Raw genomic sequence first — 45,319 nt, forward strand, 5'->3', positions numbered from 1 at the left:
CCCTGTAGCCGCTTTTTTATTTGAGTTTGGAGATTATGGCTGATACTCTTAATGATTATATGTACGCGTATTTTCAGCGTGTAGTTACAGGGAATGCTGCTCTTTCAGGAGCCATTAATGTCTCTCGCGCAGCTGTGGGTGTTGAAGCTACTACGGCTAATACCTCTACTACTTCCTCTGTTAATGCTCCTGCTGCGGGTGCTACTGTGGCATCTATTGCTAACCTTACAGCTGGTACTTATGAAGTTGAAGTAACTAGTTTTATTACAGGCACTACTGTAGCCACTCTTGAATCTGATAATATGCGCTTCCATATTGGAGCTACTCCAGCAGGAGTTATTATTAATCCTGTGCCGGGTACTACCGGAGCTACAGATGTTGGTAGTTTTTCTACTCGTATTAATCTTACCGCAACTACTACTATCTCTGTGGTTGCTATTGGTGCTGCTACCGCAGGATCTGTATATAAGGCTAGTATCGTTGCGAAGAAGATTGGATTCTAATGCGAGTAAATGATTCTAAGCTATTTAATGGTAATTTCTATTTTCCCGTTGATGGTCACTTCGTAAGTGAGAAACAGGTTCGAATTAATGAAATTCTTCAGGATTATGATTCGACTCTTCAGCTTCAATGGATTCCGCCGGACCAAAGAGGTCCCGAAGATAAAGCCTTCCGAGTTGTCCAGTTCCCACTCGGACGTGCTCCTTACGCAATATGCTTTGCAGATGAGGCGGATGAACGACTACTCGCAAAGGTCTTCGAAGCTGATCAGCGTAATTCGCCAAACAAGCTAAGCTATATTGAAAATTACAATAACGCTCTCGAACTTATGCGAGCTAAGGAAGCTAGAGAGCAACGTCAAGAAGATCACGAACTTGCTGCTTCTATTCTAAGAAGCGAGAAATCTAATTATAGGCATGGAGGGATTAACTTTGAACGTCCAGGAGGTCGCGACTCGCGTAAAACGTACATTTGGCGATGAGTCTGGTGTACAGATTACTGATGACGATATTATTCGGTGGATCAATGATGCACAAGAAGAAATCGTTATCAAAAATGAAGGTCTTATGGAGACCACCGCGCTAGCGGATATTATTCAGAATCAATCTGAATACAGTTCTCCAACTAATCTTTCGGTTCTTCGTAGTCTTAAGTACAATGGTTATAAGCTTCAGCAGCTTACTCTTAATGAGTTTAATGAATATCTTGATGGATATGAAGCACCTGCAATGACTTCTATTTACGGTGCTGGTATTCCTGAAGTATTCACTGTGTGGGATGGAAATATTACTCTTTTTCCTAAGCCTAATCAGAGTATTACTGGTGGGCTTAAGATTTACTATATAAAGCATCCAACAGCAGTTGCTACCCTGGCTGATAGTCTTTCAGTACCACTTCAATACCACACGTCTATTGTTAATTATTGTCTTCAGCAAGCATACGAACTCGATGAGGACGCACAGAAAGCTGCTCTTAAAAAGAGTCAGTTCGATGAGCGTATGATGGATCTTAATGATCGTAATAAGTGGATAGGTCAGGAGTACTACCCTAAGATTACAACTCTCCCCGAAGATGAGAATTACGGAAACTATGGGTATTGGGGAGGTTACTACTAGTGGCTGCTAAGGCTGTGCAGGAATTTGTTATTGGTCCCTTTGCGGGTGGTATCAATACCTATTCTGATCAAGCGGCGATTGCTGACAATGAACTTACTGATTGTCTTAATTTTGATATGTTTCTAGATGGGACCCTAGTATCGCGGCCTCCTTGGTCTCTTTTGAAGGGTTCCTCTTTTACCAGCACTAGTTCTTCAAGTACTCCTCCCCTCTGTAGCCAGCTAGTTATTGGAACGGGGACATTTGAGTCTAAGCGATTTGTTATTGTTAGCAGTAATCATAGTGGGGCTTTCGCTGCTTACATCTACTATGTAGATGGACCTAATGCTGGTCTTATTGCAAAAATTGCAGATGGTGAATACAGTAAGGCACATCGTTACAGCAATTTTCTTTATTTGGTACCTGACCTTAGTACAACTGGTGGTTACAGGTATGATCTAACAGGCGGAGCAGTTACAGCTATTGCTTCTATGCCATCCGGTTACGCTTCTTGTATTTATAAGGATCGTCTTTGGATTGGTGGACGTCAAGGCGTCACTAATGATTCACGTGTTTCTTTTTCAGATGTAGGTAACTTTACTAGCTGGCCTGGTACTAATTTTATTGATGTTAACCCTGGTGATGGTGAAGCAGTTAATGAGCTTACCATCTACCAGGACAATATTATTATTTTTAAAAACTCAGCTACTTATGTGCTCTCTTATGATACAAGTCCAGCACAAGCTATTCTTAATATCATTAATAATGACATTGGTGCTTCTGGTAGGAACTGTGTTGGTGTATATGAGAATTCAATCTTTGTACTGAAGTACAATCAAGTCTATGAAATGTCGAACTATGACTTTGTTCGTGTTAGTGTAAAGATACCTTTTGAATACGATCCTAGTGTTATTCTTCCATCCTACGGTGCAGCTAATTCTGCCTTTAAGTACCCTCTGTGGCTTAGTATTGTAGGAGACCGTGTTGTCGTTAGGTTTTATAATAAGCTTTACATTTATCATCTGCGTCTGAGGGCTTGGACACGCTGGTCTTCTATAGATCCGAATATTCAATATATTGGACCTATTACTAAGCTTGATAATGCGGATACCGGAACACTCCAGGGTTACGATACATACATTGCAGGCTCAGCACTTACAATTGTGCCTGATTCTGCGGGTACTGGTGTAACTACTAACTGGAAGATGTATTTTAAGCTCTATCAGATGGAAGAGCGTTATTCTACATTTACTACAGAAAATGGTAATATTACCCCTCCAGCTGACGCTTTGGATATTATTCTTTCCCTCACTACTAAACAATTTAATGTAGGGTTGAGTCATAGGTTTAAGCGACTTTTCCACTGGGGGGTTGACTGCTACACTGGACGACAAGTAACAGGAACCCTCTACCCCCAATCTGTAACTTATAAAGTCTCTTGGAATCAGCTAAGCTCATTTAGATGGCATGAACTTGGTACATTTCAATACCCACTTACAAGTCTCCCTAGTGTAGTGCAGATTACTGCTCCGGATGAAACTAAGCAGATTAAATTTGTACGTTTTCCTAAATCTCTTCGATTTAGACTTTTGAAGTTTAGGTTGGACCTCCTCACTAAGGGTAATACTAGTGATGGTCCTGTACGCGTTTACTCAATTACTACGTTTATCCAGGCAAAGGAACTTGTTCCTAAGGGGGTCAATTAATGCAACGCGCTGATCTCTTTGGAAATAAATCTCTTCCCACTTCTAATAAGGGATTTAACCCTTATGGTGCGGGAAAGAAGCATTACGGTGCAGGACGTACAATGCCAAACATTGGTCCAGTTTCTAATAAACAGGGCTATGCTGAACGCGACAATAAGGCAGCTGCTAGAAAGGCTGCAATGTTGCGTAGATTGAAGGCTTCGGGTAAGGGTAATCCTGTTAGCAAGGATCTTAACTAATGGGTGTTGTAAATCCAGATCAGTGGGATGCTATGATGAGAAAGCTCATCGGGCAAAATAACACTAATCAAAAGAATGCTATTACACAGGCTAATAGAACTAAGAAGACTCAATCTTATAGCACTCAGAGATTGCGAGATGGTAAGGAAGGCTTTACCCGCTCTGATTTTGGTCAGGGGTATAATGGAGCAGCTATTCCTTATCAGATCGCTACAGAGAATAAGACTGTAAAGCCTGGTTCACTTTATAAGCCTACACTTCCCAATATGGCTAAGCCTAATCCACCTTCGACTGTTCCTAAGCCTGACCCTAAGTTCGGCGCACTTGCTCGACGCGTTGGTCATAATTAAGAGAGGAGGTTAGTGGCAAAGAAGCCATCAGCAGTAGATAAGTGGCTTGCTGGAGATACTACTTTTCAACAGCAGCTCGCTAATTATCTTAAGTCCCAGCGAGATTACGACTCTCAGTATAATCGTCAGCGCGGTATTGTTGATCGAGACTATAATGAAACTACTCGATCTATGAATCGCCAGGCAGCCCAGGATAGGGATGACCAGCAGAATGATTTTGCTGGACGAGGAATTCTCCACTCCGGTATTTTTGCAAAGGCGCTAGGTAATTACAATACCGAGTTTAATGCAAAGATGAAGAATCTGGCTACAGGAAAGACTGATAAGCTAGGGGATCTCTCTTTGCAGAGAACTAATTTTCTTCGTCAGCTTCAACTCGAAAGAGATGCTGCACGACAGGATGCACTTAGGCGTCGCGCTGCTAAGTTGGGACTTTAAAAATGGCTCAGCCTGGACCGCTTAATCTTGGTGGTACGGCTGGAACTCTTGCAGATGCTATTAGGCGGCAGGCAGAAGCTCAGGCTAAAGCTGCTAATGAACAGAAGCTGCGAGATTCTGGTCAGTCTATTGCTCCTATGGATCCGCTAGAACAACTTACTAAGCAGATTCAGGGAATTAATGTCGCACCAACTCCCTATGAAACTCTTCTTCAGCAGGCTAGGGGGACAGCAGGTGCACAATTTGATCCTATGATTGCCGAACTTAATGCTGAAATTTCACGAACTAAGAGTCGTGGAACTAAAAATCAGGCTACTGTAAAGCAAATGTATAATGATCTGGCTACAGATATTGCAGCACAGATGCCTGAAATTACGAATCAAATGTCACAGGCTTCAAGAGAGACACAGTCTCGCTATGACGCTACGCAGAATGAACTTCGTAATCAATTTAATAATCAGCAAGCTCAGCAGGCTGAAGTTTTGCAGCGTCTTGGTATTACTGCTGCTCTTCCTGAAGCTTCACAGCAAGCAGTAGAAGACCAGGCTTATTTCCAGAATCAGAGCAATTCTGAGGAAGCTTCAGCTCTTCGCTATCTGAATGAGATGAAAAATTCTGATCTGTCTTATAACCGACAGTCAGCGTCTAATACGCGACTTGCTGGTAATAATGCAGCAGCAGATATTGCCACGCAACTTGAAGAATATCTTCAGGCAGCCGGTGGAAAGCTTGCGGGTCTAAACGCTGGTAAAGAATCTGCAATTCAGTCAATGTTGGCACAATTGCAACAGCAGGATTCTCAGCGTATAGCTCAGCAGAAGGAATCTGAATATGATCGTCTAATGGACATGTTTAAGCTTCAGCTCCAAATGCGTGAGCAGGAAGAGCGCATGTCCCGATTGAATGGCTCTGATGCCCTGTTCAAGGGCACCAACGGGCCTCCAGGAGCTGCAAATTACCTGGCTGAAGTCTATGGCAATGGAGATACTTTTACTCCCAAGGCCATTATGGAAGCCATTACCGGAGTACTGTCTACACCGGAAGTTAGGGCCGGTAAATATCAAAGCCCTGACATGAAGGATGCTTACGGAAATCCTGTAATGGTTAATGTAAATAATGATTACCTGACAGACCAGCTTAGAAAATATCTACAGGATCAAAGTAGTAACTCACTCACTGGCACTCAGTTTAGTGATTTCGATATTAACAATGCCATCGCGGCACTGCTTGCACATCGAGGGAGTTTGAAGTAGCATGAAGTTCTCTAACGAGCCTATTGTCTGGATTGGCGCTGTTATTGCAGTTTCCATTGTTGTCCGGGATTTCCTTAATGGAGGTCTTAGTATGGATAGCATTGACGCTGCATTTGTTGCTGTTGGTGCTCTTATTGGTCGAAAGCTTGTTGTTCCTGTAGCCAAGACTAAGAATTCTGATTACGAGGAGTAAATTATGCTTGAGGGATATAAGCCTATCGATTTCGGTAGCAACAATTTTCCTATTCGAAATCGTGCTGGTCTCTCTCAGGCTGCTTTGAATATCCTGGCTACTTCTAGGTGGAAAGAAGCTCCAATTGCTTCACTACTTAGTCAAGGTCTGGATGTAAATGGTGAAGCCCCAAAGAGAGAACAATCTCTTTGGGGCCGAATCACAGATCTTCTTAGTACTCCTGCTTACGCTATTGCTAATGCAGCTGATGATGCATTGGCAGGACACCAAAGTAGCGATACTGATAGTGTACTTAATGACGCCAAGGAAATTAGTGGCGGAATTGTTATGGGTGCACTTAGAGGAGCTGGAACAGGTCTCCGAGGATTTGCAGGGGATTTGGTAGGAATGGACCCTACAGATCCCCAAGATAAGCAATATCTTGGGGATTTTTTGGTTCGTCTTGATACTCACATGTCTGCTGAAGATGCGATGAAGCCTGAGAATCGCGAAGAAGTACGTCAGCGACTTTTGGGTAAGAAGATCAATCAGTTCATTAGTGATGATGATCCTACCAATAAGTATTTCTATAAGTTTGATACTGGCGAAGTAAGCGTAAGTGACCAGGATATTGAAGATTACTTCAAGCGCATGAATATTTATGGGCTTGGGGCTTCAATGGTTGCTGATCCTCTTAACTTTGTTACAGGATGGTCTAAGCCTGCACAATTTGGCAAGAGTGCTGAAATTCCAGGCGAGCTCGTTACTGATACTAAAAATATTTATGATGGATTTAAAGCGGCTACAGAAGGAGCACCGGTTAATACCGGGGGAGTGGTTAATCCTACTCTTGGTACAGCTCCTGGCTCTTATAAAGTTAATTTTCCTGAGTCCGGTTTTAAGATTCCAACAACTGAAGGACTTGTTAATCCTCCAGCCTGGTTTAACTTCCCTAAAAATGCCTCGGATATGGGTCCTGTCACTAGATCCACCGTAGAAACTCCTGTAGCTATAAATTCTACGGATCCTCTCGATGAAATGATTAATAGTTGGGCTCCTGGACATGCAACGCAAGAATCTCGACAGTTTAAGGGATCTGAAGTTGCACTCCCTCGACCCGCTATTCCGGACGAGCAAATTTCTATTGCTGAAAGCCTAAGTAGTCAGCCTGCAATTCTTAAGTTGACTGGAGATCTTCTTAGACGAGCAGCTACAGGGAATATGGATCTTAGTAGTCGGCTAGCTACTAAGTATCCTGGAGTTAACTTTCCACAAACCAATGAATTTATTAAGTTTCTTAAGACAGTTCCCGATCTTACTAAGCGGCTTGGTATTCCAGGTGAACGACAGAAGATTGTTTCTGCGTTTACAAGGACCATTACTGCTGATGTTGCAGCTATGAAGGTTGCTCCTAAGGCAAAAAGTGCAGAACTCATTCTTAATGAGACTGCTGGTAATCCTGTCGCGATGGGTGCGCTAGTTGAGAATGCTAAGGGTGCTCCTGTAGTTAGTAAGAATCCTACTCGTGATGCTAGTATTGTTGATGATGTAGTTAAGCAGTTTGAGCCTCAGCTTTCTTTGAATATAATTCCTTCAGGTATTAATAACCCTGCTAAGTACAAGGAAGCTATGCGAAAGCATGGTGTGCTTACTGGACCTAAGCAGGTTAATGTATGGAATGCTCTTACTTCTAAGTACCTTGTTAATGTAAAGACTCCTTCTCGTTTTGCCAAGGCACTTAGTCTGCTTCGACAGGCTGAAGAGCGTTTTATGGGTATGGGACATATTCCCATGTCCTCTACGCCAAAACTTGGTAATTCTATTCCACTACGTCTTAGTCAAGTTCTCGAAGCTATTGGTCCTGCATCTGCGGCAATGAATCCCACTCTTCTTACGAAGATCCTTCGCGGAGAAGAAAATGCTCTTAAGGGACTGTCTCCTGAAGTAATTCAGAAGATTGAAGAGCTTAAAGCTGGTGAAGCTATTGTTGACGGAAGTAAGTCTATAGCAGGTATTGACGCGGTTAAGCCTAACCTTGATGAACTCATTAAGGGACCTCTTTCTGCGGCTAGAACTGAAGAAATTGTAACTATTGGATCTAAGGTAGCAGACGATATTACACGTAGTATTGGTGGATCTCCTGTAGCCGGAAAGAATGCTGCTGTAGCTCTTAAAACTGAATATATTCCTAAGGCACCTGGTGATGGTTTTCCAGTCACTAATACTACGGCTCTTATTAGTCATCCTAATGTTTCTAGTAATCTACTTAAGAAGTATTCTAATGCTCCTACTGTAGCCAGACAAATTCACAGTGTTATTGGTGGGCCTACTCCTCGTCGTCTTGGAGAACTTTATGGTCCTGCTGCTAAAACTGTAGAATGGCTAGGGGCACGTTTTAATGCAGCATATAAGAATGCTGATATGCGACCTATCTATTTGAAGAATGCTGCGTTTGCTAAGTCTACTGTAGCCAGACGTGCTGAATATTTGAATAAACTGGCCAAGCAGTACGACGTCAACGATGCTGACCTGTGGAACGATGCTCTCAAGGGAGCTCAGGGCCGTATAGAGGCAGTTTCTGGCACTCCATCAGCCGCATTGTCTGATGAGATTCGCAGTGTTATGGAAAATCTTTTTGGTAGTTCTGCACTTAAGAATAGTCTTGCTATAGAGAATTCTGTTGCTGGTCGTGCACAGTTGTTTATGCAGGAGCTTAACAGAAATCTTCGTCGATTTGGACTGGGGGAGTACCAGTTTAAAAAGACGGGTGATTATGCAAATGGTACAGACTGGTTGAAGTCTTGGGAATCTTGGGATATTAAGAAGCCTCTTGAATTCCTTTTTAAAATGCAGAATGTAGTTGAACATACTGTCCGTGAAAAGATTATGTTTGATGAAATTGCTGCTCGATTTGGTACTTTGAATAGGGGAGGGGAGTTTACCCATAAGGTAAACCACCCTCGACTTAGCGCATATTATTTCGGTAAAGAGTCTGCTGAACAGATTAATCAGTTTATTAAAAATCTTAAGGACGTAAGTACTCCATCTTCTAAGAGTCTTCAAATGTTGGATAAGGCTATTAGCAAGTGGAAGGCTGGTGTGACAATTTATGTACCGTCTCACCACGTTCGAAATATGATTGGTGATCTCTATTTTAACTGGCTTAGTGGAGTTAATTCACTTCGTCCTTATAATACTGCTCTTCGTATTATGCAGTCTCAGCGTAATCGTTATGAAGGTCTTGAAGGTATTAATCAACTTATTGATCCTAACGCGATTAAGGCTGCAATGTCTGGAGCAACTTCTACTCCAGCAGGTAAGCAGACTGCACTTACAATGCGTAATGGTCAAAATGTAACTAACGACATGGTTTATCTTGCAGCCTTTCATGAGGGTATTCTTCCGACTACCCGAGTGCTTGAAGATATTCCAGACGATGCTATGACGGGTCTTGATAGAATTAAGCCTCTAGGTGGAAGAGGACAGAAAGTTGCGCACACTATTTCTGAGGGTCGGGATCATTATGTTCGTCTCGCTCATTTTGTGGATGCTCTAAAGAAGTCTCCTAAGTCTTTTGATGAAGCCATTAAGGACGCTGCCGCGATAGTTCGTAAGTGGCATCCTGATGGTATGGATTTGACTAAGTTTGAACGTAATGTAATGCGTCGAGTATTTCCATTCTATAGTTGGACTCGTAAGGCGTTCCCTCTTATTGTCGAATCCCTTGTAGCCACTCCTGGTAAGGTAATGGCTATACCTAAGGCTAATTATCTTCTTCAGAATATGTTGGGTATTGAAACCGGACCAATGTCTGATCCTTTCCCTACAGACCAGCTTTTTCCTGACTGGATTAGGGAAAAGGGTATTGGTCCTGTAGCAGGTCCTGATTCTATACTTACTAGTATTCTTGGTGGACAGCCTGGATACTCCGTAATTAACCCAGGTAACCCTACTCTTGATACTATTGCACAGCTTAATAATCCTGGTAAGATGGCTGTTGGTATGTCTAATCCTGCACTGCGAATTCCATTTGAAATTAGCAGTGGTAGAGAATCTCAAACAGGTGCGCCGATAGATTCAGACTACTATATTAAGCAAATACCTGGTCTGAGTCATGCTGGTAGGGCTACAGGGGAATTCGGAGTATCTGATACTCAGAAGGAGAATAGTCAAGGATACAATATGCAGAACATACTCAATATGCTCACCGCGATGGGATTCCAAAATACAGGTCCTTATCGCAAGAGTTCAGAGTTTGATCTGCGTGAGTTTCTTAAGAGCCAGAGGGAATAATGGCCGTCGATGAATTCATCCAAACGTATAGAAATTCACTTCTTAACAAGAAGATAATTAACCCTCTCTCTGGACGGTCAACTAATCTTGCTCGTCCAGAGCTGGGTATTAATTCGAAGCCTGCACAGGTAAGTGTTACACCTGGATATGGTAGTAGTGTTTCTGACTGGATTTCCGGTCGAAAGAGCACAGCTATTAATGCGTATATGCAGGATAAGAATGAACGTACCGGTAAGCTGGCTTCTGATTACGCTAGTAAGGCAGCTGGACAAATTCCTGTAGATGAATACGGAATTGTTCAAGATAAAACATCTGACTTTTCTGACTTCTTTAATAGGAGTATTCAGACAACATCTGAAAAAGGAAAGTTTGCTCTAGCTACAGAGGAAGCTAAGTCTAACTGGCAACATTTGCAGGGACTTAGAGAACAAAGCGCAGGTTATGAGGTTAACTATACGCCTGGAGCTACCGCAGGTAATCGCGGGGCTCAAGCTGTTAATCTCGCAATGCAAGCGTACAAAAATAAAACACCATATGTATGGGGAGGAAATTCCCTTACTAGGGGAGTAGACTGTTCTGGTCTAATCCAGCAGGTGTATAGGCAGCTTGGTATAAACCTACCAAGAACCACCTACGACCAGGCAAAGCAGGGTAAGAGAGTACCCGTGAGTAACTTGCTTCCTGGTGACCTGGTGTTCTACAATACAGGTAGCCAAGACCCCAACGGGATTGGTTCTCTTAGTCACGTTGCTATCTATATTGGCAATGGACAAATTATTGATGCCCGAAATTCACGGGCAGGCATTAAACTCGGAAATATAAATATCATGGGTGGACCCGTTGCGGCGGTAAGGCCATGGTAGATAATTTTACTCCTCAGTTTAATACATTTCTTAACGAACTAAATAACATTACTAGCAAGGGCAATTATACAGAACAGCCTAAGCTAAATCCAGTTAAACCGCGTACCCTAAATGTAGGTATGCCAGGTCTAATTGGAACTACTACCACAAGTGGTAGTTCTGATATAGATAAGCTTATGAGAGCCATTCGTTCTCAGGAGTCTAGCGATAACTACAGAGCTGTTAATCGGGATTCTGGCGCTCTCGGCGGTTATCAGGTCATGCCATTCAATCTATTTGGCGGATCTGAATGGGATCGTAAAGCGCTTGGTCGTGATGTTACACGCGATGAGTTTCTTAATAATCCTGGACTCCAGGATCAAATTGCTAGATGGCAACTTAGTAATTATCTTAGGAAGTACGGAGCTGCTGGTGCCGCTGTAGCTTGGTATGGTGGCGAAGGTTCTGTTAAGAATATGTATTCTACTAAAACCCAAACTGGAGGCTATCCTAGCCTCTATGCTTATTGGACTTCTGTTTTGAATAGGATGTAGATGGGTGACGACGACCTTCATATTCCAGCTACATGGCGTGAAGTAGCTATCCATCTACGTAATATTAGTCTTGAACAAGCTGATACTAATAACCGTTTGACTGCCCTCGAAAACGCTGTGAATGGTAAGAGCACGTTCTTGAACAATTCAATGTTTCAGAATCTCCTCCTGCCGTGCATTAGCGGAGCTTTTCTGTTTCTGTTGACTAAACTCTTTTGAGTTTTATTTGGCGGGGGGTACTGCCAAATGTCTACTGCTTACGACTGGCAAGAAGAAGCCGCTTGCAGGGGTGTTAGCGGCGACACCTTCTTTAATGATGATAAGAAGGATATTACATTTAAGACTTTTTGCAACGAATGTCCTGTCGTTGGAGAATGTCTTGAATATGCTCTCATCTATGATATGAAGGGTACTTGGGGCGGAATGACTGAGAGGGAGAGGTCTCGCATACCGCGCAAGAATATTAAGTTCCTTCGAGCAGATGCGGAAGAGTCAGGTCTCTTTAACGCAGCTCTTAAGGTCTAAATAAAACACGAAACCCCGGATAGTCAATTAAGACTATCCGGGGTTTCTGCGTTAATTGTCACTCATGTCTTGGTTATTCATCATCTGAATCTTCCCAAAACTCACGAGCGCGCCGAATCATTTCTTTTTGACGTTCTTTTTCTTCATCTACAGGACCTTTAGATCCCTTAGGAATCCCTCGAATAATCATGCTTGGATCTGGCATTTCAGGAATCTCTTCCTCCAGACCTTCAATGACCCCCTCTTCCGGAAGTTCAGTATAAATATGTCCTGTAGCTACAAGAGCCTCTGTAGCCGCAGCCCCAATAATTTTAGGAACATAACCCTTGTGGTTAATATTCCACCTAGCACTATCGGTCTTTCTATCGAAATTCCAAATAATGCCATACTGTGCAAGTGCCCACGCTCTGCATGTCTCAGAGCAATAATCAACAGCCTGATACGTGTGCAAAAAGGGTTGAGAGCAATTAGGATTTTTGCAGTTTTTAGCACTAAATCCCTTGCCCTTATTCTCAATATAGAATAGGACTGATTCTGCTTCAATCTGCCTACGTGTTACTGCTTCCTCTCCTATTTCAGTGAGAGGAACCTCATCCATAAGGTTATCGATATTCATGCCAAGCTTAGCAGCAAGCTTAGCAAGCCTATCAATATCGTTTTTGTAATTCTTTTTACGTCGAGGGGGCATTACACTTCCTAATTATCAAAAATAGGGTGCTTTCGAACACCAAGTTCTACAAGCCTATGTACACCATGAGCGTAAGCAGCTAGATCATCAGGACAATGCCAATTCTTAGGCTTACGGGCTAGTTCGGGATAACCCGCAATCTTAAGAGCTCCTCTAAGATTTCTAGGCTCTGCCCACCAAAGCATAGATTGCTCACCAAGAAGACTCATAATTTGCTCAATAGAGCCAATACACCTTGAAGCAGGCATATTAGAACCAGTCTGCTCCCAAGACTTATCCTGACGAAGTGCAAAACTCTCTACAACAAACCTAAGCTTTTCATCTCGATCCTTAATTGCAAAATATGTGTTAGTCAAAAATGTTCGAAAATTGGGAAGAGGAACTACCGTCTTACCAATATCGGTACCATCTTCTCTGAATGTAGCTACACCAACATTCTCACCCGGGTCAACCGAAATATACATCAGTCATTATCCTCTGAGATTATCGATTTCAGGCAGCATCGAGTCCCCACATCTCTTCTTCTACATCAAAGGGAACATTAGTTTCAAACTCATCTTCTACCCGACTCATTACCTGCTTAATCTGCGTGATGTACTGTTCAAGATACTCACGCTTGATTTCGAAGATAACAGAGTCATGCACCATAAGTAGCATACGACACTCGGGGTTGTCAACCTCATTATAGAGCCTAATCATAGCGCTCTTCACAATTTCGGCCAAGCCACCCTGAAGTAGGCTGTTGAATGCAAGTCGGGCATCCCTGCGGTCAGGCAGGTGCCTTACTCGGCCTGTCCAGTAGCGGACATACCCACGCTTCTTCGCAACCTCGTATACCTTATTTGAAAAAGCTACAATACGATCGTGATAAGCTTCCCAGTCAGTAATAAACTGATCAGGGTCGTCTCCACCAAGAATAAGACGGAGCTTATTACGCTGAGCTCCATACATTTTTGCATAAGTAAGTGTCTTACACTGAGCCTTAGGGCGATTTAGCGCGGCGATCATATCGCCCCACATATCTCTATTCCATTGAAAAGTTTCAGTAAGATTAGGCTGCTTAGCGTACCTAGTAGCTAGACGCATTTCGCCCTGACTAAAGTCTACCTGTAGCAGAACATAACCCTCATCTGCTTCAAAGGCTCGCTTAATATTACGATTCCAAATCTTGTTGCCATCCTTGGGAATTTGCTGAAGATTTGGATCATGCGCACTAGTTCTACCAGTCTTGGTTCCGTGCAACCAATAATCACAACGAAGTCTTCCATCTGGACCAACTAGATCAGAAAACTTCTTGTAGCAGAGACTAAGTGTAATATGCCAGCCGCGATACTCTAGAATATTAGAAGCTACAGAACCCCAAGGCCCATTAGCATAGGCGGGGTTATTCTCCAGAATAGCTTCATAATCCTTCATTGCATTCTTATCAAATGAAGGTTTTCCAGCCGGAGTAAGACGATCTGGAAGAATAGGAAGCTTCATCTCATCGATAAGGAGAGTCTTAAGATCCTTATGAGAGAGTGGATTGTAGCCATTAAGTTCCCTACGAAGTTGGTTCATTCGACCTTCTCCGTATGCAATTTCCTGGTCTACTACTTCCTTATTAATGCGAACACCTCTACCTTCCATAACTCGGAAGATATTAATGTTCTGCATCTCCCTCTCCCATAGATTCGGGATCGGACTCTTGAAGTTGTCCTTCGGAGGCATCGTCAGTAATAACCCTTTTATAAGTTTCGTAAATTTTTTCGTCGATCTTTTGCTTAAGTTGATCAATATACTCTAGAGTTGCTAGGTCTCTTTTACCCTCAATATAATCAGAGAGCTGTAGCAAACCCGCCCATGAAAACCCATAGGTTATTACGAGAGGTTCAGTGTAGATAGGATTGCAATCTGGTTTACCCCCATCTACCACTGTTCGAAGACAATAAAACTTACGTCTTTGAGATACAAATAGTTTAGATGGCTCAAACAGTTCAGAGCAACCATCACACTTCGCTTCCATCGAAGCCCCACTCTTTAAAGAATGGTTCTAGTCTAAAGAAGAGCTTAAGACAGAGTACGGCATCTTCACACGCATAAAGTGCCATAATATTAGCTGGAAATCTTGGAGACCAACCATAAAGAGTGTGAAAGGCTACCCACTCTGGAGGCTTGTTTTTTCCAGGTTCCTTTAGCTCATACTTAGACAACCAATCAAGTCCCTTAGGCACATTCTCGTTAAGAAAATGTGCCATCATCATAGTACAGTACCACTTAATTATCTGGAGATTAAAACCTGCTGTCTCCAAAGAGTCCAAGTCAAACTTGGCATTATGCATAACTACACGAGGTCGTGTAGCGATAATCTGGAAGAGGAGATTTTTAGTCTCCTCTTCCACATTACCTGTTTCATGGGCTACAGGAAAATAAGCAGAATAGTAAATATTATCAACCCGTACCGCCGCAGAAATTCCAATGGCAAATCCGCGACCATCTCTAATATCTTTACCATTAGTCTCAGTATCAACTGCAATAGTATCTGCAACCATAGCTTTAGAAAGAAATTCAGAAGGTGTTAGTTGAATAGCATTAGACATTCTATACCTTAATAACTAAAGAATGACTTACCGGTATCTACCGTAGACTGCTTTTCTGCTTCCTTTTTCTGTTCAGGCACTGCCTTTGTAGATGCAGGAAGTGCACCCATAGCAGGACGCCTAAACACTCGCCGTTCTCCATCCATAATAGCTGTAAACCCGCTATTATCTCCAGAGTGTCGCGACTTAAGGTATCGGACATTCATCATACGATTACTGTCCGAATAGTCCTTATGCTGCTTAAGAGAAATGATAGTGCTGGCAGCAGCTGCAATAAATGCACTACCAAACATGTCGTCTAGGTCAGCTTCTCTGTAGCCATGACCGGGAGGGTCCTTTCTTGTGTGATGGATGAATAGTACTGTGCATCCATATTTGTCCTTGATCATATCAAGGACTTCCATGGATTTTGTGACCTCCTCTTGATTAGAGAGATTAGATGCCAGAGAGTACGAAGCTGAGTCAATCAGAAGAATATCAGGCTTCATATTTTCAAGCTTACGCAGAAACTTACCCATAAGAACACTGGTAGGCTGGTAAAGCTTAATCTTCTCAGGCTGAGCGTACGTGTGAAAGTTTTCTGCGAGGGTCTTCAACTCGTCAGGAGAGAAATTGAGAGCAAGCTTCCTAAAGAAGTCATTTACATGCTCTACAAGCATCTCAAGAGAGAGAAACAGAATTTTGTATTTCTGATCCTCTTCTGAAGATTTCCACTCCAAATACTCTCGACCAAGTGCCAAAGCAGCTGCAAGACCAATACCCATTGTGGTCTTACCAGTACCGGACCTACCAACTAGGAAACCAGTACCCTTCTTGGGAAGGAGACCATTTATAATCCATTCAGTATTATCGGTGAATTCCAGAACTTCCATGAAGTTAAAAGTTTGGATTTCATCAGCAAGAATGGTTACGTCTTTAATTCCCTGGTAAGGATGCTTCTGTCGAGCGAAGTTAATAAGATCGACGTAGTAACGTTCCTTATCGGTACGATCTCTAAATTTACCCCAGCGCTTATCAATCCACTGTAGCATAGAATATACTTCACTGTTATCAAGACCCTGCTCGCAACAGGTATAAGCTACTCGGGTAAGTGCACTAGACCTAAGACCCTTTTCCATCTTGTACTTAGTAAACAAGTCCTGAGCATCGTCAGGCCAGGGTCCATGCTTAAGCATAGTCTTTACAGGATTAGGAATCTGCTCACGATGAAACTGTTCGAGATCATAACTAAGCTGAGGAACTGGGACAGTAGCAAAATCTTCAACAGCGTAAGAGTAAGAATTAGCTGAAAGAATTACAACTGGTGCACTATTTTTATGATTCTGAGAACCTACTGGGCGAAGACTATGCCCTGCGTCCCAAGCACCAATATCAGCTTGCAATGCGTAGGCAATAGCCTTATTAATACCCTGGATTGACGCAACATCAGTATTAAACTGATTATAACGCCAATACCAATGTTCACGTCCAGGAAGCGACGATTGTACTCGAAGAGTTGGATGTGGAACACCCATCTCTGACATATCCTCAAGCGATGGAACATTTCCATCGAAGTCAGCCCATGCTACATAACTCCCGTGCGAGTCAATAACATTGGAAGACTGACTTGTAAACATACCAGGGGTACAGTAAACCTCGAAATTACCAGAGTACCTATCGATATGTTCAATAACTTGTTCACGCTCAAACGGCCACTTAAAGAAGTGATTGTAAGAATATTCGTCTGTTTCTGGATTTTTCAGCGGGAGGTGCACATAAGCTTCCTCCTCACCCCACAAAAAATTACAGAACTCCATACGTTCTCTACGGAGAACTTCTACATCCTTTGCAGGATTTATACTACGAACCGTCCCCATTTTTACCTTCGTTCCGTGTAACGAAATTCCAAGACTGCTTATGCTGACAACTACATCCGTTAGTAATGGGGACTTCACGGATATTCAGCAAGCGATCATCAGTAGGGTGGGGGGTTACCAGATTAGTGCACGTATCGTGCGATTTATCTCTACAAGAATTACAGATCATTCGCCTCCAAGCTTTTAATTCGCGCCCTAAGGCACTCACCACAATACTTACCATCTAGTTTTAGATTTTTAAGATTTACTCCGAACATTGAGTAAACTACCTCTACTTTGGAGCAATCCTGACATTTTGATACTTTTTGGTCCATTATCACCTCCTAATACTAAGAAGGCTACAGGAATATGGTAGATTCCTGTAGCCAACTTAATTCTAGGACTATTGACTTAGAACCTAGAAGGGACGGTCATCATCAGTAGAAAATCCAGAGAGATCAGACATGTCCTGATCATCGTTAAGAGGATTGAACCTGATCACTCGAATATTCGCCTGACCAGACTTTTCATCGCGCTTAAGCGAAGTATTGCCATAAAACATACGACCCTTAGTCTGAGCAATAGTCTCAGGACCCATGTTAGCAATCTCATCAGGAGAGAAACCGAAAGCAATAAGACGCATCTTCAGGTAAGACAGGATACGCTCAATCTCATCCGGCTTAGTGTTAGCGTCCGGAACGCGAACCCAGTCAGTAAGCGGGAAGAAGTTAGCATAAGCACCCTCCATGATCTGGTACTTAAACGTAATACCAGTCTTGGAGTTATCCTTAGTCGGCTTAACCTCTGCCGAAATAACCTGGAACTTGTAAGTATTGTTCGGAAGCTCGTTCGGGTTGTCAGCAATGTCGTCGACGTTGTGACCAGAGAACCAAGACATTATATTAGATACCCTTCCAATTACGAATAGTGTCAACGAATGTATCATCAGAGACTAGAGACTTCATATTAAGATGATTCTTAGCCTCAAATTCATCATTTGCCTGTAGCGCGATAGTCCTCCTAAGAGCACCGTCTATTTTGCGCATAGACATATAACCTACTACATTTGCATAACCATTAAGACATTCAAAAATTCGAAATGGAATGCTAGGCCGCAGTAGCCTATCCCCCTTGACGAAACTCTGTTGGTCTGGAATTCGGTCATGAGACGTCAGAGTTACGCTTATGGGAAGCTTTGTAAGTCGAGCAATCAGATCAAACATGTGGTTATTAAGGAGATTATAGTCTTCAAGACTATTGATATCCCTATGTCCACGCTTGAAATCTACCTTCTGACGCTGTTCCTTAAGCTTCATACGAACAACACCATCGAAGGTATCAATCATGAAATGATCGTAATCATGGTCACCCTTATAGAGTTCCATAATAATACCATTCAAATGATCGAAAGACTTCAACTGAATGATACTGACAGTCTTAGAAATCTCTGGGAACTGTGTAAGAGATACATGAGCATTCTCATCTGTTACCAAAAGCGTCTTATTAGCAGTACGAGCACTGGCAATAGTTTTACCTACACCAGGAGGTCCGTATAGTACGGTAACAAGATGCTTAGGCACTTCATCTGAAGGAACAGCTTCGTCAAGAAGACCCATTACTCAACATCCAATACATTATCATAACCATAACTATTGGGACGATAATTAGCTTGACGCATTGCACTTGTATCAAGACCTGAAGCTTCAGTGTAGCACAGATCAACGAAGGGGCAATACTCGCAATTAAACTTGGAAGTAGAGCGTGTAACTCCATCAGCAATACCAACGGTTTCTCGCTTCTTCAGCTCAGCGATATCCTTGGCAGCTACTGCATGATTATTAATAAATACTTCACGCAGATGGGAGTTAGTAGGGACCTCCTCTTGCTTAAACTTTTCAATTGCATTATCCCTGTAGCGAACCATATTAAGAAATCCGCGTCGGGAATGCATACCCATTTCACGAAGAGCCCAGACATAATTAGAAATCTGAGCATTCATTCGGATGGATTGTTCAGACCAAAAATTGTAGGTGAACTTATGGTCATATGGACTAACTTCACCCTTATCATTTTCAAGGGTAAGGTCAATACGACCAACGAATTCAATATCCGGCATCCCGGGTAGAGGAGCGGATACGATATTTTCTACACCAACAATCTTATACCGATCAAGAATCCACTTAGTATCGGTAAAATACTGCTGAATAGTAGGTCCAAGCTGACCAATCATATTGGCCTTATCAATATCGCCAATAGTAATGGCCTCTAGACTCTTCTTTACAAGATATTCCATAACCGCTGATTCAGACTCCGTGAAAGTCTTACCAGACTGGATCATCTTGTAAAACATCTCAAGCGCGGCATGTCCAACTACGCCCCGTGTAAGCGCAATTCCCAATGTTCGCGGCTCAAGATTATACGAGGGATGATGTGCATACATCCATCGCTGCTTGCACGTCAAAAATGTAGCAACTTCTGACGTAGAAATCCTAAATGTCATTCTTCAATCCCATACTCTTCAACACAGTTAGGACAATTAGTGTCGTACTTAGGATCTTGAAACTTAGACTTATTAATATATTCTTTATTACAAATATCACAACGTCTTAGACCACTATTAACCTTGATTCGGTTACATCCGCAGCATACCAGGTGACCAGAGTCTGTGTCCAGTCTCGTACCCGCATCGGCACATACGACCTTTAGTTCGTAGAAACCGCACAGATGTTCCCGGATGGTCATAATGGCCAATCCGTCGTTAAAACTACCTTCGCGTGCATAAATAACATTTGTCATACTTTAGACCCATATGTCCTAATCTGTGGTTGACACTTTAACTAAAAAATTATTGGCTACAGGGGAATATAGGCGGGGGATGGGCAGATATTCCCCTGTAGCTCAATAAGTATATCACTGACCTCGTCTCTTTGTCAATTCTTAGGTTTAAGAACATTTCTAAGAACTTCAGAACTTTCATTAAGAAAACTCTGCATGTCTGGACGATCATTAGGAAAAGAAGGATGTGTACGCATGTTATTAATAATAGACAATAGAATTACCGCGTCAGAGTACGTAAGTTGGAAATTGTACTTACGACTACGCTCGGGAATCCCAACATTAAGAAGGTGATTCGTTACATCCCGCATTAATAACCTCTGTGTACTTGTCCTGCATTACACGTGGCTTAATAGGATAGAACTCAGCCTGAGTGCCCTTAGCGATAAAATCACCAATAGTCGCGGGAGAAGTACCCTCTATAGTTTCAATAAAGAGCTTACCGGCAGAGTTAATGTGAGCGAGACCATTACACCAGTCTCGAATCTCAGGCCAGTTATCACCAGTCCATTCAATAGCCTCAATAACTACCGGCTCAGCCTTAAACTTTCTAGGTGGCATTAAGGATACTCCCTTACAATACCGTCTTCATCTTCTTCCTCCCAATAACCCACAAGATTCATAGATAGCTGTTTATCTACGAGCTCAGTTTGGGGGTGGGGGAGTGCCCAATTACATGCACCTACTGGAAGAGGATGTTCATTACTCCAATACAAACAAAAGTAGTTACCGTTGTAAATAATAGGAGCTCCGCACTTAGGACACTTCTCCTTTGTGGGATCACCTTCATTTTCCAGGTGGATTGGCATTAAAGCTGATCCTTACTCCAATAGAGGCGACTACCGAGCTCATCAGCATTAAAATTTACATACTGAACGTGAATAGCTGAATCTTGTTTGGTAGGATCCGTACGAAGGCTATAAATTCCCATAGTTCTAAGAAGTTCTGCAATAATCCTAATTTGAATTACAGCAAAACCTTCTGGTTCAGAACCCTCAGGACCGTTATATTCTGGAAATGTCTTATCCATTAATCCGTCACATTCTTGAGTTGGACGCCTGCCCAGTTAACCTGATCCAGAGCGATTTCTTCTGTACTTGCACGAGTGGGGGAGTGGTCAGGATAAACTGACCCCCATACATAATCTTCATCGTTTCTGGCATGCCAACGGTTATGACATGTATGGCAAATACGATGAACATTACCAAAATCGTTATTAAGCGTATTTTTATCAGGACCGTGGTGTCGGGCCTGTTGTTTTCCATCCAGACATCCAACAATAGGATGCTTACCGCCACCACAATTTTTCTGCATACGCCATTCGCAATCAACGTCGGCGTTCAACGGATACATAGCCGCAGCTCTTTTTCTACCCGTAGATTGCTGATCGCGAAGTGATGCATCAGACTTATAAGTATTGATCTCTCGAACTGGACCGTCTATTTCTTCAGAGACCGATTCAGATTCCAAAGAAAGAGCAGGAGTAATACCAATAGAATTACAATTCCCATAATATTGACATTCCCAAACTCGACCAAGCTTACATGCTACACAGGAAATTTAGACCTCTTCTTTAACGGTGCTTACGTTGCTTAGGGATATAAATCGCGCTAGCTAGGAAAGTACCTACCCCGGGTACTACCCTAATTAGTTTACGACTTTTAAGACATTCCCATACCTGAGCCATTACAGTCCAGGAAACATTATACTTACTCCGGAGAACTTCCATACTTGGAAGCTTATGCTTAATCTCTCCGTTTTCAATTTGATTAATAATATCGTTAACGATACGTTGATACTTAAGAGTTCGAGACATTACCCTACTTTATAAAGTAATGCATCTATGCAACAATAGCGTTTCCCTTCAGTTGATTGCAAAGAAAACACATTAGTTGCAAGTTGCTAGATTTGTTAGACCCACCTTTTGATTTTGGTATACGGTGGTCTCTAGTGGCTAGATAGAATGGTACCTCTTTACCACACCAGGCACAAACACCATTGTCACGTGCATATAGCGTACGCAGAGGAATTTTCTTTGTTTTACTAGAGTAGCGGTACCTCTTGATACTCCGCCTGTTCCTCATGAATTCCCTTTGCAATCTCGGCGTCTTCCAAGGTTTCGAACCCTTCAGTATATGAACACCACAAATAATTACAGGTAATCTTAAATTCTGTCTTCTTCATATCGATATAACACTCGTGAAGAGTATCGTTTACAGGTTCACTACGAAAAGTAAGGTAAGTAGACATATTAGACTCTCAACTAAAATAAAAACCCCTCGGATTGAGGCTATCCGAGGGGTTAGGCTTGGCTTAGAAGAGGCAAGAGTAATCGGTTATCTTGCTAGGGATTTCACGGACCCTAACGAAGTAGGCTAATCTCTTGGGCGCCTCAATTAATTAACTTCGCCGCACTTGTTGCCTCTTCTAAGACCTCTATTACTGGGATTAGTAGTCCCAGTTGTTTAGGGGAGAACTAGAGGGGAGTCGGACCCGCTCTTGTTCTGTTACCCCTAAGTGTACCCGACTACAACGGACTAGAAAACCCCGCAACCCGGAATGTCCGATTCTAGTTACCCCTCAGGAGTGACACAAGTAACACTAGTGTCCGAGTAACCGGGGCTTGACAGGGGGTGATCAAGGGCGATTATCGCCCCCTCACCTCATTGTGGAATGTATTGAATAGCCCACACTGAATAATAAAATTAATTGCTAGATAGGTAACAATACCCCATTCCCCGTCCTTAATACAGACAATAATTGCTCCAAGAGTGAATACTGAAAAGAATACAGTAATATTACGCCACATAAGCACATTCACAGAAGATCCCCGTCCTTAAGGGCACCCATAAGCGTAGCAAGAAGATCATCGGACCTATCTTCAAATCCTTCAATCATCTTCTGCTTCTGCTCAATAAGATCATCCATAAAGGCATCGATTGTTCCAGACACATGAATAGTGTGGACAATAGAATCCTCAGTGTTATTCATGCGGTCAATACGACCAAATGCCTGGTCTTCCTTACCAGGATTCCATTCCCGGTCAAGAATAATCATCTGGCGAGCAGCGTTAAGATTAAGACCAACGCCACCCTTCCTATAATGACACAAAATTACCTGATACTGATAACCAGGGCAGTACTTACCTTCCTGGACGCTATTAGTAGACCAGTTAACACACTGTGGATTACAGTCCGTACCCTTAGGGTGGTTAGGCGCAGTCTTACCGTCAAAATCTAGCTGAGCTTCATTAGCCTTGGCATCTGAAATATCTCCGTCATAACGAACAACAGAAACACCCAGCTCGGTAAAGCGACGCTCAAATTCCTTAAGAGCTTCCTTAAACTGACTAAAACAGACAAGACGGTCCTCATCTTCAAAGATGATTTCCTTAGCAATTTCCATTGCCTTATCCATCTTAATAGATTCAGTAGCAGGAGCTTCATAAAGAGCTCGCCCAGTCTTACGACCCTCTTGGTCGTACTCCCAAATCTTAATACCCTGAGGCCAAGTAATAGCCTGACGTCGACGTGTAAGTTCAGGAAGAATACCAAAGACATCCAACTTAATATCATCAGACATCTTAATAGCACCGTACTCAGCAATTTGGCGCATAACTTCCCACTGAGCAGGGTAAAGACCCTTATCAAACTCAATCTCGTGAGGAACTACAACCTGCTTCTTAAACTTAACGCCAGCAGTTTCCTTAGTACGCCTAATGAATCGAGAACCAAGACGACTAATAAGAGCATCTTCTCCACCCGGACGGAACTTCCAACGCTGAGTGTAAAAGTCAACAGTACAGTAGTCCTGAAGGAAAGCCTTTTCACTCGGGAAAAGCTTTCGATCAATAATATGCAGCAGAGTCCAAAGCTCCTGAGGCTTATTAAGGATAGCCGTACCTGTCATAGGCAGTACATTCTTAACGCTACAGAAGTCTCCAAATTCCTGAGGCTCATGCAGACATACTGAACAACGAATAAGACGCTTAGCACGAAGAGGATCTGTATAAACTTCAGGATCTCCGCCACACTGATTACAAGCGTTTTCAGCGTAAACAATGTCGCGAATACCCTGATAGGCAGAAGTACGGCGCTCCTTAATATTATGCGCCTCGTCAATAATAACAGTATCTGCCTTAAGATTCTTCAGGTGTTCAACAAGGGAAGCATCCTTACGCCATGCCTCATAGTTGCAGAGAATAGTCCACTGTGGAACATGCTTAAGCATTCCAAGAGTAGTCTCTCGCACAACCTTATTCATACCTGCAAGAATCATAACGTGACGATGAGGCGCCCAATGCTCAATCTCACGCTTAAAGTTCTCAAGAACATCCTTAGGTGCAAAGATAAGAGTCTTCTTTGCACCAAGCATGTCTGCCCAAATAAGAGAAGTTAGAGTTTTACCAAGACCTCGCTTATCACCAAGAATACCTCGACGTGCAGAAGCAAGGCGCTTAGCACCGTCAATCTGGTGATCAAAAGCAAATTCTCGCCAAGGCAATCCCGCAGTATGCCTATCAAACTCTGCAAACTGAGCTTCATAACGCTCACGCATAGCCTGTTCAGACATAAATGTCTCAAGCTTACGCTTAGCCTGAGTTACTGCGGCTACACTATTCTGAGCTTCGCGCTTAATACGCTCAGACTGCTCTTGAAAAGCATAACGCTGCCTAGCCATCTCATTAAGCTTGGCCTTAAGAGCTTGTTCTTCTGCATGAATCTCCTGAATCTTCTTAGACCAGGATTGAACTTGCTCTACATTTTCCTTTTGCTTAGCTTCCTGAGTTTCAATCCACTTCTTAAGCTCTTCTGGGTCTTCAGGAATTTCAATCTCAATGCTAGCCATTATTGTCTCCCAAAGGTATAAATTTAAGGGGCTACAGGGAAGGTTCATCCTGTAGCCGATAAACCTACACCGTCACCTAGTATACCACAGGATAAGTGTAGTCATTCAATTACTTTCCGTCAGGTAGGATGATTCCCATTTCAACTGCCATCCGAATGCCATCCCGAATCCCGCGCTGATAATCACCATTCTTATTGCTCAATGCAACAAGGATCTCGTTAAGATGCTCCCGCATAGTCAAAGTGAGATGGTCTGAAGAGGTCTGAATAATCTCGTGGCTACGAAAAACTGCATCCCCAATATTTGCAAGATGCTTGCTAGATTCGAGAGCAGTATGAATAAGGTAAAGAAACCTCTTCTCATCCAAACCGGTATTAGCGGGGACATTATCGAGACGCTTTAGAATCTCATCAAGATTCTTGTTAACCTTATCAAACGGATTAACCGGAGTAGTCTTAGGCTGTGTAGGAATCTTGTTTTCCACCGTCTCTACGACCTTCTCTGTAAGAAACTTAGTAAGAACAAAATAATGAGCCCCCTTCTGATCAGGGACCTTTTCATCAATGAAAGTAAACTTACCATCCTTGCGCATACGACTAAGGGTAGATTGAATTTCAACCCTATTGTTAGATCCAAAGTGCTCATAAACCATCTTAGAAGACAGTTTATAAACACCCTGCTTGGCCTGCTGATTAGCGTATTCTTCGATCTCACGCATAAGCGTGATATTAATACCCATGATTGCCTCTATCTGCTTTTGTGAACTGCGTTTGATTATCTCAAGTCCACGTGAATCTCTAACTAGAGTACTGGTATGGAATGTATTACTAAGTTCACAAAAGTAAACATGACCTTTATCAATTCTACCAGTTTTCTTAAGAATTTCTCTTGCTTCGTCCTTACTTAGGTGCTTTACTTTTCCACAATCACATCGAAAGGAACCATTGTAGGAAAAAATTGGGGTAGCCATCTGGTTATTACCAATACCCCATAGACGTTCTTTAGATTTCCATTTATTAGTTCTCTTTCGGCGAGACTTAGACAATAAGACCCCCCTTCTCTAATTAAAAGGGTCACTGGAAGTATTCTGACCGATCACGCCCAATATTCGCCTAGCGTAATAATTCCAGTCGTTACCGCGAATCCGACCCTATATTAATTAAACGAAAAGTTCTCGAATATTCAAAATCTCTTCACGATTAGTTCGAGTAAGCCTAATCACTGTAGTGATATGAGAACCACATGAGAAATTTTCGCTCTCATCTGGAATACTCACAGCCCAATGCGAAGTAGCCTGACACTGTTTATACTGACAGACAGGCATACCAGACTTACTAATTTGCTTTTCTTTATTAATCATTTATTCAGCTACAGGAAGCTCGTCTTCCTCATCTTCCTCATCGAACAGATCCTGGAAAAGATCCGTGTTAAGAATACGGAAGTCGACACCATCAATAACGGAACCATCAGAAATTACTTCCTGGATAATTCCAAAGACCTTCGAAGGGTCGTTTACAAGAGAAAGCTGCTTCTCAACAAAGGCAACTGCATCACCAACACTCGGAAAACCGAATGCAGCAATAAGACCTCCCTTGCTAGAAAGCGAAACTACGGCCTTGTCATTGTCATAATTAACAGCCATGATACCTTCTCTATTTAGGACTAATCTTTTGATTAGTCTGAGAGAGCTAGGTGAGAGTTGAACTCACAGATAACCATTCAGAACTTCGCTACTGGGGTGGAGACGAGTATTCTAAATTAAAGTTACCTACCGCATTACTAGCTCATAAGGCCCTAATTAAAGGGCCCGCCTTACTAAGAACCACAGACATTACAAGGCTCATGCCTTGTCTCTACATACTTCCCACTGTCATCCGTAATAACAATGTCGCAGCGAGAACCAGAACAACCGGGAACAGGACAGGAAATGTTATTACGCATCTCGGGCATTTTTACACTCCTAAACATTCCACGACATACAGTACAAGGGAAATAATAAACACCGTCAGGATTCCAGATATAACTAATAGTACCTTCGCAATTAGTCCGAGGACACTTGTTGTTCATCTGAAATCTCACTCTTCTTCTGCACGATCAGAAGATGACCGCTCTCATACGTAATACGAATACTGTTATCAAGATTCTGAATATGAGAAACACTGAGTTCCTTTATAAGAGATACAAGATTAAGATGAGCAGGGAACAGATCGTTCTCGTGAACCTGAGTAATATTCTTAGCAGGTGCCATTAGTCTGTCTCCATTACGATTTCGATCGTACCGATTGTGTAGTACGCGTCACCATGACTATTAAGTACATTCAAAGCGTCTCTAAGTGCTATTAAGCTATCATTTATCTTATCTGGTTCGATATAAGATCCTATATCTAGCGCGATAGTATCCTCAGAAAAGGGATTCTCTAGAAAAGTGTGAATAATCCCTTCTGCTAGTCTTTCAGACAGATTTTCCACTTAGTTAGTCTTCTCCTCCTGATTAGTTAACCACCACCGAGCTCGTATTAGGGCCTAGCTAATACGAGCACGATGGGCTATAACTACTCAGCTGTAGTTCTTAAGCATCTCCAAGATATCCTGCGGTACCGACGTTGTATGGTCAGAACACTTGTTGTCAGAAACAAGGAGTGCAGTATTAGTGCATCGCTTAATAAAGGGATGCGTTTCAATGTTATCGATGTGTCGACACTGACCACGCTTCTGGTCGTATCCGAAAAAGTCCTTACGCTTTTCAGCACGGTACTTGTCCAGACGCTTACGAATAGCGGCCGACATAATTAGACCTCATCTCATGTATGATCTGAAACTGTAACAATCTTAAGAATGCGATGCCAAGGAAGATAAATAGTAGCCATCTCTTCACTAGGATCACGATACTGAAGAGCGGTTGTGCTCCAAGTTACAGTTGAACCAGGAACCTGATGAACTACTCGCTTTTCATTCTCATCGATGTGATGAATAAAGTACTGTGCCATTTTAATCTCCGCTACGCTTAAAATTGTATCCGAGAACAACACGCTCAGAACTTTCACAAGCATTAATGAATGCAAGAGCCTCAGTCTGAGTTGTAAAAGGCTGAGTCTTTTCCTTACCCTGCTCATCGCGGTAGTCTACTGTAAATGTACTCTGCTGCTGAGGAATAAAAGTCCTATAAGTACCCATAACAGTACTTTCCTGCTGAGTAACAGTATCTACCTTCACCAGTTCAAGACAGATGTTTCCATTCGGATACTCACCCGTCTTAGAACCAGTATATACGTAACCACGACTCAGAAGAGTCGGAAGCTCTTCATTAAACTTCTCTTCACTCATAGCCGGGTAATTAATACGAGAGTTAGAGATATTAGTATTCTTGGCTACAGAGATAGCATCGAAGAGATTTTCGTAATCCCAAGATGTGGTGTTAGTGGAGTTAGCGAGATACGTAAACTTGACTCGGAAGAGAATCATAATTAAACCTCGACTTTAGTTACTAATTACTTGTTAACGATGACCAGCTCGACGGGGGAGTTGCAGTCCTTTATGCCACACCTGTAAATAACGCCATACGGTTCCTGATACCCATAGCCATGAACGTGCATACCATTAGCTACAGGGGGAGGGGCACTGCAAATAGTCAGTACCGGACCCATATAAGGAATCTGCTTAAGTGGAGGATTAGTTCCTCTACCGCGATAGATAGGAATCTTTACAGTGACTGTACTCACAGCAAATTACTCCTTACTCGCTTAGTTTCTTCGAGAATACGTAGGCCATCTGATCTAGAAATAACCTCCTCCCGCACTTCGCGTTAGCTCCTATGATATTCAAAGAAGAAGTTAATGCTAAGGTCACTAACAATAATGGACTTCCAAAACTCTTCATCCTCACTATTGGCTACAGGGATGAAGAGATCGATAGTATCGTCATTGATAATGACCCTGATGTCCGCGCTCAAGCCATTACAATTAGGTGGGATACTAATCATTAGTCTTCCCTAATTACATGTACGTCTGTAACTCGACCGCTATCAGTGTAAAACTCTGCATTAATCCAGAAGTCCTCTTCTTCTTGTGAAGATACGGGAATAGTTACCTTCGCGGTACCATCTTCACGAAGAAAAACGCTTACTTCTGTATTAAAGATCACTTTTCCATCCAATTACGGTCTACGATGATGGCATGTTCTTCAACACACATACTCTTAAACTCAGAACTGAGTCTATCCTTAGCCGCGTCAGTCCAAATATCTGCATCTACAAACATCTTCACAAACGCATGGAACTGACGTGTTTGTTCTAGCACTACTTGAAGACGCTTCTTAAGTTCTAGAGTATTAGGACTTTCACGGCCACTATCTTCGTAGGCTACAGGGATAGAACTACCGAGACAGTCGAGCATCCACGCCTTAATTGCTGTCATCGCGCTAGAATCGATAAACTCTGGGTTAACGTCTTCAATAAGTGTATGGATGAACTCCTTAAGCGATACGTTCTCTCCGTTATAGTTACTGAACCTTGTTACGTTACTGAACAATGCCTTCGCATAGAATTTTTGGTTGCGCAAGTTCTTTTGTGGAATTTCAAACAGAAGACCTTCAGTAACCATCTTAAGCATCATACGACGAGTAGACTGATAACTGTGTTCATTCTTCAACAGCTTTACTACGTCATTAATCGAACATACAGGCTTTTGATCGAACGACTTAAGGATATCAGTTCTGAAGTCAGAATTCAGGGGTTTGGGCATTCTAATTGGTTCTCCGCATCCGGGCAATTCGGACATTTAGCGTTAGGTACAAACTGCTGAAAAACTGGCCTTGATAAAGTACCAACTGGAATGGGTAAAGGTCAAACTGCCTGGTCAGAGAGGTGAAAAACTGAAATCGGCATGGTCACTTAGTAGTTAGCGAAGCGCTACCAAGTGACCCATGTCCGATAATCTAAGGATGTACGAAATGTCTGTTTGACCCATTCAAAGGGTAAAACTGGGACCATTAATTATGGATTATCGTTGCGGTTGTCTATTGAGAATAGCTCTCTCAACCTTAAGTGACTGAGACTTAGTAAGCTTCTTGACAGGGGGAATCATGTCTCAACTTCCCTGTAGCCAAAGTAGTAAGTGGCCGCCCAGAATTTCCATGCGACGCTATTATTTAGTGGTTTTGAATTTCGTTTTCAATTAATAGTCGTGCTGGCAGATCTATTCCATTAAACGCAAAAAAGCCCCACCTAATCCCTAAGGACTAGATGGGGCTTAATTGACATTCAAGCGGGAGGATATTCTTCGCTTGTACCTACTTCGTAGACACAGGAACAATCGTCGATGTCCTGACGACAGTCATCACAAATGTGAATGTTAGGAATTCCCATGGTTCTCCTAAAAGTTAAAGATGTCTTCCGAGTCGAGCCAGACAATACCTTTATCTGACTCTTCGTATTCAACTCCGAACATACCGTCGGTAGTTGTGTATCGGATAATGGCGAACTCTTGAGTCTCCAGTACGAAAACCCTTTGACCAACCATTAGTCCTCCTCAGGAGTAAAGGCAGGAAGATAGAGTTCATAATCTTCGTTTCCGTTGTGCATAAGCGCCTTTCCTTCAGTAAGAAGGAGGTAAATAACATCCTTTGCGTATTCCGTACTGGCCTTAAATTTTAGATCCTGGGCCAATTCCTTAATGGAAGAATAAATAACGGAAATACCATTAGGTACTGGAACCATGTTCTTGTCTACGTCCAGCTTAATGTACTGCGGTGCCATTAGTACTCCAATAATGAGATGGGATAAAAGAAAAGGCACTGATTAACCTTTCGGTCTCTCAGTGCCTAATCTTTTACACCATTTCTAACGAGCAATTAACGCTCAGCCCGAATGGTGTAAGGGATGGTCTGGTCGTTGCCGTTAGCATCCTTGAACGTGTAGTTCATAGTGAACTCATGCGACTCAGGGAGGTTGTTCTCGTCGATACCCTGAAGATAGGCATCCGTGAGATCCTTGGCAGTCCAGTTAATGCCCTTGTGCTGCTTCTTCAGATACTGAGAAGCGAAGGTAAAGGTGTACTTTTCCTCACCCTTAACCGTGCCGTATACCTTGTTACCGTTCTCGTCCTCGGTAACGTTGTTAACGAGAATTCGCTTAAAGCGAATACGCTTGGCGCCTTCCTGAGAAGAAGAAGCACCCTTAGTGGCAGTGCCACGACGAGTAGCAATCTCGTTAATGAGAGGAACAAGCTTACCCTTAAGGAAGGGAAGCATGTTTTCCATCTGGATAAAGGCTGCCACCTTATCCTTAAGAGGCTTGTGGTTATCGGCAGTCTTCTTCTTAAGATTCTCAATTTCAGCTTCGGAAAGCTCCTTGGGCATAAGACCCTTCTTCTCAATAAGGTCGTACGCCTGGTTCTTAAGCTCCTCAGCAGACTGAATAAGCTTAAGATACTCTTCATACTGACGCTTAACTTCCTTATCCTTAGACGTCTCGAAAATCTCAGCCTTGATAAGCTTCGGGTCCTTAGCCTCAGCCGAGATAATCGAATTAACGTCCTTGTTATGGGCGTCAATATCCGCATTGAGATCCTTAACAGCCTGCTGAAACTCCGGAGACAGAGAGTTAAGGATCTCTCGCTTCTGGTCTTCCGAAAGCTCCGGGGTCTCAGCCTGGGTGTTCTGGTTCTCAGTCATTACTAGACCTCACTCTGTTTGTGTTCCTCGGTATGGGCACAATGCTACCACATAACGTGCGGTTGCACTGCACCTAGGCATGGATGACTTTAGATGATGTTTCATCGGTCACCTTGCCATCGTGAGACGAAAACCGATGAGAGTTTCCGCCCCTATACCCGTACGACCCGGATATTAGCATAATACTAGCGCGCTACGTTAAATGTGCTCGACTCGCGTCTAAGACGTTGTTAATTAATTGAGCTCGTAATTAATAGCTGAATTCACGCGCTTTAATACGCGCTGAGACTAAATGGCTAGAAACTGCCTATCCCAGCAATAACCTTATCGGCGCACCCTATTGAGTTCTCAATGTACCCGCCCCTTTAACTAAAGAGCATCGCGCTAATTGGTTGTCACCTTATTCAGCTTCATTCTGGCATAAGCCTCGGAAGTTCCTGGTTAGTGATTCTCGGTCCATTCCCGACTAGCGCGCTCTTTAGTTATTGGGTCGTGCTGTCTTGCAAGGAACACATTACTCGGATTGGCCCGACTGGCAAGAATTCCACTCGTTTTTCCAGTGGCCCAAATATTGGGCGCAGCCCGATAAATTAATACCGAGCTGCGCCCTTTCCCTGTAGCCAGAGAAGAACTATCCGTAGATCATCTGGACTCGCTTATTGGCGAGGTATTCGCCGAGCTTGTCTTCGCGAATAAGAACCGCGCTGGGGTAATTCCGAGAGATACGGAATGCGTCCCATTCACTGATGTGTACGAGAGTTTCGTTGTACATAATGAACCAGCGCATAATCAGTTCTCCTTAGTGCAGACGTAGGGAGCGTACCGCGCATTACAGGCGGTAATAATCCCGAGACTCCTGTAGCCGAGACGCTTAGCGCGTCCCTTGGCGTACTTAATGGTCTGCGTCATTTAGAGACCTCGACTCTCTTAGATGAACTTGTACGACTTGGAGTGAATACTCTTAACCATGCTCCGATTGTTCTTGGAGCGCTTGTATTCGATCGCGTTAAAGATTGCGTCGAATTCAGAGGCGTATTCCTCATAAGCCTCAGCGTGGTAAAGGTCCCACTCCTCCGCATCAGTAGTAATAACGATCGCGTCGGTTGTAATAACCGTGTGCGTGTACTGAATACCCAGGAAGAGAACTCCGAGGATAAGCAGAACGTTCGCGATCATTAGTACTCCTGGGCTTATTTGGTTGGGCTGACGTCAATAAATATATGGGGCACGGGCTGATGTTGTCAAAAAAATTCCACCCGTTTTTCCCTGTCCTTAAATACGTTATTCTGACTTGACCATTCGCCTGTAAACCACCTATTATTAGGGCATGGGCTTTCGCCCTCACTGATTTGGAGTCGACTAATGAATCCTATTATTACTGCGCGTTCTTTGTCTCTTCTGTCAACCACTGCTCTTGCTAGACGACTTAATGTTTCCAGGCAGTATATTAATCGTGTAGAGCAGGGCCTTTATGAACGTCCTAGCGACGATATTCTTACCTGGGCAGTAAACACAATTAACCGTAATCGACCCGAAGACAACCAGGTAACTAAGAAAGCCATTCTCCAGCTTTATAAGGAGTGGCAGTGGCAGAAGCGTGAATCTGAGAAGTTTGACCTTATGCTTCGTCCACTTTCAGTTACTGAGTTCGACCGCATGCGTCAACCGGATCTTATTTATTACTACAAGATCTTTAATAACTGGCGTCGCGACTATTGGCCTACAGCTCACGCTATGGCGGTTAGTCTCTGTATTCATCCCGATCCTATTTCTCGGTATGAAGACGGTATAACTGTTACTATGCCTAAGCAGATTCGATACGTTCTTGAAGAGCTTAAGCTTCTGGATAGTAGTTTTAAGACTGGTGAGCGATGAGGCAAATTATTAGGGCCTGGATTTTCTATAAAAAGGCAGATTTCTTTATCTGGCTACAGAGGGGGTTTGATTCAAAGCACGATCACGTTTGGTGCTTTGAGATTAATATGTGGGGCTATACCTGTGAGTACCCTCATTGCGATGTATTTATTGCAGCAGAACTGGGATCGCGGCTAGGGATTACAAATGGCCGAATCTGAGATTACGTATTTTGAACCATGGCAGCTCGAAGTAGTTTTGTTTATTGAGCGAGTTCATAGTACGACTGGCGGAATTCCCACTGATGCTGATATAGTGGAACATATCCGCTTCACAAAGAAGATCCGGGATTTCTCTGTAGCCCAGCTAAAGGAATTTCGCGAAGATCCCAGATTCCATGCATCTATGGATTCTCGGGGAATTCCTGTAGCCAATACTGGTAATTTGTCTCAACGACAGATGGCAGCTGCTTCTGTAATGCTTAATCTGACTGATAGAAGGTCAGATGAGAAGAAGTTGCGTGATATCGGAGTTTCTACAGAAGAATACTCTAACTGGATGCAGAATTCAGTTTTTGCTGAATACATGCGGCAGCGTTCTGAAGTTCTAATTAATAATTCCGTACATGAAGCTCATATGGGTCTTATGCGCGGAGTTAGGCAGGGTAATACTGCCAGTATCAAGCTTTATTACGAACTTAGTGGTCGATACAACCCCAATGAAGAGAATCAGGTCAATATCCGAATGGTCCTCGGTAGGGTTGTTGAAACTATTCAGAAATACGTTACAGATCCCGATGTTCTTAACAGTCTTGCTGTAGAGCTTAGTCAAATTGCTATTGAAGCCGGTTCTCCTGTAGCCAATAACAATAATAAGAATGTTAAGGGTGAGTTGGCATGACAGAAGTAGATAAGAGTCTTCGTAAGGCTAAGTTTGGTATCGGATCCTCTCCTGTTAACGTAGATGAATTTGGTCAGGTCTATAATTCAGATTCTGATCCTTCTAAGTGGTCTGCTGAGGATCCGGCAGATTCTCGTAAGGCACATGCTCGATCTGACGTAGATTTGAGCCCGAGAAGCCTGCATCACACTCTTGGTAATCGTCGTAATCAGGCAAGTCCTGGTGACCATAATCATGATGGAACAACTTCTAAGAAGATTGGTCCTCTTGAGATGGATCCAGCTAATAATGGTAAGACACGAGCAGTATGGACTATTCCAGTCGCTCCTACGATTACAGACGTAGTAAACCTTATTAAGAGGTTTGTAGAGGTACGCAGTGTCTAATTTTAGAGATCTTCTTATGACTGCGTACGAACCTAGACTTCGTGATCAGTTTCGTCACCATCCTAAGTGTGATGAAATCATTCAAGATTTCAAAGATGGTAAGTACTCGATTACTGAGATCGATAAGGTATTTGCTGAAGCTGAAGCCTATAACTGGCAGCATTTTAATGAAATATCTAAGAAGCCGCGGCCGATTATTACAGATGCATCCGGTAATGAATTTGTGAGGTTTGAGATACATGAAGGTACTAGTGATTGATGAGGCTCTAGTTAATAGGGTCTTTACGGTAAATGATGATTCCACCTCTTTTCAGATTCCGATTCTTAGCTCGGATGAAGATGCTCCGCCCAAGATTGTAGATTATACAATTACAAAGATCTATTTTCTGGGTGAGCTTCTCCCTGTAGCTCACAATTGTGCGGTTGAACTTGTAGACTCTACATTTGCTGAGTTTATTTATAAGCGCATACCTTCTATTAAGGAGACTCTTAACAATGGCTAAGCCTATGACTCCAGATCAGCTTATTGCGCTTCTTAAGGAGTGGGGCATCCCTTATAAGGAGTACAAGAATTGGAAGAATCACAACCGTAATCATAAGGGAAACTGGGGACCTATTAATGGTCTAATGGTCCATCACACCGGTAGTGATGCCCCAGACCAAAGGGAACTCCTCTACAGTGGCCACGCTGCCCTTCCTGGGCCCCTCTCTCAGGTCGGTTTGGACCAGCAGGGAGTAATCCACCTTATTGGTAATGGTCGTTGTAATCATGCTGGTCTTGGAGATTCTTCTATTCTTAAGCAAGTAATTGCTGAAGACTATGGAGATACTAATCTTAAGCCTAAGAAGGCTGATACCGATGGAAATGCTCATTTTGTAGGCATGGAAATTTGGTATTCCGGCAATCATGATATGACAGCTGCTCAGTATAATACTCTCCGACGTTTTGCTGCTGCATTTATTACCTTTTACAAGTGGACTGAGAAGTCTGTTATTGGTCATGGGGAATGGCAGCCCGGAAAGTGGGACCCTGGTTATAAGAAGGGGACCATTAAGGATATGCGTGTAGTTCGTCGCGATATTGCTACTACTAAGAAGGCAGGTCCTAAGGCTAAGCCTCCTGTAGTTACTCCTCCGGCTCCCCCTGTAGCCAAGACTCTTGAACAGCGTGTGGCTGAATTGGAGAAGCGAGTTACTAAGCTTGGAGGTTAATGGGTTATACCCCTGATCAAGGTTTTTACCTAATTAATGGGGAAGACCTAGTAAATCCTGCGACTGATATTAATTATAATATGAGTCGCTGTGATGAGAAACTAAAGCCACTCGTTGAGTACTATGTAACCGATGTTCCAGATATTACAGCAAGCGCTATTCCTAAGGATGTCGGTTACAAGTTCTATAAGCAGTATAGTAATTCTACTTGGGTTTGGTCTGCTAATCCTGTTGGAACTACTCCATCTATGCGTCAAGAACCTAATGGCGCAGTTCCGGGCTGGCTTTCTACAGATATAACTTTCGCTTCAGGATGGTCTAGCGATTCTACTGAAGTTGTACAATATTCGACCGCATCTAATTTTGTACAGCTTAGAGGGAAACTTGTATATAACACAACGATTCCTTCTAACACACTACTATCTAATATTCTAACTCTTCCTGTTAGTATGCGCCCTAATACAGACAGATCCTGGATTATTTCAGGGGGGCAGGGCGTGGATGATTTCCAGATGTTTAGGGCTGTTATAGGATCTGCTAGTGGAGCACTTTCTGTGTATAAGTACGGGAATGGTCCTATAGATCCAAGTCATAACTATATTAGTCTTGATACCGTAGTATTTTATCAGAATGTATAGCTATGACATACTTTAATCTTAACTTCGTAACTAATCCACCTAATGACGAGCTGGTTAATGAAGAAACCCAGATTAATGATAACTGGGAAGAAATTGACGCTAAGCTCGGCCCATTTAATAAACAGCCTGCAACTATAGTTGGTAGTGCTAGCGTCCCACTAGGGACTGAGGCTCTATACCCTATATCTGTGGGAGGAGTTAATAGCCATCGAATAGCAGTTTGGGATGGTACAGATTGGAAAATTACTGTTTCAGAAGCTACAGGGTGGCTAGGCTGGACTAGCTTGTCACTCAGATCTCCTAGAAGTATTGCTCTTGCTTGTAAGTATAATGTTAATGTACTTAGACGTCAGGTTATTCTTACAGGAGCAGTTAGATTCGATGGAGTAGGTGGAGCTTGGCCTACTGCTTCGGATACAGAAATTACAGCAGATACTGCTATTCCTACCACCTATCTTCCTGTAGGCGGTAATAATATTTGCCAATTGTCTACTGATAATGGAATCACTACGGCAGGACAATTGGCATGTGCAGTTGCATCTGTTCATCAGGCTTCAACGCCTACTCGACTTGCTATTACCGTTAAGTGGCAAGGCGCAGCTACATCCCTTAACTGGGTTTATCTTGATAACATGATGTGGTGGTATTAATGACTACCCCCAATTATGGTTTCTTCTTGCCAGAAGAGACAGATGCAATGTCAGATGTTAAAAAGAATCTGACAGATAGTTTTAAGAAAATTGAAGCAAGTGCTGAAATCCCCGTTATTGCTCCTAATGGGGCTCTTCCTCAATCTGGTTCTTATGAGATTGGTGACAGGGTTCATAGGGGAACTGGGGGAGACCCTAATCAATGGCCCAGTAATTATATTCTTGTAGTAAAGAGTGATGTATGGGGTTGGCATTGGCGTCCAATTCACACATCGTTTTCACCATGGGTAGCTCTTACTAATAATGTAATTCAAACTAGTCCTCCCGGTACTCCACTAGTTGTATCTTCAGATACTCCACTTTCTATCGCGATGGATAATCGAGGTAGAGTTTGGTGGCGTGGATCTCTTAGTAGATCCGGTGGTACAGGTATTGCTACAGGTAATTATGTAATTTTTAAGGAATTGCCGGTAGGTCTGCGTACTATTGCTGGTTTTTCTTTTATCTCCCCTGTATCACCTACTTTTGGTGCTTCTGGAGCTTCTGGTCTTAATGCTTGGAATGGTGTACATCATTACGTACAGACTAATGGGTATATAGGTAGTAGAATTTGGAATACCAGTACTTCTACTAAGATCTGGTTTAGTGGTCTTCGTTACTCAACCGGAACGGTGAGATATGAAGGCCCATAAGAAGAATCAGATCTCTAGCGTTGAACAAGCTTTTAAGGAACTTTCAGATACACTTGCTCGACTGGCATACGCTCCTGATATTAATTCTTACAAGCCGCATGATAAGCAGAAAGCTTTTCATAGTTCGCCTAAGAAGAGTCGTCTATACATTGGTGGTAACCGATCCGGCAAGACTACGGGCGGTATTGTTGAAGATATTTGGTGGCTTCTAAATAAGCACCCATATGCTGAAACACCTAATCGCCCTGTAGCCGGACGTATTGTATCTGTTGACTTTGTTAACGGTATTAATAAGATTATTATTCCTCAGCTTAAGCAATGGATCCCTCCTAGCTATCTTCGTGGTGGTAGCTGGGATAAGGCTTATGATGCTCAGGATCGTATACTTAATTTTGAAAATGGCTCTTTTGTAGAGCTAATGTCTTATGACCAGGATCTCGATAAATTCGCTGGTACTAGTCGTGATTTTATTCATTACGATGAGGAACCTCCAGAGCATATTTATTCAGAGTGTCAGGCTCGTCTAATTGACCGTAAAGGTCGTTCTTGGATGACAATGACTCCTGTTGAAGGTATGACTTGGATCCATGACACTCTTTATGAGCCTGGTATAGCTGGTAGTAATCTTATTGATGTGGTTGAAGTTGATATGGCTGAGAATCCACATCTTGATCCTGAAGAAGTTGAACTTTATCTTTCAACACTTTCTGAAGATGAAAAGAAGATTCGTGGTCAAGGTAAGTTTGTTCAGGTCGGTGGTCTTGTTTACAAGGCTTTTAATATTGATATACATGTAATACCTCCTATCAATCCTAAAGATTATATTGGTCCTGAGTACAAATGGTATATGTCTCTTGACCATGGTTTTAATAATCCAACAGCTGTTCTTTGGCATGTAGTAGATCGTAACAATCGGGTTATTACCTTCGACGAGCATTACATGTCTGAAAAGACTGTAGATTTCCATTCAGCTGTAATCATGGATCGCAATAGTACACATGGTCGTTTTCCTGATATTAATATTTGTGATCCAGCTCTTACACAGCGAAATGGCGTAACAGGTACATCTATTCAAACTGAGTATGCTATGCGTGGTATTGGCATGGTACTTGGTAATAATGATGTAGTTACAGGTGTTGCTAAAGTTAATCAGTATTTGGAACTTGCTCCGGATGGTAAACCCTACTGGCTCATTACTGAGAACTGTGCTAACCTGATTAGAGAGATGTTGAGGCTTCGGTGGAAGACTTGGGCCTCAAAGAAACAACAAAGTCAGAATAATCCTTATGATCAAATTCACAAGAAGGACGACCACGCGTGCGACAGCGCACGATATTTCTTCAGTTTTGTTCCTGAACTCAAACAAAGTGCGCCGCTCCCGGAAGCCACTAATCGTCTTCCTCAGTTGTCTAATATCAGTGGTCGTAATATCACTAAGTATCGTGTGGATCCTAAACTAACACCTGAAAAGCTCGGTAAATCTACTGAGTGGAAGGTGGTTCTTAATGATGAAAATGGAGGATAATGACTCGACTCTCTCAGACTAACCCTGAGCTTTTTGAGAACCCCACTCTGGGTTCTGCGACTACTAGTGCATTTCTGGACCAGGAAGAAGCACAGCGGGTAGAAGATTATAATGCTCGCATCGACGGTCGCGAACCTATGACCGTTATTGCGGTTGATCGCTACCCTAAGTTTATGGAGCCGGGAAGTCAGCCTTCGGATGTGCGAGATAAGCTTGAGTATGTAGACCCTAATTCTCCTGTAGCCGAGCAGCAGGATCTGTTTACTCAGGAAGATTTTGAAGATGAGTAGGGTTCAAATTCTAGAAACTCCTATTCTTGCTCCTGGAAAGTGTGTACTTTGCGGTTCAGCAGGTGGAGATCATCGTAAGTTTATTGATCTCGGTATGAAGATTGATTTCTATGGCCGAGTCTATTTTTGTAGCTATTGTATTCAGGAAGTTCTTCAGAAGCTAGAATACGTAACTGCTGAGAATTTTGATAATCTTCATGATAGCTATCGTTCTCTTAATACTGAATATGATAGACTTAAGGTTGAACACGAAGCGGTGAAGAATGCTCTCAACAATCTTCTTTCTAGCTCTACTTTTGGTGAGCTTCCTCGCATTCATCCTAATGGGGATGAAGTGCCTGAAGGATATTCACGAAATGAATCTTCAGACATGGGAGTTTCTGAAGATTCAGCAGAAGGAGATCCAGAGGCAGAACAATCTACTAGCGTCGAAGGATCTGACGACCTTTTCGACTCTTCAGACTTTGACGATGGAGAATAGTGATGAAGCTGTAGTAATTCCCCCTGTAGCCAATGATGATATCTCTGTAGCTAATAGAATGGCAGAATTCTATAAGTCACAGGGAATTGACCCTTCTGCTGCATATGATAGTCCAGATGACGCAATGCTTGACTTTGGTCCTAATGGATTGAAGGATTTTATTTAAGAGAGGAGGTTATTGAGCAGCGCTGAGCCGTCTTCTACAATCACTGGTGATGCTAGTAGCTACAGTGATGAACAGCTTCAATCTCTCGCTAAAGATTCTAAGCGTAAGGAGATGGAGCAAAAGGTTATTGCATGGACTAAGTCCGCTCATGCACGTTGTCGAACTATTCGACAGCAGATTGAACGCCAGTGGTATATTAATCTGGCTTTTTATATTGGACGTCAGAATGTCTCTGCTATTCCTGTAAGTTCCGCAGGTTCCGCAGCGGCAGGTGTACGTCTCTATATCCCTCCTGCTCCCTACTATCGAGCTCGTCCTGTTATTAATAGGATTCGACCTATTATTAGGACTGAACTTGCTAAGTTGACGGCTCAGAAGCCGACTGCAACAATTGTTCCTGCTACCAGCGATGATAAAGATATGTCCGCTGCTCTTGCAGGTGAGCAGATTTGGGAATCCGTATATCGGGATAAGAAGATCAAAGCAATCTTCAGAGAGACTATGCTTTGGACTCTTATTTGCGGTAACGGTTTTATGAAGGCTTATTGGGATCCTAATAAGATCCCTAAGGGATACGAAGACACTATAGATCCCTTTACTGGAAAGCCCCAGGTCAAGGGTGATTTCTGTTATGAATTTGTAAGTCCTTTTCATCTGTTCATCCCTGATATGATGGCTACAGATATTGAGGATCAGCCTTACGTAATTCATGTTCAGACTAAGTCACCTGAATGGGTAAAGCTTAATTATCCAGGCGTTAACCCGGCTCCTAACGTTATGGAAGCTAGTGATATTCTTAATGATAGCTTCCTTAATCTAGTTGGAGCAGCAGATTTTCGTAAGAATGCAGTTCTCTGCTATGAGGTTTGGGTAAAGCCAGGTTTTCTTGAGTTTATGCCCAAGGGTGGTATGTTTACCATTATTGGTGATACTATCACTCAGTTTGTGGATACTGGTAATCCTTATATGCACAAGCAGTATCCTTATATCAAATTTGATCATATTCCTACGGGGCGATTCTACGCTGACTCAGTTATCAATGACCTGATTCCTGTTCAGCGTGAATACAACCGTACTCGTGGTCAGATTATTGAAGCTAAGAATAGAATGGCTCACCCTCAGCTTATTGCGGCTGAAGGATCTATTGACGCTTCTAAGATTACAACTGAACCTGGTCAGGTAATTCTTCATAAGTTGGGATTTCCTGCACCGCAGCCTATGCCTTTGCAGAATCTTCCTGCTTATGTTTTGCAGGAGATTGACCGACTGACTATGGATATGGAAGATATTTCGGGTCAGCATCAGGTCAGCAAGGGTCAAGTTCCGCCCGGTGTTACTGCCGCTACTGCTATTAGTTTCTTGCAGGAGCAGGACGAATCAATGCTTTCAGTTACATATGAAAGTATTGAAGAAGCATATGAAAAGCTAGGGTATCAGACACTTAATTACGTTAAGCAGTATTGGAACGTACCTAGAACTGTTAAGGTTGTAGGTAAGGATAAGCAGTTTAATGTAATTACGTTTCTGGGTTCAGATATTAGAGACAACACTGATATTCGAGTGGAAGCAGGATCAGCCCTTCCAACTTCCAAGTCTGCTAAGCAGGCTCTTATTATGGATCTCATGTCTCAGGGATTTATTACTCCTGAGAAGGGTCTTGAGATTATGGAAATTGGGGGAGTGCAGCGTCTTTACGAAGAGCTTCAGCAAGATAGTGCACAGGCTACTCGTGAAAATATGAAGATGGCTGCTGTAACTGATGAAGATATGTCGCAATATCTTCAGACGTTTACAGGACCGATGGACCCTATGACAGGGGCACCATCGCTTGTAGATCCCGCTACAGGTGGACCAATGGCAGATCCAATGGGTATGCCTACTCCGCCACCTCTTATTGTTCCTGTTAATAGTTTTGATAATCATCAGGTCCATATTCAGGTCCATAATAACTATCGTAAGAGTCAGGAATTTGAAAATCTGCCTCAGAATGTGAAGGATCTTTTTGAGGCACACGTTAGTCAGCATATGATGGCATTGGGTATGTCTCCAGGAATGCCAGACCCAAATACTATGCCACCACCTACTGACCCTAGTATGTCTGGTAGTGAAGAACAGCAAATTTTGCCGGGACAGGAAGGAATGATTTAAATGGCTAATGCGTCTAACGGCCCTATTAACATGGGGTTTGTTAATGCAAACTGGGTACCCCCTACTGGCGCTAATGGTAGTTTTCTTTCGACTCCTGCAAACTACGTCTCTATTTCCTCTCTTCGAAGCCGTCTTGCAACCATTAATGCTGCGTACTATACAACGGCAATGCTGGATATGATGAGTGTTAATGACATGGTTTATGCACTTCGCATGAGCGACGACAAGACCACGATTGCGAATTACCTGTGACTTTTCCAATTAATCCTGACCAGGCCATGGTTGATAATGCGACTAGCGCGATGGCTGCCAAGTCGGCTAAGGTAGCTCCAAGAGCTTCGCAGTCTAATCCTCGTCAGGAAGCTTTGGCACGGCGTCTTTCTAAGATGAGGAAGTCTAATGTCAAGTGATCCTCAGGCTAAGCCTAATTTTGATAATTTGAAGAAGGAAATTCCTGAAACTAGGCGTAATGCTCTTCAGCGTAAGTTGGAGAAGCGTAGGAAGGAAAATACAAAGAATGGCCGGTAAGCGTCATCCTTCTGTAGAGTCTGTTACTCGATTCTTCGAGTACGAACACCTTCCAGCTGACCTTAAGGTTATTGCAGCTGCTTGCAGTGATCTCAAGGATTTTATGCTTCTTAAGCTTGAAGATGACCCAGAATTTACTGTCGGTCTTCGAAAGCTTCTTGAAGCCAAGGATTGTTTTGTTAGAGCTTCTGTAGCCCAGAAGAATCGTAATAATGGTAAGCCTGAGGGTAAGCCAATTTCTTAAATAGAACAGGTTTAGGGCCTCCGAGCGAGGTACGAGCCTTAAAATTAGAGGGTAAATAATGGGAACTCCGATCGAGCCCGAGTCTGGTATTGAAATTCCGGAAACTGAAGTTGAAACTCCGGGAGTTAATCCGGCTTGGAACGACGTTCTTTCTATTCTTCCAGAAGGTTACCATAATGCAGTAACTGAACACTTTAAGCGGTGGGATGAGGCTGCTAACCAGAGGATTGAGAGTGTAAACGCTCAGCTTAAGGATTTTGAGCCTTATAAGGCTTTTGCTGAGCATAACATTTCTACTGATGAGCTTCAGCAGGGTATTCGTCTTCTGTATGAGATTAATAATAATCCAGAGACAGTATATAATGCTCTGATTGAGGCTTATAAGTTTGGTCAGTCTCCGGAGGGTCAGTCTTCTAGTGAGACTGAGGGAGAAGAAGCTACTCCTTTTGATATTACTCAGCATCCTGAATATCAGAAGATGCAGCAAAATCTCCAGACTGTTACGGAAGTTGTTTATAACGACATTAAGGCTAAGCAGGATGCTCAGGCCGATATGGAGTTGGATAAGGAACTTTCAGACCTTGAAAGTAAGCATGGTAAGTTCGATGTAGACTACGTTATTACTAAGATGATGACGGGCATGTCTGGTGAACAGGCCGTAGAAGCTTATAAGGGTCTTATGCAGTCTATGCAGCCGGAGCCTTTTGCTCCGAGTATTCTTAGCACCACCTCTGGTAATGGTTCTGGTCTTCCCTCTAATAAGATCGATGTTACTAAGTTGAATAGTTCTGAGACGAAGAATCTTGTAGCTCAAATGGCTAAGCGTCTCGCTGGTGGATAATTAAGCTCGGAGGCTAATGGGCGCTACGCTCACCACTGCTAGTAATATTCTTAAGGAAATTTACGAACCTCGTATTCGTGATCAGCTTCAGAACCACCTTAAGACGTCTAAGCGTCTTGAGCAGACGTCAGAAGGTGTTACTTCTGACGTTGGTGGAAAGTATGTAGTCTTTCCTATTCATGTTCGTCGTAACACTGGTATTGGTGCTCGTCTTGAGAATGAGCAGCTTCCCACTGCGGGTAACCAGGGTTATGCGCGTGCCCAGGTAGGACTTGCATATCTTTATGGTGCTATTCGACTTACCGGTCAGGCTATGCAGCTTGCTAAGACTAATTCTCAGTCTTTTGCTGCCGTCCTGGATCAGGAAGTTAATGGTATCCAGACTGACCTGGCTAAGGATTATAACCGTCAGGTTTATGGTACTTCTGTTGGTGTTCTGGCTACGGTTTCTGGTGCAAATACTGGCACCACTATTCCGACCACCAATACTCAGTACCTCCAGATCGGTATGCTTGTTGATATTTACAACTCCGCTGGGTCTACTCTTAAGACTCAGGCTGGTGGTGTAACTATCACAGCTATTGTGAAGGATACTTCTTTCACTGTTAGTGTTGCCCCTGGTACTGCTACTGCTGCGAACGATGTTGTTGTTCGTCAGGGTAACCTTAACCGAGAGACTATTGGTCTTTCTCAGATTGTTGACAACACGGGTACTCTTTACAATATTGACCCGACTGTCGAGCCTGAGTGGAAGTCTGTAGTTAGTGGCAATTCCGGTGTTTCTCGCGCACTTTCTGAGTCACTTATGATTAAGATGGTCGATGATATTTACACCAATGGTGGAAATACTACGGCTATCTTTACGACTCTCGGTGTTCGTCGCAGCTACTTTAATCTGCTCCAGCAGCAGCGTCAGTATGTTAACACTGAGACCTTTGATGGTGGATTTAAGGGTCTCGGTTTTACTACTGATAATGGTGATATTCCTGTTGTTAGTGATGTGGACTGCCAGCCTAAGTCCATGTACTTCATTAACGAGAAGGAACTTAAGATTTATCGCGAGTCTGACTGGTCCTTTATGGACGAGGACGGATCTAAGTGGCAGCGTGTTATTGGGTATGATGCCTATGAGGCCACCCTTTACAAGTATTGCCAGCTCGGTACTCATCGTCGTAATTCTCACGGTCTTATTGAAGATATCACCGAGAGCTAAAGATATACATTAGAGCGGCTACAGGTGAATAATATCCCTGTAGCCGCTTTTTTATTTGAGTTTGGAGATTATGGCTGATACTCTTAATGATTATATGTACGCGTATTTTCAGCGTGTAGTTACAGGGAAT

General features: G+C 42.9%; 50 protein-coding genes. 30 read left to right on the forward strand and 20 right to left on the reverse strand.

Annotated elements, in window-relative coordinates; all coding sequences use genetic code 11:
• Positions 1-35 precede the first annotated feature (35 nt).
• From ACFY7C_RS36615 to ACFY7C_RS36675, 13 genes are all read left to right on the forward strand, one after another.
• Positions 36-503: a hypothetical protein gene (locus ACFY7C_RS36615; RefSeq protein WP_389659943.1), complete on the forward strand. Its 468-nt coding sequence runs from the start codon at positions 36-38 to the stop codon at positions 501-503.
• On the forward strand, positions 503-982 hold the full coding sequence (locus ACFY7C_RS36620; RefSeq protein ID WP_389659946.1) for a hypothetical protein: 480 nt from the start codon (positions 503-505) through the stop codon (positions 980-982). The genes ACFY7C_RS36615 and ACFY7C_RS36620 overlap by 1 nt, the downstream gene beginning before the upstream one ends.
• The gene (locus tag ACFY7C_RS36625) at positions 933-1,616 is read left to right on the forward strand and encodes a DUF6682 family protein (RefSeq protein WP_389659949.1); all 684 of its coding nucleotides are present in this window, start codon (positions 933-935) and stop codon (positions 1,614-1,616) included. The genes ACFY7C_RS36620 and ACFY7C_RS36625 overlap by 50 nt, the downstream gene beginning before the upstream one ends.
• Complete coding sequence (locus tag ACFY7C_RS36630) at positions 1,616-3,301, forward strand: hypothetical protein (protein WP_389659952.1); 1,686 nt, start codon at positions 1,616-1,618, stop codon at positions 3,299-3,301. Before ACFY7C_RS36625 ends, ACFY7C_RS36630 begins: the two co-directional genes overlap by 1 nt.
• Complete coding sequence (locus ACFY7C_RS36635) at positions 3,301-3,540, forward strand: hypothetical protein (RefSeq protein WP_389659955.1); 240 nt, start codon at positions 3,301-3,303, stop codon at positions 3,538-3,540. The genes ACFY7C_RS36630 and ACFY7C_RS36635 overlap by 1 nt, the downstream gene beginning before the upstream one ends.
• Positions 3,540-3,890, forward strand: a complete 351-nt coding sequence (locus tag ACFY7C_RS36640) for a hypothetical protein (RefSeq protein ID WP_389659958.1) — start codon at positions 3,540-3,542, stop codon at positions 3,888-3,890. Before ACFY7C_RS36635 ends, ACFY7C_RS36640 begins: the two co-directional genes overlap by 1 nt.
• A 12-nt stretch (positions 3,891-3,902) precedes the next feature.
• Positions 3,903-4,328 (forward strand): hypothetical protein, encoded by a 426-nt coding sequence (locus ACFY7C_RS36645; RefSeq protein WP_389659961.1) that lies wholly within the window; start codon positions 3,903-3,905, stop codon positions 4,326-4,328.
• Between the two features lie 2 nt (positions 4,329-4,330).
• The gene (locus ACFY7C_RS36650) at positions 4,331-5,581 is read left to right on the forward strand and encodes a hypothetical protein (RefSeq protein ID WP_389659964.1); all 1,251 of its coding nucleotides are present in this window, start codon (positions 4,331-4,333) and stop codon (positions 5,579-5,581) included.
• Position 5,582: 1 nt separating this feature from the next.
• Positions 5,583-5,774: a hypothetical protein gene (locus ACFY7C_RS36655; RefSeq protein WP_389659967.1), complete on the forward strand. Its 192-nt coding sequence runs from the start codon at positions 5,583-5,585 to the stop codon at positions 5,772-5,774.
• 3 nt (positions 5,775-5,777) lie between these two features.
• Positions 5,778-10,046, forward strand: coding sequence for a hypothetical protein (locus tag ACFY7C_RS36660; protein WP_389659970.1), 4,269 nt, complete (start codon positions 5,778-5,780; stop codon positions 10,044-10,046).
• Positions 10,046-10,909, forward strand: coding sequence for a C40 family peptidase (locus ACFY7C_RS36665; RefSeq protein ID WP_389659973.1), 864 nt, complete (start codon positions 10,046-10,048; stop codon positions 10,907-10,909). Before ACFY7C_RS36660 ends, ACFY7C_RS36665 begins: the two co-directional genes overlap by 1 nt.
• Positions 10,903-11,442 carry a transglycosylase SLT domain-containing protein gene (locus tag ACFY7C_RS36670; protein ID WP_389659976.1) on the forward strand — a complete coding sequence of 180 codons (540 nt, stop codon included), beginning with the start codon at positions 10,903-10,905 and terminating at the stop codon, positions 11,440-11,442. The genes ACFY7C_RS36665 and ACFY7C_RS36670 overlap by 7 nt, the downstream gene beginning before the upstream one ends.
• Before the next feature lie 246 nt (positions 11,443-11,688).
• Entirely contained in the window at positions 11,689-11,967 is a 279-nt protein-coding gene (locus ACFY7C_RS36675) for a WhiB family transcriptional regulator (RefSeq protein ID WP_389659979.1), read from the forward strand.
• Between the two features lie 73 nt (positions 11,968-12,040).
• On the opposite strand, the gene ACFY7C_RS36680 is transcribed toward ACFY7C_RS36675, so the two are convergent.
• The 20 genes from ACFY7C_RS36680 to ACFY7C_RS36775 all read right to left on the reverse strand — a co-directional run bounded on the left by ACFY7C_RS36680 (position 12,041) and on the right by ACFY7C_RS36775 (position 32,597).
• Positions 12,041-12,655, reverse strand: coding sequence for a hypothetical protein (locus tag ACFY7C_RS36680; RefSeq protein WP_389659982.1), 615 nt, complete (start codon positions 12,653-12,655; stop codon positions 12,041-12,043).
• Between the two features lie 8 nt (positions 12,656-12,663).
• On the reverse strand, positions 12,664-13,119 hold the full coding sequence (locus ACFY7C_RS36685; protein WP_389659985.1) for a hypothetical protein: 456 nt from the start codon (positions 13,117-13,119) through the stop codon (positions 12,664-12,666).
• 28 nt (positions 13,120-13,147) lie between these two features.
• Positions 13,148-14,311, reverse strand: a complete 1,164-nt coding sequence (locus tag ACFY7C_RS36690; RefSeq protein WP_389659988.1) for a DNA polymerase — start codon at positions 14,309-14,311, stop codon at positions 13,148-13,150.
• A gap of 332 nt (positions 14,312-14,643) precedes the next feature.
• The gene (locus ACFY7C_RS36695; RefSeq protein WP_389659991.1) at positions 14,644-15,234 is read right to left on the reverse strand and encodes a hypothetical protein; all 591 of its coding nucleotides are present in this window, start codon (positions 15,232-15,234) and stop codon (positions 14,644-14,646) included.
• 8 nt (positions 15,235-15,242) lie between these two features.
• Positions 15,243-16,988: an AAA family ATPase gene (locus ACFY7C_RS36700; protein WP_389659993.1), complete on the reverse strand. Its 1,746-nt coding sequence runs from the start codon at positions 16,986-16,988 to the stop codon at positions 15,243-15,245.
• A 499-nt stretch (positions 16,989-17,487) separates the two neighbouring features.
• Positions 17,488-17,967, reverse strand: a complete 480-nt coding sequence (locus tag ACFY7C_RS36705; RefSeq protein ID WP_389659996.1) for a hypothetical protein — start codon at positions 17,965-17,967, stop codon at positions 17,488-17,490.
• 4 nt (positions 17,968-17,971) lie between these two features.
• Positions 17,972-18,685, reverse strand: coding sequence for an AAA family ATPase (locus ACFY7C_RS36710; protein WP_389659998.1), 714 nt, complete (start codon positions 18,683-18,685; stop codon positions 17,972-17,974).
• The gene (locus ACFY7C_RS36715) at positions 18,685-19,569 is read right to left on the reverse strand and encodes a PD-(D/E)XK nuclease family protein (protein WP_389660001.1); all 885 of its coding nucleotides are present in this window, start codon (positions 19,567-19,569) and stop codon (positions 18,685-18,687) included. Before ACFY7C_RS36715 ends, ACFY7C_RS36710 begins: the two co-directional genes overlap by 1 nt.
• An 895-nt stretch (positions 19,570-20,464) precedes the next feature.
• Positions 20,465-20,713, reverse strand: coding sequence for a hypothetical protein (locus ACFY7C_RS36720; protein ID WP_389660004.1), 249 nt, complete (start codon positions 20,711-20,713; stop codon positions 20,465-20,467).
• Between the two features lie 220 nt (positions 20,714-20,933).
• Positions 20,934-21,374 carry a hypothetical protein gene (locus ACFY7C_RS36725; protein ID WP_389660007.1) on the reverse strand — a complete coding sequence of 147 codons (441 nt, stop codon included), beginning with the start codon at positions 21,372-21,374 and terminating at the stop codon, positions 20,934-20,936.
• Positions 21,375-21,477: 103 nt separating this feature from the next.
• Positions 21,478-21,720: a GntR family transcriptional regulator gene (locus ACFY7C_RS36730; protein ID WP_389660010.1), complete on the reverse strand. Its 243-nt coding sequence runs from the start codon at positions 21,718-21,720 to the stop codon at positions 21,478-21,480.
• 25 nt (positions 21,721-21,745) lie between these two features.
• Positions 21,746-21,988: an HNH endonuclease gene (locus ACFY7C_RS36735; RefSeq protein WP_389660013.1), complete on the reverse strand. Its 243-nt coding sequence runs from the start codon at positions 21,986-21,988 to the stop codon at positions 21,746-21,748.
• A gap of 733 nt (positions 21,989-22,721) precedes the next feature.
• Positions 22,722-24,752 (reverse strand): DEAD/DEAH box helicase, encoded by a 2,031-nt coding sequence (locus tag ACFY7C_RS36740; RefSeq protein WP_389660016.1) that lies wholly within the window; start codon positions 24,750-24,752, stop codon positions 22,722-22,724.
• Positions 24,753-24,861: 109 nt separating this feature from the next.
• On the reverse strand, positions 24,862-25,797 hold the full coding sequence (locus ACFY7C_RS36745; RefSeq protein ID WP_389660019.1) for a hypothetical protein: 936 nt from the start codon (positions 25,795-25,797) through the stop codon (positions 24,862-24,864).
• A gap of 315 nt (positions 25,798-26,112) precedes the next feature.
• Positions 26,113-26,394, reverse strand: a complete 282-nt coding sequence (locus ACFY7C_RS36750) for a hypothetical protein (RefSeq protein WP_389660021.1) — start codon at positions 26,392-26,394, stop codon at positions 26,113-26,115.
• 1,346 nt (positions 26,395-27,740) lie between these two features.
• On the reverse strand, positions 27,741-28,076 hold the full coding sequence (locus tag ACFY7C_RS36755; RefSeq protein WP_389660024.1) for a hypothetical protein: 336 nt from the start codon (positions 28,074-28,076) through the stop codon (positions 27,741-27,743).
• 812 nt (positions 28,077-28,888) lie between these two features.
• A complete protein-coding gene (locus ACFY7C_RS36760; RefSeq protein WP_389660027.1) occupies positions 28,889-29,350 on the reverse strand; it encodes a hypothetical protein in 462 nt (153 codons plus the stop codon).
• 917 nt (positions 29,351-30,267) lie between these two features.
• Complete coding sequence (locus ACFY7C_RS36765; RefSeq protein WP_389660030.1) at positions 30,268-30,504, reverse strand: hypothetical protein; 237 nt, start codon at positions 30,502-30,504, stop codon at positions 30,268-30,270.
• 95 nt (positions 30,505-30,599) lie between these two features.
• On the reverse strand, positions 30,600-31,421 hold the full coding sequence (locus tag ACFY7C_RS36770; RefSeq protein ID WP_389660033.1) for a hypothetical protein: 822 nt from the start codon (positions 31,419-31,421) through the stop codon (positions 30,600-30,602).
• Positions 31,422-32,348: 927 nt separating this feature from the next.
• Positions 32,349-32,597 (reverse strand): hypothetical protein, encoded by a 249-nt coding sequence (locus tag ACFY7C_RS36775; protein WP_389660036.1) that lies wholly within the window; start codon positions 32,595-32,597, stop codon positions 32,349-32,351.
• 186 nt (positions 32,598-32,783) lie between these two features.
• On the opposite strand from ACFY7C_RS36775, the gene ACFY7C_RS36780 reads away from it, so the two are divergent.
• The 17 genes from ACFY7C_RS36780 to ACFY7C_RS36860 all read left to right on the forward strand — a co-directional run bounded on the left by ACFY7C_RS36780 (position 32,784) and on the right by ACFY7C_RS36860 (position 45,189).
• Positions 32,784-33,296 (forward strand): helix-turn-helix domain-containing protein, encoded by a 513-nt coding sequence (locus ACFY7C_RS36780; RefSeq protein WP_389660039.1) that lies wholly within the window; start codon positions 32,784-32,786, stop codon positions 33,294-33,296.
• A gap of 186 nt (positions 33,297-33,482) precedes the next feature.
• Positions 33,483-34,175, forward strand: coding sequence for a phBC6A51 family helix-turn-helix protein (locus ACFY7C_RS36785; RefSeq protein ID WP_389660042.1), 693 nt, complete (start codon positions 33,483-33,485; stop codon positions 34,173-34,175).
• On the forward strand, positions 34,172-34,561 hold the full coding sequence (locus ACFY7C_RS36790) for a hypothetical protein (RefSeq protein WP_389660045.1): 390 nt from the start codon (positions 34,172-34,174) through the stop codon (positions 34,559-34,561). The genes ACFY7C_RS36785 and ACFY7C_RS36790 overlap by 4 nt, the downstream gene beginning before the upstream one ends.
• Positions 34,562-34,577: 16 nt before the next feature.
• Positions 34,578-34,820 (forward strand): hypothetical protein, encoded by a 243-nt coding sequence (locus tag ACFY7C_RS36795; RefSeq protein WP_389660048.1) that lies wholly within the window; start codon positions 34,578-34,580, stop codon positions 34,818-34,820.
• 236 nt (positions 34,821-35,056) lie between these two features.
• Positions 35,057-35,773: an N-acetylmuramoyl-L-alanine amidase gene (locus ACFY7C_RS36800; protein ID WP_389660051.1), complete on the forward strand. Its 717-nt coding sequence runs from the start codon at positions 35,057-35,059 to the stop codon at positions 35,771-35,773.
• Positions 35,773-36,411, forward strand: coding sequence for a hypothetical protein (locus tag ACFY7C_RS36805; protein WP_389660053.1), 639 nt, complete (start codon positions 35,773-35,775; stop codon positions 36,409-36,411). The genes ACFY7C_RS36800 and ACFY7C_RS36805 overlap by 1 nt, the downstream gene beginning before the upstream one ends.
• 2 nt (positions 36,412-36,413) lie before the next feature.
• Positions 36,414-37,061, forward strand: a complete 648-nt coding sequence (locus tag ACFY7C_RS36810) for a hypothetical protein (protein ID WP_389660056.1) — start codon at positions 36,414-36,416, stop codon at positions 37,059-37,061.
• Entirely contained in the window at positions 37,061-37,753 is a 693-nt protein-coding gene (locus tag ACFY7C_RS36815) for a hypothetical protein (RefSeq protein ID WP_389660059.1), read from the forward strand. Before ACFY7C_RS36810 ends, ACFY7C_RS36815 begins: the two co-directional genes overlap by 1 nt.
• On the forward strand, positions 37,740-39,278 hold the full coding sequence (locus tag ACFY7C_RS36820; RefSeq protein ID WP_389660062.1) for a terminase large subunit domain-containing protein: 1,539 nt from the start codon (positions 37,740-37,742) through the stop codon (positions 39,276-39,278). Before ACFY7C_RS36815 ends, ACFY7C_RS36820 begins: the two co-directional genes overlap by 14 nt.
• Positions 39,278-39,568, forward strand: a complete 291-nt coding sequence (locus tag ACFY7C_RS36825) for a hypothetical protein (RefSeq protein ID WP_389660065.1) — start codon at positions 39,278-39,280, stop codon at positions 39,566-39,568. The genes ACFY7C_RS36820 and ACFY7C_RS36825 overlap by 1 nt, the downstream gene beginning before the upstream one ends.
• Positions 39,561-40,049, forward strand: a complete 489-nt coding sequence (locus ACFY7C_RS36830; RefSeq protein WP_389660067.1) for a hypothetical protein — start codon at positions 39,561-39,563, stop codon at positions 40,047-40,049. Before ACFY7C_RS36825 ends, ACFY7C_RS36830 begins: the two co-directional genes overlap by 8 nt.
• A complete protein-coding gene (locus tag ACFY7C_RS36835) occupies positions 40,039-40,215 on the forward strand; it encodes a hypothetical protein (protein WP_389660070.1) in 177 nt (58 codons plus the stop codon). Before ACFY7C_RS36830 ends, ACFY7C_RS36835 begins: the two co-directional genes overlap by 11 nt.
• Before the next feature lie 12 nt (positions 40,216-40,227).
• Positions 40,228-42,363 carry a hypothetical protein gene (locus ACFY7C_RS36840; RefSeq protein WP_389660073.1) on the forward strand — a complete coding sequence of 712 codons (2,136 nt, stop codon included), beginning with the start codon at positions 40,228-40,230 and terminating at the stop codon, positions 42,361-42,363.
• Positions 42,364-42,615, forward strand: a complete 252-nt coding sequence (locus tag ACFY7C_RS36845) for a hypothetical protein (RefSeq protein ID WP_389660075.1) — start codon at positions 42,364-42,366, stop codon at positions 42,613-42,615.
• A gap of 265 nt (positions 42,616-42,880) precedes the next feature.
• Positions 42,881-43,135, forward strand: a complete 255-nt coding sequence (locus ACFY7C_RS36850) for a hypothetical protein (RefSeq protein ID WP_389660078.1) — start codon at positions 42,881-42,883, stop codon at positions 43,133-43,135.
• A gap of 58 nt (positions 43,136-43,193) precedes the next feature.
• Positions 43,194-43,976: a hypothetical protein gene (locus ACFY7C_RS36855; RefSeq protein ID WP_389660081.1), complete on the forward strand. Its 783-nt coding sequence runs from the start codon at positions 43,194-43,196 to the stop codon at positions 43,974-43,976.
• Between the two features lie 16 nt (positions 43,977-43,992).
• The gene (locus ACFY7C_RS36860; protein WP_389660084.1) at positions 43,993-45,189 is read left to right on the forward strand and encodes a phage major capsid protein; all 1,197 of its coding nucleotides are present in this window, start codon (positions 43,993-43,995) and stop codon (positions 45,187-45,189) included.
• The last annotated feature ends 130 nt before the right edge of the window (positions 45,190-45,319 follow it).

The sequence above is a fragment of the Streptomyces sp. NPDC012769 genome, assembly GCF_042901205.1.
In the GTDB taxonomy this organism is placed as follows: domain Bacteria; phylum Actinomycetota; class Actinomycetes; order Streptomycetales; family Streptomycetaceae; genus Streptomyces.

Bases quoted from the DNA above. Each gene is read 5' to 3' on its own strand.
- ACFY7C_RS36680 (WP_389659982.1), bottom strand. From the start codon at position 12,655: ATGCCCCCTCGACGTAAAAAGAATTACAAAAACGATATTGATAGGCTT.
- ACFY7C_RS36710 (WP_389659998.1), bottom strand. From the start codon at position 18,685: ATGGGTCTTCTTGACGAAGCTGTTCCTTCAGATGAAGTGCCTAAGCAT.
- ACFY7C_RS36615 (WP_389659943.1), top strand. From the start codon at position 36: ATGGCTGATACTCTTAATGATTATATGTACGCGTATTTTCAGCGTGTA.
- ACFY7C_RS36660 (WP_389659970.1), top strand. From the start codon at position 5,778: ATGCTTGAGGGATATAAGCCTATCGATTTCGGTAGCAACAATTTTCCT.
- ACFY7C_RS36785 (WP_389660042.1), top strand. From the start codon at position 33,483: ATGGCCGAATCTGAGATTACGTATTTTGAACCATGGCAGCTCGAAGTA.
- ACFY7C_RS36735 (WP_389660013.1), bottom strand. From the start codon at position 21,988: ATGAGGAACAGGCGGAGTATCAAGAGGTACCGCTACTCTAGTAAAACA.
- ACFY7C_RS36760 (WP_389660027.1), bottom strand. From the start codon at position 29,350: ATGGTTACTGAAGGTCTTCTGTTTGAAATTCCACAAAAGAACTTGCGC.
- ACFY7C_RS36675 (WP_389659979.1), top strand. From the start codon at position 11,689: ATGTCTACTGCTTACGACTGGCAAGAAGAAGCCGCTTGCAGGGGTGTT.
- ACFY7C_RS36730 (WP_389660010.1), bottom strand. From the start codon at position 21,720: ATGTCTCGAACTCTTAAGTATCAACGTATCGTTAACGATATTATTAAT.
- ACFY7C_RS36775 (WP_389660036.1), bottom strand. From the start codon at position 32,597: ATGATCGCGAACGTTCTGCTTATCCTCGGAGTTCTCTTCCTGGGTATT.
- ACFY7C_RS36620 (WP_389659946.1), top strand. From the start codon at position 503: ATGCGAGTAAATGATTCTAAGCTATTTAATGGTAATTTCTATTTTCCC.
- ACFY7C_RS36695 (WP_389659991.1), bottom strand. From the start codon at position 15,234: ATGTCTAATGCTATTCAACTAACACCTTCTGAATTTCTTTCTAAAGCT.
- ACFY7C_RS36810 (WP_389660056.1), top strand. From the start codon at position 36,414: ATGACATACTTTAATCTTAACTTCGTAACTAATCCACCTAATGACGAG.
- ACFY7C_RS36750 (WP_389660021.1), bottom strand. From the start codon at position 26,394: ATGGCTGTTAATTATGACAATGACAAGGCCGTAGTTTCGCTTTCTAGC.
- ACFY7C_RS36665 (WP_389659973.1), top strand. From the start codon at position 10,046: ATGGCCGTCGATGAATTCATCCAAACGTATAGAAATTCACTTCTTAAC.
- ACFY7C_RS36685 (WP_389659985.1), bottom strand. From the start codon at position 13,119: ATGTATATTTCGGTTGACCCGGGTGAGAATGTTGGTGTAGCTACATTC.
- ACFY7C_RS36845 (WP_389660075.1), top strand. From the start codon at position 42,364: ATGGCTAATGCGTCTAACGGCCCTATTAACATGGGGTTTGTTAATGCA.
- ACFY7C_RS36855 (WP_389660081.1), top strand. From the start codon at position 43,194: ATGGGAACTCCGATCGAGCCCGAGTCTGGTATTGAAATTCCGGAAACT.
- ACFY7C_RS36805 (WP_389660053.1), top strand. From the start codon at position 35,773: ATGGGTTATACCCCTGATCAAGGTTTTTACCTAATTAATGGGGAAGAC.
- ACFY7C_RS36770 (WP_389660033.1), bottom strand. From the start codon at position 31,421: ATGACTGAGAACCAGAACACCCAGGCTGAGACCCCGGAGCTTTCGGAA.
- ACFY7C_RS36670 (WP_389659976.1), top strand. From the start codon at position 10,903: ATGGTAGATAATTTTACTCCTCAGTTTAATACATTTCTTAACGAACTA.
- ACFY7C_RS36825 (WP_389660065.1), top strand. From the start codon at position 39,278: ATGACTCGACTCTCTCAGACTAACCCTGAGCTTTTTGAGAACCCCACT.
- ACFY7C_RS36860 (WP_389660084.1), top strand. From the start codon at position 43,993: ATGGGCGCTACGCTCACCACTGCTAGTAATATTCTTAAGGAAATTTAC.
- ACFY7C_RS36755 (WP_389660024.1), bottom strand. From the start codon at position 28,076: ATGAGTGAAGAGAAGTTTAATGAAGAGCTTCCGACTCTTCTGAGTCGT.
- ACFY7C_RS36795 (WP_389660048.1), top strand. From the start codon at position 34,578: ATGACTGCGTACGAACCTAGACTTCGTGATCAGTTTCGTCACCATCCT.
- ACFY7C_RS36820 (WP_389660062.1), top strand. From the start codon at position 37,740: ATGAAGGCCCATAAGAAGAATCAGATCTCTAGCGTTGAACAAGCTTTT.
- ACFY7C_RS36715 (WP_389660001.1), bottom strand. From the start codon at position 19,569: ATGACATTTAGGATTTCTACGTCAGAAGTTGCTACATTTTTGACGTGC.
- ACFY7C_RS36640 (WP_389659958.1), top strand. From the start codon at position 3,540: ATGGGTGTTGTAAATCCAGATCAGTGGGATGCTATGATGAGAAAGCTC.
- ACFY7C_RS36815 (WP_389660059.1), top strand. From the start codon at position 37,061: ATGACTACCCCCAATTATGGTTTCTTCTTGCCAGAAGAGACAGATGCA.
- ACFY7C_RS36705 (WP_389659996.1), bottom strand. From the start codon at position 17,967: ATGTCTTGGTTCTCTGGTCACAACGTCGACGACATTGCTGACAACCCG.
- ACFY7C_RS36740 (WP_389660016.1), bottom strand. From the start codon at position 24,752: ATGGCTAGCATTGAGATTGAAATTCCTGAAGACCCAGAAGAGCTTAAG.
- ACFY7C_RS36650 (WP_389659964.1), top strand. From the start codon at position 4,331: ATGGCTCAGCCTGGACCGCTTAATCTTGGTGGTACGGCTGGAACTCTT.
- ACFY7C_RS36765 (WP_389660030.1), bottom strand. From the start codon at position 30,504: ATGGCACCGCAGTACATTAAGCTGGACGTAGACAAGAACATGGTTCCA.
- ACFY7C_RS36830 (WP_389660067.1), top strand. From the start codon at position 39,561: ATGAGTAGGGTTCAAATTCTAGAAACTCCTATTCTTGCTCCTGGAAAG.
- ACFY7C_RS36690 (WP_389659988.1), bottom strand. From the start codon at position 14,311: ATGCAGAACATTAATATCTTCCGAGTTATGGAAGGTAGAGGTGTTCGC.
- ACFY7C_RS36655 (WP_389659967.1), top strand. From the start codon at position 5,583: ATGAAGTTCTCTAACGAGCCTATTGTCTGGATTGGCGCTGTTATTGCA.
- ACFY7C_RS36780 (WP_389660039.1), top strand. From the start codon at position 32,784: ATGAATCCTATTATTACTGCGCGTTCTTTGTCTCTTCTGTCAACCACT.
- ACFY7C_RS36790 (WP_389660045.1), top strand. From the start codon at position 34,172: ATGACAGAAGTAGATAAGAGTCTTCGTAAGGCTAAGTTTGGTATCGGA.
- ACFY7C_RS36635 (WP_389659955.1), top strand. From the start codon at position 3,301: ATGCAACGCGCTGATCTCTTTGGAAATAAATCTCTTCCCACTTCTAAT.
- ACFY7C_RS36835 (WP_389660070.1), top strand. From the start codon at position 40,039: ATGGAGAATAGTGATGAAGCTGTAGTAATTCCCCCTGTAGCCAATGAT.
- ACFY7C_RS36720 (WP_389660004.1), bottom strand. From the start codon at position 20,713: ATGCCAATCCACCTGGAAAATGAAGGTGATCCCACAAAGGAGAAGTGT.
- ACFY7C_RS36800 (WP_389660051.1), top strand. From the start codon at position 35,057: ATGGCTAAGCCTATGACTCCAGATCAGCTTATTGCGCTTCTTAAGGAG.
- ACFY7C_RS36850 (WP_389660078.1), top strand. From the start codon at position 42,881: ATGGCCGGTAAGCGTCATCCTTCTGTAGAGTCTGTTACTCGATTCTTC.